This is a genomic window from Agrobacterium genomosp. 2 str. CFBP 5494, assembly GCF_900013495.1.
GTDB classification, from domain to species: domain Bacteria; phylum Pseudomonadota; class Alphaproteobacteria; order Rhizobiales; family Rhizobiaceae; genus Agrobacterium; species Agrobacterium pusense.
In genome coordinates this window covers 108233-165903 of record NZ_LT009719.1, presented here as the reverse complement: position 1 = coordinate 165903, position 57671 = coordinate 108233, and the positions used below count along the sequence as shown (strand labels likewise).

The window sequence follows — 57671 nt, the reverse complement described above, 5'->3', positions numbered from 1 at the left end:
ATTTGCCGCGTCTGGAATCCTCGCCCAATATCACGGTCAAGAAGCGCACCGAGCTTCGCACGCTTTTCATTGGCTTCAACCGCCGCGAAAAACTGGAAAACGGCCAGCCGAACCCCTTTAATGATCTGCGCGTTCGTCAGGCCTTCGAAGCCTCCATCGATCGTGACCTGATCAACAAAAAAGTCATGCGTGGTCTTGCAAGACCATCCGGCTCGCTGATCGCACCTGAGATCGCTGGTTATGCCAAATCGCTCGACACGTTCGAGCCGGCCGATCCGGCCAAGGCGCAGAAGCTGCTCGCCGATGCGGGCATGAAGAACCTTGCCTTCACCTATACCTGCATGAATGACGAGAGCGTCAACGAAGAGGATATCTGCTCGGGCGTTGCCAACATGTTGAAGCGCGGCGGTTTCCAGCCTACCATCGATATTGCGCCACGTTCCGTGCAATCGCCCAAGCGCAATGGCGGCAAGGCTGACGTCTTCAACCTCAGCTGGGCAAACGAGCCGACTCTTGACGCCTTCTCGATGCTGTCGCAGATCCTCTCGACCCGCAAGGGCGCGATGGGCGTCTCCAACTATGGCGGCTGGTCCAATCCCGAGATCGACAAGCTCGTTGCGCAGGCGGCGCAGGAGCAGGACAATACGAAACGCCTGGCGCTCGAAGAAGCTGCGCTGAAAATCGCCAAGGACGAGACCATGCTCGTTCCGCTGCATCAGCAGCCGATTGCGTGGGCTATGCTGGCCAAGGTCAAAAGCGTCGACTTCCGCGCCGACAACAAGCCACGCCATTGGCTGACCCAGCTCGACAAATAAGACGGACAGCAAGCGAGGCGCCGGTCACTGGACCGAGCGCCTCACCTGTTTCAGCGGACATTCGAGCACGCACCAGTTCATTTGACTGGATGTGAAGCCGACGAAACCGTGTCAAAAATTGTCGACAAAGTTGCACTGTGTTCGTGGTTCCTACACGCCGCGTAACCTTTGCCCATCTCTGGAAGAGAATGATCGAACCTGAAAGCCTGCGCGGCTCAGGCTCGCGTCCGAGAGGTAACAATGCTGGTATTCATCATCAAGCGTTTGGGAAATGCCGTGCTGGTCATGCTTTCCGTTGCGCTTATCGCCTTTCTCATCTTTCGGCTGGCGGGTGATCCCGTCGAGCTGATGGTCGGCGAACAGACCTCGCAGGAGGATCGTGCAGCCCTGCGTGAGAGGCTCGGCCTCAATGACAGCCTGCCGACCCAATATCTGCGGTTCGTCAAAGACGCGGCGGAGGGCAATTTCGGCGTTTCCTACCGCAACGGCCAGCAGGTGCTGCCGCTGATCGCGGAAAGGTTCCCCGCGACCCTTGAGCTGGTGCTGGTTGCCACCGTGATCTCTCTGGTCGTCGGCCTGCCTCTGGGTGTTCTGACGGCGATCCGGCGCGGGAAGTGGTACACGGAAGGTCTGCAGTTCCTGTCGATCGTCGGGGTGTCCCTGCCAAGCTTCGTTGTCGGCATTCTTCTCATTCTTGTCTTTTCCGTTTCCCTCGGCTGGGCACCGGCATTTGGCCGTGGCGATGTCGTTCAGCTCGGCTGGTGGTCAACCGGGCTTTTGACCTCGTCCGGGCGTGCTGCGCTCATTCTTCCGGCTATCGCGCTTTCGCTTTATCAGATCACCCTCGTCATGCGTCTGGTGCGGGCTGAAATGCTTGAAGTTCTGCGGTCCGATTTCGTGAAGTTCGCACGGGCCCGCGGCATTCCGCGCTGGCGGATCTACTTCCGTCATGCGCTGCGCAACTGTCTGATGCCGGTGGTGACACTGACGACGATGAATGTGGGTTCGCTCATCGCCTTCGCGCTCATCACGGAAACGGTGTTTCAGTGGCCGGGCATGGGCATGCTGTTCATTCAGGCGGTTACCTTCCTCGATATCCCCGTCATGGCGGCCTATCTCTGCATCATCTCCTTCATCTTCGTTGTCCTCAACACGTTCGTCGATATCGCCTATGCCGTCATCGATCCGCGTCTGCGCACCGCGCGCTGACCGAAGGGAGCCAGTTTCATGACAGACCTTTCGCAAACGGAAAAAACCGCCCGTCGGTCACTTTTCAGCCGCATGCGCGATAGCGACCTCTACTGGTCGTTCAGCCGCAGTAAATCGGCCAAGATCAGCGCGCTCATTCTCGCAATCCTGATCCTCGCAGCTGTCTTCGCGCCGTGGATTGCGCCCCAGAATCCCTATGACGGTGCATCGCTGGACATGTGGAAGGCCGAGCTGCCGCCGATCTGGCAGGAGGGCGGCGAATGGCCGTTTCTGCTTGGAACGGATACGCAGGGACGCGACATGCTCTCGGCCATTCTCTACGGCACACGCATCTCTATCGTCATCGGTGTCGCCTCCGTGCTGCTTTCGCTCGTCATCGGCATGACGGCAGGTCTGGTGGCGGGGTACTTCGGCGGTTTTGCCGATGGCCTCCTGATGCGCATCGGTGACATCACGCTCTCGATCCCGACCATTCTGGTTGCCATCCTCGTGTCGACAGTTGTGCGGCAAATGCTGCCCGACAATCTGCGTGAGGTCGGTGCATCCGCCGTGCTCATTCTCGCCATCGCGCTTTCCGCCTGGGTGCAATATGCGCGAACGGTCCGTGCACAGGCGATTGTAGAAACCGGCAAGGACTATGTTCAGGCCGCTAAGCTGATCGGCGTGCCCGCCCGCCGCATCATGGCGGCGCATATCCTGCCCAATACGTTAACGCCGATCATGGTTGCCGCCACGCTGAATTTCGGCATGGCGATCCTGACGGAAGCGACGCTGTCCTTCCTTGGCATTGGCATGCCACCAAGCCAGCCGTCGCTCGGCACGCTGATCCGTATCGGCAACCAGTTCCTGTTTTCCGGCTCCTGGTGGATCGTGCTGTTCCCTGTCTTCCAACTCTGCCTGCTCGTCGTCACCGTCAACCTTCTGGGTGACTGGCTGCGCGATGCGCTCAATCCGAAACTGAGGTGAGCTCCATGCACGATCTTCTTCTGCGCAACGTACGGCCCATGGCGGGCGAAGCCTGCGATATTTTGATCAGGAACGGCAAGATTTCAGGTTTCGGAACATTTGACGCCGAACCCGGCATGCCGGTTGAGGACGGCAAGGGAGCAATTGCCGTTCCCGGTCTTATCGATGCCCATACGCATCTGGACAAGACGACGTGGGGCATGCCCTGGCACGTCAACAATCGTGCTGCTATCCTGCGCGAGCGGATCGATTTCGAGCGGGAAAACCGCGTTCAGATCGGCATCGATCCGCATCGCCAGTCCATGCGCCATGCGATCGGCCTTGCGGCCAATGGCGGCACCCATATTCGCAGCCATGTCGATATCGACCCCACCCATGGCCTGAAACTGGTAGAGGGCATATGGGAAACCCGTGAGAAGCTTAATGGCATCATCGACATCGAGGTCGTCGCCTTCCCGCAATCCGGCGTCATGGTCATGCCCGGCACGGTGGAGCTTCTCGATGAGGCGTTGAAGCAGGGCTGCGAGGTGCTTGGCGGCATCGATCCCTGCGGGATTGACCGCGATCCGAAGGGCCAGCTGGACATTCTTTTTCAACTGGCGACAAAACATGGCGTGCCGATCGATATTCATCTGCACGAAGCCGCCGACCTCGGCGCCTTCACGATGGAGCTCATCTTCGAGCGCATCCGGGCAAACGGCATGCAGGGCAACGTCGCCATCAGCCACGCCTTTGCCCTTGGCATGAACGACTATCTGCGCGTCGGCAGGCTGATCGACGAGATTGCGCGGCTTGATGTCGCCATCCTGACAACCGGTGCGCCATCGGCAAGCGTGCCGTCGATCATGCGCCTCAAGGAGGCGGGTGTGCGCGTTGGCGGCGGCTGTGATGGCATCCGCGACACATGGGGTCCGTGGGGACAGCCGGACATGCTGGATCGCGCCAAGATCATCGGCATGAAAAACGGTCTGCGCTCGGATATCGAACTTGCGCATGTGCTCCATGTCGTTTCCAAGGGTGGCGCCGATGTCATGGGTCTTGAGGATTACGGCATGGAGATCGGCTGTGCCGCCGACTTCACGCTCCTGACCGGTGAAACGCTGGCGCAAGCCGTTGTCGATATCGCGCCTCGGCCGCTGGTGGTCAAAGGCGGCCGGGTTACCGCGAGAAACGGCAAAGCCATCGTGGAGGCGCCGTAATGAGCGATGTTCTCAATGCGTTGCAATTGGGCGAAAGGCCGCAAGGGCGAACGTTGCTGACAGCCAGCTGGGTTGTCGGGCACAAGGATGGATCGCACCGCCTTCTGAAAAACGGCGAGGTTGTCTTCGAAAACGGCGAAATCGTCTTTGTCGGGCATGAATTTCCCGGAGAGGTCGCCCGGCGTATCGATTTTGGTAATGCGCTCGTCAGCCCCGGCCTGATCGATCTCGATGCGCTTTCCGATCTCGATACGACGATCCTCGGCATTGATCATCATCCGGGCTGGGCGAAGGGTCGTGTCTGGCCGCGCTCCTATGTCGAGGCTGGTCCCTACGAAATGTATTCCCCGGAAGAGCTTGCCTTCCAGAAGCGTTTCGCCTTCGGGCAGTTGCTCCTCAATGGCATCACCACGGCAGCCCCCATCGCATCGCTGTTTTATCGCGAATGGGGGGAGAGCGTGGCGGAATTCGAGGCGGCCGCCGATGCCGCCGGGGAACTTGGTTTGCGCGTTTATCTCAGCCCCGCCTTCCGTTCAGGCGGCATGGTGCTGGAAGAACCGGGCCGCATGGTGCCTGTTTTTGATGAGGAGCGCGGTTTTCAGGGCCTCGCCGACGCAATCGCCTTCATCGAAAAGCAGAGTGGAAGGCACGGCGATCTGGTGCGCGGCATGCTGGCGCCGGACCGCGTGGAAACCTCCACCCTGGCGCTCATTGAGCGCACCGACGCAGCGGCCCGCGAACTCGGCTGCAAGTTCCGTCTCCATATGGCGCAGGGCGTCATGGAGGTCGATACGGTTCGCAAGCTCCACGGTTCGACCGCGCCAGTCTGGCTCGCCAAGGCCGGGCTGCTCAGCGAAAGGCTGATCGCCCCGCACGCCACCAATGCGACGGAAGAAGATCTGGTGCTCTATGCGGAAAACGGCGTCTCCATCGTCCACTGTCCGCTGGTTTCGAGCCGTGGTGGCAGCACGCTCTCATCCTTCTCCTCCTGCCGCAAACGCGGCATCAATATTGCGATGGGAACGGATACGGCCCCGGCGGACATGCTGATGAATTTGCTCGTAGGGCTGATCACCTGCCGCATCAATGACGGTGCTCCGGACCAGATCCGCTGTGCCGATCTCTTCGATGCGGCCACACTTGGCGGCGCGCGGGCTCTTGGACGATCCGACCTTGGCCATCTTTCCCCGGGCGCAAGGGCAGACATTGCTGTCTTCGATCTCGACGATACCGTCATGGCGCCGAGCATCGATCCGATCACCACGCTGGTGACCGGTGGTTCGGGCAAGGTCACGCGGGCCGTTTTTGTCGACGGCCGTCTTTCCATGCGTGAAAGGCAGGTTGCCCGTATCGACATGCGGCGTGCCCGTGAACAGGCGCAGGCGCAGTTCGATCGCCTGATTGCAAAATATCCCGAACGGAGCTGGGCAAATCCGCCCGTCTCCGAAATCTTCCCTCCGAGCTATCCGGTGGAGGTCGCCCAGCATGGTTGACATGAACCAATCGGTTATCGATGTCCGCAATCTCAAGGTCGAGTTTCCCGGCCGTCGAGGCACCGTTACTGCGCTTTCCGATATCAGCCTTTCGATCCGGCCCGGTGAAATCCTGGGTGTTGTCGGTGAATCCGGTGCCGGCAAATCCATGACGGGCCTTGCCATACAGGGCCTGCTCGAGAAACCCGGCCACATTGCCGATGGTGAAATATGGCTAGGGTCGCGCCGTATCGATCAACTGGATGACCGGGCGATGGAAAGCATTCGCGGTCGTGAGATCGGCGCGATCTTTCAGGACCCGCTAACCTCGCTCAATCCACTCTTTACGGTCGGTGCGCAGCTTGTCGAGACGATCCGCCAGCACCTGCCGCTGTCGAAAGCGGATGCACGCGCACGGGCCGTTCAACTGTTGAAGGATGTCGGTATTCCATCACCTGCGGATCGTGTCGATCATTATCCGCACCAGTTTTCTGGCGGCATGCGCCAGCGTGTCGTCATTGCGCTGGCGCTCGCCGCCTCTCCGAAACTCATCATTGCCGATGAGCCGACGACGGCGCTCGATGTCTCGATCCAGGCGCAGATCATTTCCCTGCTGCGGCGGCTGTGCAAGGAAAAGCAGACGGCGGTCATGCTCGTCACCCACGATATGGGCGTCATTGCCGAGGCTGCCGACCGTGTGGCGGTGCTTTATGCCGGCCGGCTGATCGAGGTGGGCCCGGTCGAGCAGGTGCTGCACGAACCGCGCCACCCCTATACGCAGGGCCTGATGGCCTCCATCCCGTCACTTGGCGCACGGGTGGAGCGGCTGAACCAGATCGACGGCGCAATGCCGCGTCTCGACGCGATCCCGCCCGGATGCGCGTTTAATCCACGCTGTGGATTTGCCGGGCCGCGCTGTCGGCGGGAACGGCCTGAACTTGAAACCGTCGGCAACGGCGCCAGTGCGTGCTGGCTGAATGCAGGAGGCACAGCATGACACAATCCGCATCTCAAAAGGCAGCATTGAGCAAGCCGGCCTTGACGGTGAAGGGCCTGACGAAAACCTTCGACGTTTCGGCCCCGCTGCTCAATCGCATCATCGAGCGCAAACCACGGCAGTTCGTGCAGGCCGTCAACGATATCGATTTTTCCGTTCCGGCCGGCGGCTGTCTCAGTATCGTCGGTGAAAGCGGTTGTGGCAAATCGACTGTTGCCCGCCTGGTAACGGGACTTTTTCGGCCAAGTGCCGGCGAGTTTCGTTTCGCGGCAGGCGGCAAGGGTAAACCGCTGTCGGCACAGATGATCTTTCAGGATCCCTATGCCTCGCTCAATCCGCGCTGGCGGGTGAAGAACATCATCGCCGAACCGATCCGCGAATTGAAGCTGCGCGCGACCAAGGCTGAGACGATGGATAGGGTGGAGGAGCTTCTGAAGACTGTGGGGCTGTCGGCCTCTGACGGCGAAAAGTTTCCGCATGAATTTTCCGGCGGCCAACGCCAGCGCATCTCCATTGCCCGTGCATTGGCGAGTGAACCGGAATTCCTCGTCTGCGATGAGCCGACATCGGCGCTCGACGTTTCGGTGCAGGCGCAGGTGCTGAATCTCATGCGCCGCCTGCAGGATGAACTCGGCCTCACCTATCTCTTCATCAGCCACGACATGAGCGTTGTTCGTCACATGTCGGACCGCATTGCGGTGATGTATCTCGGCCGGATTGTGGAGGAGGGGGATACGGAAGAGCTTTTCGCCAATCCGCGCCATCCCTATACACGGCTGCTTCTCCAGACGATCCCTAATATCAAGGCGCCGCAGCGGGACCGGGAGATTGTTGCCGGTGAAGTGCCAAGCCCTCTGAAGCCGCCTTCGGGTTGCGCATTTCACCCGCGTTGTCCGCTCGCAACGGCGCAATGTTCGGCAGAAGTGCCTAAGGTGAAGAGCCTTGCCAACGGCACGCGGGTCGCCTGTCATCTGGTCGAAGATGACAGGCAATGGGCGGGCGAACGACATCGCGCCTGAGCGGAAAAATCAGCCGAGCGCGGCGCGCAGGTCGTGGGAAAGGTCGCGGATTTCGCTGAGATCGAGCTCCGCTTCCACATGCTCGAGGTGGTGGGTCATCAGGTGGATGGCCCGCGACGGATCATTGTTGGCGATCGCATCAACGATTTCTGCATGTTCGTCCGGGCCGCAGTTGAAGCGATCCGTGTTACGGTAAACGGCTGTTATCAGCGACGAGCGGGAAATGAGGTCGCGCATGGTGGTAAAGAGGAAATCAGAACCGAGCGTTTCCGCAAGCAGAAGGTGGAACCCGCCGGAAAGCTTGATGATGTCGGTCGTGACGTTTTTGGCATTGGCCACGCGCTCTTTGGCCACGTGGTCGCGTAGCTTTTTGAGATCGGTCTTGGTGGCGGATTTGCAAAGTCTTTCGACAACGCATTGCTCGACGGTACGGCGCACGAAGAAGACGTCGCGGGCTTCCTCGACCGACGGTTTGGAGACGAAAGCACCGCGATTGGGAACGATGGTCACCAGTCCGTCACGTTCGAGAACGGACAAGGCCTGGCGGATTCTGGCACGGCTGACGCCAAAGATTGTCGCCAGTTGCTCTTCTTTCAGCTGCACCCCCGGACGCAGCCGGCGTTCGGCGATCGAAAGCCATACTTTCTCGACAATCTGCTGCGTGGACGGGCCGGCCTGCTCGCTCATTCGACATACTCCCCAATCGTCCTAGAGAAGCGTGATGTGAATGAAAAAGTCAACCGTATCAACGGGATTTTGGTTGCAACATTGTCAACAATATGAGAGATAATTGTAGACTAAATTAGGATGTCGATCATGGAATTCGATTTCAGCGCGCTTGAGCCCCAGAGCCGCTACCGCCTTCTGACGAATTTTATCGGTCCGCGGCCGATCGCACTCGTGACGACCCGCTCGGAAGCTGGCCATAACAATGCAGCGCCGATGAGCTTCTTCAACGTCTTTTCGCATGATCCGCCCATCGTGGTCCTCGGCATTCAGCCGAAGGTGAGCGGCGAGGAAAAGGATACGATGGTGAATATCCGCCGCACTGGCGAGTTCGTCGTCAATATGGTCGATATGTCGCTTTCGGAGCAGATGCTGATCTGCGGTCTCGGCTTCGACAATGAAGTTGACGAGATGTCGATGGCCAAGCTTACTGCCATGCCCTGTAGCAAGATCGATGCGAGTTATGCCGCGCAATCGCCCTGCGCCTTCGAGTGCCGGGTGGAGCGACTGATCGATTACCCCCGCCGCACGCTGGTGCTGGGCGAAGTGGTTCATATGCATGTTCATAACGAATGCCTCGATGAAGAGGGACGTTATGTCGATGCCGATCGCTACCAGCCGATCGCCCGGCTTCACGCCGACAACTACATTACCTCGGACCGCCAGTTTGTTTTGAAGGCGCCACCAATCACCGATTTCACCGCGCCTGACGGCAAGTGACAGCTCATCAGGATGCGTGCGATGCATATTCGTTTGATCAATCCCAATTCCACCGCCTCCATGACCGCGCAGGCTCTCGATAGCGCGTTAAGGGTCAAGCAGAAGGAGACCCACGTCTCCGCGGCAAATCCTGACGATACCCCCGTCAGCATCGAAGGGCAGGCGGATGAGGCCATGGCCGTTCCCGGGCTGCTCGCGGAAATCCGCAAGGGCGAGGCGCTGGGCGTGGATGCCTATGTGATCGCCTGTTTCGACGATCCCGGACTTCACGCCGCACGCGAAGTGGCGCGTGGACCCGTCATCGGCATCTGCCAGGCCGCCGTGCAGGTGGCGATGACGATCAGCCGCCGCTTCTCGATCATCACGACGCTGCCGCGTTCCATCGCGATCATCGAAGATCTGGTGGAGGATTACGGCGCGCAACGGCATTGCCGGAAGGTCCGGGCAATCAACCTGCCGGTTCTTGGTCTTGAGGAGGATCCAGAGGTTGCGGAAGCGCTGCTTCGGCGCGAAATCGAGGCCGCCAAGCGGGAGGATGCGGCAGAAGCGATCATTCTCGGCTGCGCGGGCATGTCCTCGCTCTGCGACCGGCTGCGCGACGCCACGGGTGTTCCGGTCATCGATGGCGTGACGGCGGCGATCAAGCTTGCCGAAGCTCTTGTTGGCGCCGGTTACAATACCTCGAAGGTCAATGCTTACGACTATCCGCGGGTGAAGGGGCCGGCCCTCGTCGCCTGCGCCTAGTTTGCAGGAAAATGCCCGCGGCCATTTGCGGGCGCTTGCGCCACGTTCTAGTGTTCTCCCGCGCACACCGGCCAAGCGGGCGCGCCGCGGGGGAGAGCGTATGATCGACAAGCTGGAATTTTTCATTGCATTGGCGCGGGCTGAACATTTCGGCCGGGCGGCGGAGGAATGTGGTGTCTCCCAGCCCAGCCTGTCGGCGGCAATCCGGCAGCTGGAGGATCAGTTGGGCGTCGTTCTCGTGGTGCGTTCAGCGCGGTATCAGGGGCTGACGCCGGAAGGCCAGCGTGTGCTTGAATGGGCGCGTCGTATCGTTGGCGATACACGCACCATGCGTGAGGAAATGCGCGCCGCCCGTAGGGGCCTTGCCGGACATATACGTCTGGCCGTCATTCCGACCGCGCTTGCCATGGTGCCGCGATTGACCGAATCCTTCCAGGCGCGCCATCCCGATGTGACTTTTTCCGTCACGTCCCGCACCTCGCTGCAGGTTTTGAGCCAGATTGAAAACCTCGAGATCGACGCGGGAATCAGTTACCTCGACAATGAGCCGCTCGGACGCGTGACCACCGTACCGCTTTATTCCGAGCGTTATCACCTGATCGCAGCTGCCGGAACGCCGCTCGCTGATCAGGAAAGCGTTACCTGGCAACAGGTTTCCAGTCTTAGGCTTTGTCTATTAACTCCGGACATGCAGAACAGGCGCATCATCAACCGGCACATGGCCGAAGCTGGCGTGGAGGCCAAGCCGACGCTCGAATCCAACTCGATGATCGTGCTTTTTTCTCATATCCGCACCGGACAATGGGCTTCAATAATGCCGCGCAACCTCGCGGAATCGTTCGGTTTTCCTAAGCAGATCAGGATAATCCCGATTACCGATCCGGACCCCGAACACCTCGTGGGCCTGATTGCCACCCACCGGGAACCACACACTCCGCTTGTCTCCGCGCTGCTTCACGAGGCTCGCCAAAGGGCCGCCGAAAAGGCATTTGATAGAAATTTCCTATCAAATGACGGAAACTGATTATTGACCTGATCCCGCCGATCTCGACATTCTTTCAAGCACTGCAGGGCTGCGAAAGGATTTGACTATATCCCGCTCGTTATCCCTGCCCCTGTCGGTTTGGGAGGACTGGCTTATGAATATTCGAGCGGTTGCCGTAGATGAGGCGGCGCGTGTTTCCGCCATCATTGATGAATTTCTCCATCTGGAGGGGCCTTTGCTGCCCATCCTGCACGCAATGCAGGAAGAATTCGGCTATATCCCGGAAAGCGCCAAGCAGATCATCGCATCCGCGCTGAACATATCGCGCGCCGAGGTTCATGGCGTCGTCACCTTCTACCCCGATTTCCGGGATCATCCGCATGGTCGCCATGTCTTAAAGCTTTGTCGCGCCGAGGCTTGCCAGTCGATGGGTGGCGAGCCTCTTGCGCAAACCATCAAGAGCCGCCTCGGCCTCGACTGGCACGAAACCGCGCCCGACGGTTCCGTCACGCTTGAGCCGGTCTTCTGTCTCGGGCTCTGCGCTCAGGCACCGGCCCTGATGCTGGATGGCGAAGTCCATGCCCGTCTTGATGAGGACTGTCTTGGCGACATTCTGACGGAGGCGCGCCGATGAGTGTCACCGTTTTTGTTCCCGGCGATTCCGCCGCTCTTGCCGTTGGCGCAAACCGCGTTGCCGATGCCATCGCCCGTGAGGCCGCTGGCCGAAACCTTGAGGTCGAGATTGTGCGCAACGGCTCGCGCGGCATGCTCTGGCTTGAAGTGCTGGTTGAAGTGCGCACCGAGCATGGCCGTATCGCCTATGGCCCCGTCAAGGCAAGCGACGTCGCCTCACTTTTTGACGCAGATTTTCTGACCGGTGGGGCCCATCGCCTCTGTCTCGGGCTGACAAAGGACATTCCGTTCCTGAAAAGCCAGACGCGTCTGACATTTGCTCGATGTGGCGTCACCGATCCATTGTCGCTGGAGGATTACCGCACCTATCAGGGCATGAAGGGTCTTGAAAAAGCTGTTGCGATGGCCCCGTTGGATATCGTCGCGGAGGTGACCCAGAGCGGCCTGCGCGGACGCGGCGGCGCTGGTTTCCCCACCGGCATCAAATGGAAGACCGTTGCCGATGCGGTGGCGGACCAGAAATACATCGTCTGCAATGCGGATGAGGGCGACAGCGGCACTTTCGCCGACCGGATGATCATGGAAGGCGACCCCTTCGTGCTGATCGAAGGCATGGCGATTGCCGGCCTCGCCGTCGGCGCGACCAAGGGCTTCATCTATACCCGCTCGGAATATCCCTACGCCATCAGGGTCATGGAAAAGGCGATCGAAATCGCAAGGCGTGCGGGTATTCTTGGGTCCTCCGTCCTCGGGTCAGGCCGCGCGTTCGACATGGAAGTGCGCATGGGCGGCGGCGCCTATGTCTGTGGCGAGGAGACCTCGCTTCTCAATAGCCTCGAAGGCAAACGCGGAACGGTGCGCGCCAAGCCGCCGTTACCAGCCCTGCAGGGCCTGTTCGGCAAGCCGACCGTCGTGAACAACGTGATTTCGCTCGCTTCCATTCCGGTCATCATGGATCGTGGCGCAGCGTTTTATCGCGATTTCGGTGTCGGCCGTTCGCACGGCACCATCCCGATCCAGCTTGCTGGCAACCTCAAGAATGGTGGGCTTTACGAAACCGCCTTCGGTCTGACGCTCGGGCAGCTTGTGAACGATATCGGCGGCGGCACGATCAGCGGCCGGCCTGTCAAGGCGGTGCAGGTGGGTGGACCACTCGGCGCTTATTTCCCGGTGTCGCTGTTCGACACGGTCTTTGACTACGAAGCGTTCACGGCGGCTGGTGGCCTGATAGGCCATGCGGGCATCGTGGTGTTCGATGATACGGCAGACATGCTGCATCAGGCCCGGTTTGCGCTGGAGTTCTGCGCCGTCGAAAGTTGCGGCAAGTGCACACCCTGTCGCATCGGCTCGACACGCGGTGTCGAGACGGTGGACAAGATCGCGCTCGGAATCGAGCGGGAGAAAAACACGGCGTTGCTGGAAGACCTCTGCGAAACCATGAAATTCGGTTCGCTCTGTGCGCTCGGCGGTTTCACGCCCTATCCCGTCATGAGCGCGCTCCGGCATTTCCCTGCTGATTTTGCCCCCATCCCACGTGTTGAAGCGGCGGAGTAAGACCATGGCCCTTGTAACTGAATTCGACTACGGCACCCCCAAGTCCAACGCTACGGACATGGTAACGCTCACAATCGACGGTCGCCAGGTGACTGTTCCCGCTGGAACCTCGATCATGCGCGCCTCGCGTGAAGCGGGCATCGATGTGCCGAAACTCTGTGCCACCGACATGGTGGATGCCTTTGGCTCCTGTCGGCTCTGTCTGATTGAGGTGGAGGGCCGCAATGGCACTCCTGCCTCCTGCACCACGCCTGTTGCCGCCGGTCTCGTCGTGCATACGCAGACGGAGCGGCTGAAGCAGATCCGCAAGGGCGTGATGGAGCTTTACATCTCCGATCACCCGCTCGACTGCCTGACCTGCGCCGCCAATGGCGATTGCGAGTTGCAGGATATGGCGGGCGCGGTGGGCCTTCGCGATGTGCGATATGGTTACGAGGGCGACAATCACGTCAAGGCCCGCACCGGGGAGGGCGATCTTAATGCCCGCTTTATGCCGAAGGACGAAAGCAATCCCTATTTCACCTATGATCCTTCCAAATGCATCGTCTGTTCCCGTTGCGTGCGCGCCTGCGAGGAAGTGCAGGGCACCTTCGCGCTCACGATCGAAGGCCGCGGTTTTGAAAGCAGGGTATCGCCCGGCGCGCACGAGGCATTCCTCGATTCCGACTGCGTGTCCTGCGGTGCCTGCGTGCAGGCCTGTCCGACCGCGACGCTGACCGAAAAATCGGTGATCGAGATTGGCCAGCCGGAACATTCGATGGTCACCACCTGCGCCTATTGCGGCGTCGGTTGCTCCTTCAAGGCGGAAATGCGTGGTGAAGAGCTGGTGCGCATGGTGCCGTGGAAGGATGGACAGGCAAACCGTGGCCATTCCTGCGTCAAGGGCCGCTTCGCTTACGGATATGCGACCCACAGAGATCGTATCCTCAACCCGATGATTCGCGAAAAGATCAGCGATCCGTGGCGGGAAGTCACCTGGGAGGAAGCCTTCTCCCACGTTGCGTCGGAGTTCCGGCGTATCCAGGGCACCTATGGGAAAGAGTCCATTGGCGGCATCACCTCGTCCCGCTGCACGAATGAGGAAACATTCCTCGTCCAGAAACTCATTCGCGCCGGTTTCGGCAACAATAACGTTGATACCTGCGCCCGCGTCTGCCATTCGCCCACGGGTTATGGTCTTGGCCAGGCCTTCGGCACATCTGCCGGCACGCAGAATTTCGACAGCGTGGAGCATTCCGATGTCGTGCTTGTCATCGGCGCCAATCCGACCGACGGCCATCCCGTTTTCGGTTCGCGGCTGAAGAAGCGGCTACGTCAGGGCGCAAAGCTGATCGTCATCGATCCGCGCCGTATCGATCTTGTGCGCACGCCGCACGTGGAGGCCGCTTTCCACCTGCCGCTGCTGCCGGGCACCAACGTTGCGGTGCTCACGGCACTGGCGCATGTGATCGTCACCGAAGGGCTGTTCAACGAGGCATTCATTCGCGAGCGCTGCGACTGGTCGGAATTCGAGGACTGGGCTGCTTTCGTAGCCGAGCCGCAGCACAGCCCGGAAGAGACGGAACGTTTCACCGGTGTTCCCGCGGAAGATCTGCGCGGCGCGGCCCGGCTTTATGCCAAGGGCGGCAATGGCGCGATCTATTATGGTCTGGGTGTCACAGAACACAGCCAGGGTTCAACGACCGTCATGGCGATTGCCAATCTTGCCATGGCGACCGGCAACATCGGCCGTCCCGGTGTAGGCGTCAATCCGCTGCGCGGTCAGAACAATGTGCAGGGATCCTGCGATATGGGGTCTTTCCCGCACGAACTGCCTGGCTATCGCCATATCTCCGATGATGCGACACGGGATGTGTTCGAGAAACTCTGGGGCGTGAAGCTTAACAACGAACCGGGGCTTCGCATTCCCAACATGCTCGACGCTGCCGTTGATGGCAGTTTCAAGGGCATCTATATTCAGGGCGAGGACATTCTCCAGTCGGACCCCGATACCAAGCACGTTTCCGCCGGCCTTGCCGCCATGGAATGTGTCGTGGTGCACGATCTCTTCCTGAACGAGACGGCAAATTACGCGCATGTGTTCCTGCCGGGTTCCACCTTCCTCGAAAAGGACGGCACCTTTACCAATGCCGAGCGCCGCATTAACCGCGTGCGCAAGGTCATGTCGCCGAAGAACGGTTATGCCGACTGGGAGGTAACCCAGAAGCTGGCGCAGGCCATGGGTCTTTCGTGGAACTACACCCATCCCTCCGAGATCATGGACGAAATAGCGGCAACGACGCCAAGTTTTGCCAGCGTTTCCTATGCTTACCTCGAAGAGAAGGGCTCGGTGCAGTGGCCCTGCAACGAAAAATTCCCAGAGGGTTCGCCGATCATGCATGTGGACGGCTTCGTGCGCGGCAAGGGCAAGTTCATCCGCACGGAATATGTGGCGACGGATGAGCGCACCGGTCCGCGTTTCCCGCTGCTGCTCACCACCGGCCGCATCCTGTCGCAATACAATGTCGGCGCACAGACACGGCGCACGGAAAACGTCGTCTGGCACGAGGAGGATCGTCTGGAAATCCATCCCCATGACGCCGAACAGCGCGGCGTAAAGGACGGCGACTGGATCAAGCTTGCGAGCCGCTCGGGCGATACGACGCTGCGAGCGCTGATTACGGATCGTGTGGCGCCGGGCGTGGTCTATACGACCTTCCACCATCCCGGCACGCAGGCGAACGTCATCACGACCGATTTCTCCGACTGGGCGACCAACTGCCCGGAATACAAGGTAACGGCGGTTCAGGTCTCTCCCTCCAACGGGCCGACGGAATGGCAGGAAGAATATGATGCGCTTTCGCGTCAGTCCCGCCGCATCGCGGGCAAGCTGGAAGCTGCGGAATAATCGGGGGCCGGGCTTGTCCCGGCCTTCTCATCATGTGGCGTCGGGGCGTGAACTGGCGCGGGGAGTAGATCATGTTACTCAATCACACGGACGAAAAGCTGGTGAGGATGGCGAACCAGATTGCGACGTTTTTTCTGTCACAGCCGGAAGATATCCGTATCGATGGTGTTGCCACCCATATCAACAAGTTCTGGGAACCGCGCATGCGGCGGCGCTTCTTTGAGATGGTGGACGCCGGTGCCGGTGATTTTCTACCGCTCGTGATTGCCGCATCCAGAGAGATCAGGCGGCCAGACGCGCCAGCGGCCGATGCCGTAGGGCTCGGCGAAGACGCGAAGGGCGCACCGGGCGGCAAGGGGCCGATTGCGGGAGAATCCCTTTCGGAGCCGAGCGTGCCCGAAACAACGCGCGTCTGACCCGTGCGGAAATGAATGAAGCTTGCCGCCGCATGGGAGGACGTTCGGCGGCATCGCTATTCGCCTGGCGGGGCGAATGAAAAATGTCCAGACATTCACGAGGGAGGTAGTGTCAATGGCAGTAGCAGGCGCAACGGCGGGAGAGGCGGCGCAAGCCGGGTTTTTGGACCGCGAACGAATAATCGCAAGACCAGGTTTCAATCGCTGGCTGGTGCCGCCGGCAGCGCTTGCCATTCATTTGTGCATAGGCATGGCCTATGGCTTTAGCGTATTTTGGCTGCCGCTGTCGAAAGCGTTGCCTGCGACCGATCCGAGCTGCTCCAGCCTCACGCTGGTCGGCGCACTGTTTACCACCGAATGCAATTGGCGTGTGGCTGATCTTGGATGGATCTATACGCTTTTCTTCGTGCTTCTCGGCTGCTCGGCGGCTATCTGGGGCGGCTGGCTGGAACGGGTGGGACCCCGCAAGGCGGGCTTCGTTTCGGCCTGCTGCTGGTGCGGCGGCATTCTGGTGGCAGCCGTTGGCGTCATGACCCACCAATTGTGGCTGATGTGGCTAGGTGCCGGCGTCATTGGCGGCGTTGGCCTTGGCCTCGGTTATATTTCGCCGGTCTCGACTCTGATCAAATGGTTCCCGGATCGTCGCGGCATGGCCACGGGCATGGCCATCATGGGGTTTGGCGGCGGTGCCATGATTGGCGCGCCACTTGCCAACCTGCTGATGAATACCTTCAAGACTGAAACCTTTGTCGGCGTCTGGCAGACCTTCGTCGTCATGGCGTTGATATACTTCGTCTTCATGATGGCGGGCGCCTTCGGATATCGCATTCCGCCTGCGGGCTGGCGTCCGGAAGGATGGACGGCACCTGCGGCCAAAAGCGCGATGATCACCACGCGACACGTCCATCTGCGCGACGCGCATAAGACGAAACAGTTCTGGCTGATCTGGGCGGTGCTCTGCCTGAATGTTTCGGCCGGCATCGGTGTCATCGGCATGGCCTCTCCAATGCTGCAGGAAATTTTTGCGGGTTCTCTGATCGGCCTTCCGGGTGTCGGTTTTGCTGATCTCGATGCCGGCCAGAAGGCGCAGATTGCGGCGATTGCTGCTGGCTTCACCGGCCTTCTTTCGCTCTTTAACATTGGCGGCCGTTTCTTCTGGGCCTCCATGTCAGACAAGATCGGCCGCAAGAACACTTATTTCTGCTTCTTCATTCTCGGCATCATTCTTTACGCGCTGGCGCCGACGCTCGCGATGATGGGCAACAAGGCGCTTTTCGTTCTCGCCTTCGGTATCATCCTGTCCATGTATGGCGGCGGTTTCGCCACCATCCCTGCCTATCTTGCGGACATCTTTGGCACGCAGTTCGTCGGCGCAATCCACGGCCGTCTCCTAACGGCATGGGCGACTGCCGGCATCGCCGGTCCCGTCGTCGTCAATTACATCCGCGAGGCGCAGATCGCGGCGGGCGTGGCACCCGGACCCGCACTGTACACAAGCACCATGTATATTCTGGCAGGCATGCTGGCGATCGGCCTCGTGGCCAACGCCTTCGTGCGGCCGCTCTCGGACAAATGGTTCATGTCGGATTCGGAGGTGGCGGCGCTTCAGGCGAAGAGCGCGGCCGCGAATGCCGGGCCGACAGGCTCCTTCGGGATCGGTCGCGGTGGACTGGACGCCAAGGCCGCTCTTGCCTGGGCTGCGGTTGGTATTCCGCTTCTCTGGGGCGTGTGGGTCACGGTAAAAAGCAGTCTGGCGCTATTCGGCTAGGCGCTCCGCCAAAAACTCATGTGCCGGCTCTTGGCCGGCACATGATCGATCAAGGCAAGGCGGCGCGGTTCGGATCACGTCAGATGAACCGCGCCCCGTTACTTGCGTAATTTGCAGCTGGACGGTGCGGCGCCATCAAGACCAGCTGGCAAGCAGTCCCTCAAGGGTCGCACGGTCCTCTTTATCCAGACGCGCCAATCCCGGTGCGCGCACCGGGCCAACTTTGAACCCGAGTATGTCCATGGCTTCCTTCACAACGGTCACATTGGCGCCGTTGCGATATCGTGTGCGCAGCCGCTCGAACAATTCGATCTTTTGAACAATCTTCCGTGCAGCCGTAAAATCGCCTGACATCAGTGCCTCATGAACCTGCAGCGAAAATTGCGGCGCCACGTTAACGAGGCCGGAGGTGAAGCCGCGCGCACCAACCGCCGCGAAGGCAGCCGCCCAGCTTTCAGCCAGTCCGCAGACATATAGAGCGCCGTCCGGATCGGAAGCGGCAATCGCGCGGGACAGAAGCATGATGTCGGTCGTCGCGAACTTGATGCCGGCGACATTCGGGTGGCTCGCAAGCCGTACCATGTCATCGACCGAAAAGCCGTCCGCCCGGACATAAGCGACCAGCGGCAGTTCGCTGCCTTCAGCGAGGCCGGTAAAGTAGTCGATTTGCGATTGCGGGGCCGCGAAAGGATCGACTGGCTGATGCGACATGACGGCGGATGCGCCCATTTCTTTTGCCTGACGCGCCAAGGAGAGCGCTTCGCGCTGAGAGCGTCCAATAGCCGCCGTGACCGGGGCTTTCCCGCCGACACCTTCTATCGCGGCCTCATAGACCTTCAGAATTTCTGCAGGCGTCAAGGCGTAGAATTCGCCGGTATTGCCTGCCGCGACGATATTATGGATTCCAGCCTTTGCAACGCGTGCGTAAACCTCGGCGGTAACACCGGTCTCCACTTCGCCGCTTGCATCGTAAGCCGTTACCGGAACGCCGGAGATGCCCTTCAGGGCCTGGCGAAAATCGAATGTCGTCATCAACTGTGTTCCTTAAGATCAAAAGTCATCTTCAGATGGAGAATTTGTGAACGGGCGTGCCGGCGACCGGGGCATCGAATGCAACAACCGTACCTGCTGTGGTTATTCCGTCCGTCTCGGTGACGAGACTTGTAAGGTAGATCGTCTTGAGGTCGGGACCGCCGAAACAGGGCATGGTCGGCCCCTTGAACGGCAGCCTGTAGACCTCGAACAATTCGCCGTCCGGTGAAAAGCGGTTGAGACGTCCCGCCTGAACGCCGGCGCTCCAGTAACAGCCTTCGCAATCGGTCGCCGCACCGTCCGGCCTGCCTTCATCCGGCGCGAAATCGTGCAGACGTTCGGCCGGGCCGATCCTGCCGGTCGCAGCGTCGAAATCGAACGCCTGAAGCATGAGGCCGCTGCTGTCGGAATGGTACATGCGTCTGCCGTCCGGGCTCCAGGCAAGTCCGTTCGAAGTGAACATGTCGCCATCGATGATGCGTTCGATGCCGCCATCCGGGGCAACGCGATAGAGGCGTGCATTGCCCGTCTGTATCGCGGCCTCATCGCGGGTCCCCACCCAGAAATGGCCATCCGGGCCGACTTTTCCGTCGTTGAGGCGGCTGTCGGGCCGCCCGCCGTCCGGATCGCAGAGAAGATCGAGCTTGCCGCTCGCGGGATTAAGAAGATGCACGCCGGTCCTGAGGCCCGCCACGATCAAGCCATTGTCGCAAAGGCCGAGACAGCCGACCTGGGCGGGCATGTCGTATCTGTCGAGTTTTCCGCCGGGATGCAGGCGGAAAATGGCGGGCGCGAGAATATCGACGAACCACAGATCGCCGGTTCGCTCGTCCCAGGCAGGCGATTCGCCGACCTTCAACGGGGTATCGATCAAGGAACGGAGCTTCGGTTCTATGATATGCGGCTGGCTCACTGGTTCCTCTCCCTCATCCGCCCTTTATGATTCTATTTTCGACAGTGCAGGATGCGGCCTAACTGCCAACGCCCTGAAACATGCGGGCGCGCGCCTTCAATATGTGGTCTTTCATCGCGTCATGCGCAGCCTGCTCCCGTCGCGCAAAAATCGCTTCCACGATTGCCGTGTGCTCGTTCTGGACTTCGCGCACATGCTGCGGCGTCCGCTTGAGGCTGAGGCTGCGTGTCACCGACTGGCCGATTGCGAAATGCGGCTTGAACCAGATCCGCACCGTGATGTGGAACTGGTTGTGGCTCGCCTTCGCGATGGCTTCGTGCAGGGCGAAATCTTCCTCAGCACCGAGATCGTTGCGCTCGAGACATTGTTCCAGCGCGGCAATCGCCTGCTCGATCCGCACCCTGTCAGCGGCCTGCCAGTTGCGCGCCGCAAGCTCAGCCGCGGAAGCCTCCAATCCGGCCCTGAACTCAAAAAAACGCTGCACGTCGGCCAGCGAGCCGACCGGCACCTGTTGCAACACGGAAGAATCCGGCTGCTGACGTACATAGGAGCCGGATCCCTTTTGCGAAACGATAAGCTCGTCGTTCCGAAGCCGCTCCAGCGCTTCCCGCACAACCGGTCGCGATGCACCGAACAGCGACGCCAGATTCTGTTCCGATGGCAGCCGCTCGTTCACAGGAAACCGCCCGTCCGAAATCATGCCGACGATTTTTTCGTAGATGATGTCGCTCAGCCGAGTTTCGCCTCGAGCGGCGGCAGATGCAGTGTGATTGTCCATCAGCAGCCCTTTCGTTGCAAATCGCTGAAGTTAATGGGTTTCCTGCATTTCAATCGCAACAGAAATACCGGAGTTTTTGTGCGCGAGGGGGCTGTCCTACCGATTTTTTTCTTCAAGCTTGATCCTGAAAGCCGGCCTACAGATAAAAAAGATGTAAAAATCTGTCAATACTTGTAATCATCTGAAAACGCCCATATGGTCTGCCCCTGCCGATGGAGGATCGGCTTGCTGGCTGGCCGGGAGGGCCGTCGCGGTTCGGTGAAAGCCGTCTCGCTGCCGGTGATTTTTTGGGAGGATTGTCGATGCGCGATGGCGAAGCATTTTCACTGGGCGTAACGCGCCGAACCTTTATGGCGGGTGTTGGCGGCGTGGCCGCACTTTCCGTCATGGGAGCCTCGGCGCGGGCTGCTGCCGGCAAGCAGGCGCCGGAACTGGAGGCGCTGGTAAAGGACGGCAAATTGCCGCCCTTGGCCGAACGCCTGCCGAAAAATCCGATGGTGGTGACGCCGCACGAGAAAATCGGCACCTATGGCGGCACATTGCGCCGTGGCCTGCGCGGTTCGTCGGACCATAACGGCATCCTGCGCATGGTCGGCAATCAGGGCCTTGTTCGCTGGAACATGGATTTCACCGAGGTTCTTCCGAACCTTGCGGTGAAATGGGAGGTCAACGACGATGCCTCGCAATTCACCTTCCATTTGCTGGAGGGCGCAAAATGGTCGGACGGCCACCCCTTCACCGCAGATGACGTGGTGTTCGCCATCGAGGACTGCATCAAGAACAAGGAGCTTTACAGCGCCACGCCGGCGCAACTCTCCGTGGCCGGCAAGGCGGTCGATGTCGAAAAAGTCGACGATTTCACGGTAAAGTTCAAATTCGCCGCGCCGAATGCGCTTTATCTCGAAAACCTCGCCACGCCGCTCGGCCAGCATCCGACGCTGTTTCCCAAACACTATTGCAGCAAGTTCCTGCCGAAATACAACACGGCGCTCGATGCCGATGTGAAGGCGGCGGGCGTCTCCAGCTGGACCGAACTGTTCCGCGCCAAATGCGGGGATATCGAAATTCCCTCCCGCTGGTCGAATGTCGACAAGCCGACGCTTGATCCATGGGTGGTGAAGGAGCCTTACTCCGGCGGTGCGACACGGGTGGTCATGACCCGCAACCCATACTTCTGGCAGGTGGATACCGAAGGTAACCAGTTACCCTATATCGACGAAATCAATTTCGGCATTTCGCAGGATGTCGAATCGCTGATGCTGAACGTCATTTCCGGCAAGATCGACATTCAGGAGCGCCATATCAGCGTTCTCGCTAACAAGCCGACCCTGTCGCAGAACATGAAAAAGGGTGACTACCGCCTGCTGACTTTGGTGCCGTCTGCCGCGCAGCAGTGCCAGATTTACCTGAACATCACCCACAAAGACCCGGCAATGCGCAAGATGTTTGCAGACAAGTCTTTCCGTCAGGCATTGTCCATTGCGCTCAACCGGCAGGAAATCATCGACATCGTTTATTTCGGCCAAAGCGAAGGGTATCAGGCCGGGCCACGCCCGACACATCCCTGGTACAATGAAAAGCTCGCGCGGCAATTCACCGAATATGACGCCGACAAGGCGAACGAGCTTCTCGACAAGGCCGGTTACGACAAGAAGAACGGCAACGGCATGCGGCTTCGTCCCGACGGCCAGCCGATCTTCTTCTCCATCGATGTTATCCCGACGCTCTATCCCGATCTGGTCGATGCGCTGGAGCTGGTGAAGGCGCAATGGGCGCAGATCGGCGTCGACATCAAGGTCAATACCATCGAACGCGCGCTCTATTATACACGCGGCGATGACAACGCCCATGATGCGGCCGTCTGGCCCGGTCCCGGCGGTCTCGATCCGATGCTCGACCCGCGCGATTTCTTCGCCTTCCATCCGCAGGGGTCGCGTTACGCCATTCCGTGGGCGCTGTGGTATACATCCAACGGCCAGAAGGGCGAGGAGCCGCCGGAAAGCCAGAAGAAGCGCTTCAAGCTTTTCGATGAGGCGCGCTCCACGGCCGACCTTGCCAAGCGCGGCGAGAAGATGAAGCAGATCTTCGACATTGCGGCGGAAGAGTTCGAAACGATCGGCCTCTGCCTTGCGGTGGGCGGTTTCGGCATCATCCGCAACAATCTGCGCAACGTGCCGGAAACGGAACCCGACAGCTGGACCTGGCCCAATCCTGGCCCGGCGCTGCCGCAACAGTTCACCTTCACAAGCTGATAACGCCACATGGGCGTCGCTGCCGCAACGCGGCGACGCCTCTCAGGTTGTTTCGACCACCCACAGCCCGTCTCCTGAGTGGAAGGCGGCGCGTGCGGCACAATGTGATTGCGAGAACGACATGCTGCTTTTCATCGTAAAACGCCTGCTGTGGATGATACCGTCCCTGTTTGCCGTCAGTTTCCTTGCCTTTGTCCTGATCCAGCTGCCGCCCGGCGACTATGTGACGACCTATATCGCCACACTGGCCGCCTCCAACGAGGTCATCGACCACAATACGGCGGCGCAGCTGCGCGAACGTTTCGGCCTCGATGACCCGATGATCGTCCAATATCTGAAATGGATATGGGGCATCGTCAGTCGCGGCGATTTCGGCATTTCGTTCGAGTGGCAGCAGCCGGTTTCAGGCCTCATCTGGGAGCGCATGGCGCTGACGCTGGTTCTGGCCATCGCAAGCCTTCTTGCAACCTGGGCCATCGCGCTTCCCATCGGCGTCTTCTCCGCCGTGCGCAAATATTCGATAGGAGACTATCTCTTCACTGCCTTTTCTTTTTTCGGCCTTTCCATACCCTCGTTCCTGCTGGCGCTGGTGCTGATGTATGTCGCGGCGGTAGAGTTCGGGGCCGATGTCGGCGGGCTGTTTTCCGCGGAATATGAGACCGCCTCGTGGAGCATCGCCAAGATGATGGACCTGATGGCCCATATCTGGCTGCCGGTCGCCATCCTTGCCGTGTCTTCCACCGCAAGCCTCATCCGCGTCATGCGCGCCAATATGCTGGATGAATTGCCCAAGCCCTATGTGACCACCGCGCGGGCGAAGGGATTGTCCGAGTTCAAGCTGCTGACGAAATATCCGCTCAGAATTGCGCTCAATCCCTTCATCTCTACCATCGCATGGCTGCTGCCCAATCTCATTTCGGGCTCCGTGGTTGTCGCCATCGTGCTCAATCTGCCGACGGCCGCGCCGCTGCTTTTGCAGTCGCTGATGGCGCAGGACATGTATCTCGCCGGCGCTTTCGTGCTGTTGATCTGCGCGCTGACGCTGATCGGTTCGCTTATCAGCGACATCCTGCTTGCGCTGGTCGATCCGCGCATCCGGCTCGAATAGGAGGGCGCCATGAGCGATATCACCATGACCACCAATGCCCGGCAGGACCGCGCCGCCGTCGCTTCGCAGTGGCAGCTCATCTGGTGGGCGTTCAAACGCCACAAGCTGGCCATGGCCGCCCTGTTCATCACCATCGCCATGTATATCGTCGCGCTGGTGCCGGGCTTCTTCGCCATTAACGATCCGGTGCTTCAGAATGCCCGCGCCACCTTCCATCCGCCGCAGCGCGTCCACTTCATCGATACGACCGAGGGTTTCTCGCTCGGGCTGCACTATTATCCGCTGAAGCTGACCCGCAATCCGGAGACGCTTGCGGCGGTCTTCGTCGAGGATACGGCGAAGAAAATTCCGGTTCAGCTTTTCGGTCGCGGTTACGAATATTCCGTGTTCGGCCTGTTCACCACGGACCTCCATCTGCTGGCATCCACCGACAAAACGCGGCCGTTGTTCCTCTTCGGCGCGGATCGTCTCGGCCGCGATGTCTTCAGTCGCGTTGTGCAGGGCGCGCAGATCTCCCTGTCGATCGGTCTTGTCGGCGTGTTCTTCTCGCTGCTGCTCGGCGTCGTTCTCGGTGGCATATCCGGTTATTACGGCGGCCGCATCGATTTCGTCATGCAGCGCGTGATCGACTTCGTGCTGTCGCTCCCCACCATTCCCATCTGGCTGGCGCTGGCCGCCGCCCTGCCGCAGGGCTGGCCTGCCACGCTGCAATATATGATGATCACCATTATCCTGTCCCTGACCGGTTGGGCGCAGCTCGCCCGTGTCGTGCGCGGCCGGTTCCTGTCGCTCAGGACCGAAGAGTTCGTGGCCGCGGCCCGGCTGGATGGCGTGCCGGAAGGGCGCATCATCTTCCGCCATATGCTGCCGAGCTTTTCGAGCCATATCATCGCTTCGGTCACGCTTGCGGTTCCGGCAATGATCCTTGCGGAAACATCGCTGTCCTTCCTCGGTCTCGGTCTGCAGCCGCCGACGATTTCCTGGGGCGTTTTGCTTCGCGAGGCGCAGAATATCCGCTCGATTGCAACCGCACCCTGGCTGTTCCTGCCCGGTGTGGCTGTCGTTATTGCCGTCATGGCTCTCAATCTGCTCGGCGACGGCCTGCGCGACGCAGCCGACCCCTATAACAAGTGAGGCCCCGGATGAGCGACATTCTTTCCATGAAGCCAGCCAAACCGCTGCTTGAAGTCCGCAATCTGGTCACTGAATTTCCGGTCAGAAACGGCGTTTTCCGGGCCGTCAACGATCTGTCTTTCTCAATCGATCCCGGCAAGACCCTCTGCGTCGTTGGCGAAAGCGGATCCGGCAAATCCGTCACCGCCCGCTCCATCGTGCAGATCATCGACAGTCCCGGTCGCATTGCGTCCGGGTCGATCATCCTCAACCGCGCCGACGGCACCTCTCTGGATCTGGCAAAGCTCGATCCGCGCAGCCGTGCCATCCGCTCGGTGCGCGGCGCTGATATCGCGATGATCTTTCAGGAGCCGATGTCGTCGCTTTCACCCGTGCATACCGTTGGTGACCAGATCACCGAGGTCCTGCGGCTGCACCTCAAGATGAGCAAGGCCGAGGCGCGCGCCGAGGCCATCGAACTGTTGCGGCAGGTGGAAATCCCCAACCCCGAAAAGGCGCTGGATCGCTACGCCTTCCAATATTCGGGCGGCATGCGCCAGCGTGCGATGATCGCCATGGCGCTGGCCTGCAAACCGCAGCTTCTGATCGCCGACGAACCGACGACGGCGCTCGATGTGACGACACAGGCCGAAATCCTCGACCTGATATCGCGGCTGCAAAAGGCGCATGGCATGGCGGTGCTGTTCATCACCCACGATATGGGTGTGGTGGCGCAGATTGCCGACGACGTGCTGGTCATGCACCGTGGGGTCGCCAAGGAATATGGAACCGTGGATGAGATATTCCACAGCCCGCAAGACCCCTATACCCGCATGTTGATCGGCTCCGTGCTGAAGCTGGAGCAGAAGGCTGAAATCCGGCTTGCGCGACCTCCGCTCGATCTCACGGCCGCGCCGGTGCTCGAAGTGAATGACCTTTCCATGCATTTCGGCGAGATGAAGGCGCTGGATGGCGTGTCGATCAAGCTATTGCCGGGAGAGACGCTCGGCATCGTCGGCGAAAGCGGTTCCGGCAAGACCACGATGGGCCGCTCCATCATGCGCCTTTACGATCCGACCGGCGGCGCGATGCTCTATCGCCGGGCAGATGGCAGCGTGGTCGATCTGGCCAGGATAGAAGGTCCCGAGCTGAAAGCCGCACGGCGTGAGCTGCGCATGGTTTTCCAGGATCCGTTCGGCTCGCTCAATCCGCGCATGACCGTGGCACAGGTCATCGGCGAGCCGTTGCTGGTCAACGGCATTGCCAGGGGCAGGGAGTTGGATGAGCGTGTCTGCGCGCTGATGGAGCAGGTGGGTCTCGATCCGGCCGGACGTGAGCGTTACCCGCACGCTTTTTCCGGTGGCCAGCGCCAGCGCATCGGCATCGCCCGCGCCATAACCCTGAAGCCGCGTATCATTGTGGCGGATGAGGCGACCTCCGCGCTCGATGTTTCGGTGCGGTTCCAGGTGCTGGATCTTTTGATGCGGCTGCAGGACGAGCTGGGGCTCGCCTATATCTTCATCAGTCATGATATCGGCGTCATCCGCTATATGTGCGACCGCGTAGGCGTGATGTATCGCGGCAAGCTGGTGGAAGTGGGAGACGCCGAAAAGGTCTGCAACGCACCGGATCATCCCTATACGCAGGCGCTTCTTTCCGCCATTCCGCGCCCGGACCCACGCGACCGGGACCGTACCCGCAGATTCCGCTACGTCGAACCATCCGAAGTCAAGAACGGGGCCGTCGCGCGATGATGCCGGGCCTCGCACGCTGCAATTCATGAGGAAAAACTGAAGCATGAAAATCGATCGCATGCGGGTATTCGTCACCCGCGACAAGGACCGCCCCCGTGTCATCGTCGCTCTCGATACCGATGACGGTTTGACCGGCTGGGGTGAATGTTACAATCACGGCCCGGATCTCGCCCTGCCGCCGGTGCTGGATTACCTCTACGGATTCCTCGCCGGTCAGGATCCGACACGGGTGGAGTATCTCTATAATCTCCTGCTCCAGCAGAACCGCTTTCCGCCTGGAGCGCTCGGTCTGTCGGCGATCTCGGCGCTCGATCATTGCCTCTGGGACCTCGCGGCCAAGGCGGCGGGCGTGCCGGTCTACAAGCTGCTGGGCGGCGAAGTGCGCGACCGTATCAAGGTCTATGCCGGTGTCTACACCGCTCCGGATGCGCCGGCGGCAAAGGAGGAATTCGACCGTCTCAACGAGGATTGGGGCTTCACGGCCTTCAAGCTCAGCCCGTGGCGCCTCGATATCCACGCCCATCGCTGGGGCGAGGTGGTGCGCAGTTCCGCCGAGTATTTCCGTTCGCTTCGCGAAACGGTGCGGCCGGACTACGACATCGCCTTTGACGCCCATGCCAAGATTTTCGAGCCAGCGGCCGCCCGCCAGCTTGGCAATGCGCTTGCCCCTTACGATCCGCTTTTCTTCGAAGAGCCTTTGCGCCCGGAAAACATCGAGATGTGGGGAGACCTGAAACAGGGGCTGAGCTGCACGCTGGCAACCGGTGAAAGCCTTTATAATCGCAATGAGTTCCTGCGTCTTCTTCAGGTAAAGGGTGCGGATATCATCCAGCCCGATATCTGCGTCGTCGGCGGCATTTCGGAGATGCGCCGCATCGCCACGCTCGCGGAAGCCCACTTCGTCAGCATCGCGCCGCATAACCCGATGGGACCGCTCGCCACCGCCGTCAACGTGCATTTTTCCGCTGCCCAGCAGAATTTCCGGATTCTCGAATACCGGCTGCCGAAAGGGCAATGCTACGTCTATGGCGGCACCGATCTCGAAAAACGCGAGGACGAAACCCGCTATGTCGTCGACCCCTATCTGCCGAAGGACGGATATCTGGAGCTGAGGCCCGACCGCCCGGGCTGGGGTGTCGAGATGGATGAAAAAGCCATGCAGGAAGATGGCTATGTTCATTGGCAAAGACGGGTGCCGAAACGGCCTGACGGCTCCTATGCCTTCGCCTGAAATGGTTACGGTTGCCTGCGGGCGGCTCTATGCCCGCCTGCGCCCTGCTTGGGGTGGTAGGATGACCCATCTGTGGCACGCGGACTACGGTGATATTCTGGTGCCGACAACGGAGCAGGATTTCGAGCCGTTCAACTGGCCGAGGGCCGGCGCATACCCGCTGTTTCCCTATCACAACCGGCTCTATCGCGGGTCCTTCGTCCATACGGGTATCCGCCATGATCTGCTGCCGCATCCGGCGCTTGCGCCTGACGCCATGCATGGCCCGGCTCACCGCCGGCCGTGGGAGATTTCGGACCTTTCTTCGGATCGGGTCGTATTGGCACTGGACTACGAGGCTGACGGAGAGTGGCCGTTTTCCTTCTGCGCCGAGCAGTCTTTCCTGCTGCAAGACGACAGCATCACCGTGGAATTGTCGATAACAAATCGCGCTAATGTGCCTGCGCCGGTGTCGCTGGGCTGGCATCCCTATCTGGCGGCCGGGCTCGGTTGCGATGCGCGGACGGACGCCAAACTGCAATATCCGCTGGACGCGCAGAACGTGCCAACCGGCCAGCCGGCGGCACCTCGCCCGAAACCCGCCATTCCCGCTGCAGCGGGATACACATTGCATTTCACCGATTGGTCGAGCGCGCAGGTCGACTTCGACAGGTTTTCACTACGGCTCGAAGCCGATGCGGTTTTCGGCCATCTCGCCGTACACCGCATGGAACGTTATCTCTGTCTTGAGCCCGTTTCCATGGCCGCCGGCGCGCTTGGCCTGCCTCAGGCGCAGCGAGAAGGGCAGGGTCTGATGACCGTTGGCCCCGGCGAGCGCCTGTCGGGGCGCATCAGGCTCTCCATCGATCTTCAGGAGGGGCGGGTGCGTCTATAGCGCCCAATCGCCCAGCGCCCGCCGTTCACCCTCAAAAACGCCAAATGCCCATATTTTGAGCGTCAGTTATTGCCGCTTAAAAATAAGCTTGACGACGGCAATAATTTCTCGCCAAATGAACCAATGTAAGATTGGTTCGGTAAATGGTGCGGCGTGACGGTGAACCCCAACGACAACTCCAACTACGCGCTTGCGAAGTTGCGGGAGTACGTTCAGACGCAGGATCTTGCGAAAGACCGTCGCCTGCCCACGGAGCGGGCCTTCGCGGAAACCTTCAATGTCGGTCGTCGTGCGGTTCGTCGCGCCCTTGAGGTTCTGGAAGCCGAAGGCCTCATATGGCGGCGGCAGGGGGCCGGAACCTTTGTGGGTGAAAAACCGGATGATTGGTCCGCCCAGGTCACGGAACTGGTCGCCGGGACGGATTTCATGGAAATCATGGAAGTGCGCCTGCGCATCGAGCCGCAGCTGGCGCAGCTCGCGGCCATGCGCGCCAAGCCGGACGAGGTGGAGCGTATGCGCGCCCTTGTCGAAAAGACCGGTCAGAGCACGGATGCCGACGCCAAGGAATTATGGGATGGCTCGCTCCATCGCCAGATTGCCCAGAGCGCTGGCAACAAACTTTTCCTGTCCATCTTCGATGTCATCAACCGCGTGCGTCAGGATGATGCCTGGCAGTCGATACGGGAGCTTGCCCGGCGCAGCGGCGCAAACGGCAGGGCGTCTTTCGAACAGCATATGGCCATTGTCGACGCCATCGCCGACCGTGATCCCGCCAGAGCCGGTGAAGCCATGCGTCAGCATCTTCTCATGCATCAGGAAAGGCTGATCCGCGCCACGTCTCTCGGCTTTCTGGAGGAAGGCGTCGGGAAGGGCGATGCGGCCGAAGCTGTTAGTTCTATGACTGAGGCCTCTTGAGGCCACGGATGAAAACTGCCGCCCCTCACGGGGCGGCCAATGACAAAAAGTCAAAATAACCTGACCAGAGGAACGAACATGAAGAAAATCCAGACATTGACTGTGGCGCTGTTGGCAAGCGTATTTCTGGCCTCGCCGGCGCTCTCGTCCGAATTGCGCATCGGCCTCAATGACGATGCCGATGTGCTCGACCCCGCGCAATCGCGCACCTTTGTCGGCCGCATTGTTTACACCGCCATGTGCGACAAGCTGGTGGATATCTCGCAGGACATGAAGATCGTGCCGCAGCTTGCCACCGAATGGGCCTGGTCCGAAGGCGGTAAGGTTCTGACCATGAAAATCCGCGATGGCGTCAAGTTCCACGATGGCGAAACGCTTGATGCGGCGGCCGTCGTCGCCACCATCGAGCGCAACATGACGCTGCCGGAATCCCGCCGCAAGAGCGAGCTGTCCTCCGTCGAGAAGGTCGAGGCGACGGCACCGCTGGAAGTCAAATTCACCGTGAAGACACCTGACGTTACCCTGCTGGCACAGCTTTCCGACCGCGCCGGCATGATTGTCGCACCGAAAGCGGCGAAGGAACTGGGCGCAAATTTCGGTTCCAAGCCAGTCTGCGCAGGACCGTTCAAATTTGTCGAACGCATCCAGCAGGATCGCATCGTACTCGAAAAATTTGCTGACTATTGGGACAAGGACAAAATCCTCGTCGACAAGGTTGTCTATCTGCCGATCCCCGATACGACCGTGAAGCTTGCGAACCTTCGTGCCGGCGATCTCGATATCGCCGAGCGCATTTCGGCTTCCGATGCGGAATCCGTCAAGAATGATCCTAAATTGAACTATGCCGATGTCATCGGACCGGGCTACATGGCCATGTATGTCAACATCGACAATGGGGCACGCGCTGACAATCCGCTCGGCAAGGACAAGCGTCTGCGTCAGGCCTTTTCCTACGCGATCGATCGCGAAGCGATCGGCCAGATTGTTTTTGAAGGCACCTCCAAGGCCGGCAATCAGGCATATCCGCCCACAAGCCCCTGGTTCAACCAGAACCTGCCGGTTCCGCCGCGTGATATCGACAAGGCCAAGCAGTTGATGAAGGAGGCGGGTTACGAGACGCTGGATGTTGAGCTTCAGCATGCCAACAACACCACGCAGACGCAGATGATGCAGGTCATCCAGTCCATGGTGGCGGAGGCCGGCTTCAACGTCACCCTGAAGGCCACGGAATTTGCCACGCTTCTTTCCGAACAGACTGCCGGCAATTATCAGCTCAGCCGCTCCGACTGGTCGGGACGTATCGATCCCGATGGCAACCTGCACCAGTTCGTCACCTGCAAGGGCGGCATCAACGATGTGAAATATTGCAATCCTGAAGTGGACAAGCTGCTGAACGAGGCCCGCGCTTCGACCGACGACGCAGTCCGCAAGGAAAAATACGACGCCGCAAGCGTCATCCTCAACGATGACATGCCGATCATCTATCTCGGCCACCAGCCTTATGCCTATGCCATCTCCAAAAAGGTCAAGGGCTGGGCGCCTTCGCCTGACGGCATGATCCGCCTTCTCGGCGTTTCCAAGGACTGATCCCTTCGCATAGGCCGCACGGGTTGCCGTGCGGCCGCCAAGACCGGACCAAAACGGGGGCAATGCCATGCCTGTTTATATCGGCAAGCGACTGCTGGTCGCGATCCCGACGCTTCTGATCATTTCCATTTCGTTTTTCCCTGCAGAAACTCCTGCCGGGCGATCCCATCCTCGCGATGGCTGGCGAAGAGCGCGACCCCGCCACGATCGAATTCCTGCGGGAAAAATATCGCCTCAACGACCCCGTGCCGATGCAATATCTCAACTGGCTCGGCGGCGTGGTGACGGGTGATTTCGGCATTTCGTTGCGCACGAACCAGCCGGTTCTGGAACTGATTGCCCAGAAGCTGCCGGTAACCATTCAGCTGGCTGTCATGGCGATGTTTTTTGCCATGATCATCGGCATTCCCATCGGCATTCTGGCCGCCGTCAAGAAGAATACGTGGATTGACTACACGGCCAATATCGTTGCGCTTTCCGGCCTGTCCATCCCGAATTTCTGGCTCGGCATCATGCTCATTCTGCTGGTATCGGTGAAACTCGGCTGGCTGCCGGCATCGGGTTATGAATCGATCTTCGTAGACCCTGTCCGCTCCATCGAAACCATGATCATGCCCGCCTTCGTGCTGGGCAATGCACTGGCGGCGACGCTGATGCGCCATACACGTTCGGCGATGGTGGCGGTGCTCAGCTCCGATTACATCCGCACCGCCCGCGCCAAGGGGCTTTCCCCGCGCGAAATCATCCTGTCTCACAGTTTCCGCAACGCGCTTCTGCCCGTTATCACGCTCTTGGCGCTGCTCTTCGGCGAACTGCTGGCCGGTGCGGTTCTGACGGAGCAGATTTTCACCATTCCCGGTTTCGGCAAGATGACCGTGGATGCGGTCTTCACCCGTGATTATGCCGTCGTGCAGGGCATCGTGCTCTGCACCGCCGTCGGCTTCATCCTCATGAACCTGCTGGCCGACATTGCCTATGTCCTGCTCAACCCCCGCCTCAGGGCGACAATCTAAGGCCCTGATATCATGACCGTTCTGGATCAAAGCCTTTCGATACCGGCGACACGGCAGGAAAGCCGCGCCTGGAAAAAGATGAAGCGCAACAAGTCGGCGCTCGCCGGCTTGATCATCGTCGTGTTTTTCGCCGTGCTGGCGATTGCCGCGCCGATATTGCCGATTGCCGACCCCGTCGCGACCAGCTGGTCGGCCATCCGCAAGGCGCCGTCGGCTGCCCACTGGCTCGGCACGGATGATCTCGGCCGCGATATTCTCTCGCGCATGATTTATGGCGCTCGCGCTTCGCTGATGGCCGGCGTCGTCTCCGTCATGATCGCCGTGGTAATCGGCGTCCCCTTCGGGTTGATCTCCGGCTATTTCGGTGGCTGGGTGGATATGGTGATCTCCCGGATTACCGAAGCGCTGCTTGCCATGCCGTTCCTGATCATGGCAATCGCGCTTGCCGCGTTCCTTGGCCCCAGCCTCACCAATGCGATGATCGCGATCGGCCTCTCCGCCATGCCCATCTTCGTGCGGCTGACGCGCGGGCAGGTGCTGGCCGTCAAGATGGAGGACTATGTCGAGGGTGCAAGGTCTATCGGCCTCAACCACATCGACATCATGACCCGCTACATCCTGCCGAATGTCTTTGCCCCGATCATCGTGCAGGCGACGCTGACGGTGGCGACCGCGATCATCGCGGAGGCGAGCCTTTCCTTCCTCGGGCTTGGACAGCAGGCGCCCGCGCCCTCCTGGGGTTCGATGCTGAACACCGCCAAGAACTTCTTGAGCCAGGCGCCATGGATGACGATGTGGCCCGGCATCGCCATCTTCCTCGTCGTCATCGGTTTCAATCTTCTGGGCGATGGTCTGCGCGATGCGCTCGATCCGCGCGAAGCATGATTTTTTACAAGGAATATCGGAATGACTAATTTCACCACACGCCCTGAAATCCTTGGCACCTTCGGCGTCGTCACCTCAACTCACTGGATCGCCTCGGCGGTCGGCATGGCAATCCTAGAGAAGGGCGGCAATGCCTTCGACGCCGCCGTCGCCACCGGCTTCGTGCTGCAGATCGTCGAGCCGCATCTGTGCGGTCCGGGCGGTGATATGCCCGCCGTGTTTTATTCGAAGCAGAAGGACAAGGTGGAGGTCATCTGCGCCCAGGGCCCGGCTCCGAGCGGTGCGACGATTGAACATTATACTTCGGAAGGTCTGAAACTCATCCCGGGCGATGGGCTGCTCGCCACCGTCATCCCCGGCGCCTTCGATGGCTGGATGCTGATGTTGCGCGACTATGGCACAATGAGCGTGCGCGACGTGCTGGAACCGGCCATCTATTATGCCGAACATGGGCATCCAACGCTGCCGCGTGTCTCTGCCACCATCAAGGGGCTGGCCGATTTCTTCGAGAAGGAATGGCCGACATCCCACGAGACGTGGCTGCCGGGTGGCGCGGCACCCGAGCCGCACGCCAATTTCCGCAATCCGGTTCTGGCCGAAACCTATCAACGGATCGTCACCGAAGCCGAAGTGCGTTCTGGCCGCGAAAACCAGATAGAGGCGGCGCGCGATGCCTTCTACCGGGGTTTCGTTGCGGAAGCCATCGACAGTTACGTCAGCACCGCAGAGGTAATGGATGCCAGCGGCACAAGGCACAAGGGTGTGCTGACGGCGCAGGATATGGCCGGGTGGAGCGCCGCCGTGGAAGCGCCGCAGACGCTCGATTACCACGACTGGACGATTGCCAAGACGCCCGCTTGGGGGCAGGGTCCGGTTCTGCTGCAATCGCTTGCACTTCTAAAGGGCTTCGACATTGCGGCCATGGACCCGTCCGGTCCCGATTTCATCCACACCATCGTCGAAGCCATGAAGCTCGCCTTTGCTGACCGCGAAGTCTATTACGGCGATCCGGAATTCGGGCAGATTCCGACGCAATATCTCCTGTCGGAAGGCTATAATGCCGGACGTCGCGCGCTGATTGGCAGCGAGGCCTCGCTGGAGCTGCGCCCAGGCATCGTGCCGGGTTACGAAAAGCAGGTGGACGCGACAATGGCGATGCTGGCGGAAATGAGCGGCAAGGGCACCGTCTACGAGCCGACCATGTCGCATCTGACCGAAAAGCGCGGTGACACCGTGCATATCGATGTCATCGACCGCTGGGGCAACATGGTTTCCACCACGCCATCGGGCGGCTGGCTGCAGTCATCCCCCATAGTGCCCGGCCTCGGTTTCGCGCTCAATTCCCGCGCCCAGATGTTCTGGCTGAAGGAAGGCCTGCCGACCTCGCTTGCGCCGGGTAAACGCCCGCGCACCACATTGACGCCCTCGCTTGCGCTGCATCAGGGCCGGCCTTCCATGGTCTTCGGTACGCCGGGTGGCGACCAGCAGGACCAGTGGCAGCTGCCCTTCTTCCTGCGTTATGCCCACCACGGCAAGAACCTGCAGGCATCGATCGACATGCCTTTGTTCCATACCTCGCATTTTCCGGGTTCGTTTTATCCGCGCACCAGTTCACCGGGTGAAATCATGGTGGAGGGCACGGTGGGTGAGGCGACGCTTGCCGAGCTTCGCCGTCGTGGCCACCGGGTTACCGTTGCCGATGCCTGGTCGGTCGGGCGGCTCACCGCGGCGCGCCGCGATGCGGACGGCCTGCTGCGCGCCGCCGCAACACCGCGGTTGATGCAGGCCTATGCGGTAGGACGGTGATACCATGGAGACAAAACCAGTCCTCTCCGTCCGCAACCTCACCACCTCCTTCCTTGTCGATGGCGCATGGAAGAGTGTCGTGCGTGATGTCTCCTTTGATGTCGCGCCCGGCGAAACCGTCGCCATTGTCGGGGAATCCGGTTCCGGCAAATCGGTGACGTCGCTGTCGCTGATGCGCCTGCTTGCCCCGGCCTCCAGCCGGATAGAAGGCGAGGTGCTGCTTAACGGCCGCGATCTGCTTTCGCTTTCCGAAAAGGAAATGCGCGGCGTACGCGGCAACGATATCTCGATGATCTTCCAGGAGCCGATGACGTCGCTCAACCCGATCTTCACCATCGGCCGCCAGATTTCGGAAGTCCTCATTCGCCACAAGGGGCTTTCGAAACGTGAGGCGCGGTCCGAGACGGTGCGGCTTCTGGAAAAGGTCCGAATTCCCAACGCGGCGGGCCGTTTCGACGAGTATCCGCACCAGTTTTCCGGCGGCATGCGCCAGCGCGTGATGATCGCCATGGCGCTCGCCTCACGACCGAAACTGCTGATCGCCGACGAGCCGACGACGGCGCTCGACGTGACCATTCAGGGCCAGATCCTCGACCTGATAAAACTGCTGCAGGAAGAGGCGGGCATGTCTGTACTCTTCATCACGCATGACATGGGCGTCGTGGCCGAAATCGCCGATCGGACGATCGTGATGTATCGCGGCGACGAGGTCGAGACCGGGCCGACCGAGGAGATATTCAAACGCGGTAAGCATCCCTATACACGGGCGCTGCTTTCGGCGGTGCCGAAGCTCGGCTCGATGCGTGACCGGCAATGGCCGACGCGTTTCCCCGTGCTCGACATGAAGACCGGTCTTTCGACTGAGCCGGAGGAGGTGGCCGAGACCGTTGCGAGCGGTCAGACGCCGGTCCTGTCGGTGAAGAACCTCGTGACGCGTTTTCCCATCCGGTCCGGCCTGCTGGCGCGCCAGACGGGTGCGGTTCACGCCGTTGAAAACGTCTCTTTTGATCTCTTTCAGGGTGAAACGCTGTCGCTTGTGGGCGAATCCGGCTGTGGCAAATCCACTACCGGCCGCTCGATCATGCGGCTTGTGGAGCCATCGTCCGGCGATGTCTCGCTCGATGGTTACGACGTGATGCGTCTCGATACGGTCGGGCTCCGCAACATGCGCAAATCCGTGCAGATGATCTTTCAGGATCCGTTCTCCTCGCTCAATCCCCGCATGACGGTGGGTACGGCAATTTCCGAACCCTTCATCAAGCATAAATTGGGCACCACGAAACAGGCGAAGGAAAAGACCGCCGATCTTCTCGAAAAGGTCGGGCTTTCAGCCGACATGGCCAATCGCTACCCCCATGAATTTTCGGGCGGCCAGCGCCAGCGTATCGCCATTGCCCGTGCGCTCGCCCTCGATCCGAAGATTATCGTCGCCGATGAGAGTGTGTCGGCGCTCGATGTCTCGATCAAGGCGCAGGTGTGCAATCTGCTGCTCGACCTGCAACAGAGCCTCAACCTCGCCTTTCTGTTCATCTCGCATGACATGGCAGTGGTGGAGCGTGTCAGCCATCGTGTCGCGGTGATGTATCTGGGGGAGATTGTCGAGATAGGCCCGCGCGCGGCCGTCTTCGACTATCCGCAGCATCCCTACACAAAAAAGCTGATGGCGGCTGTGCCAGTGCCCGATCCGGCAAGACGGGGAATAAGGCGCGGCATATCCAATGATGAGCTGAAGAGCCCGATACGGGCAATGGGATATGAAACACCCGCGCGAAACTACAGGACGGTATCGCCCGGCCATCTGGTGCAGTCGGCCTGAGGCGGTTGCTGCGGTATCAGTGCTTCGAAGAAGAAGCCTTTATGCCGGGTTCTTGAACGGGACGCCTCGCAGGTGCTCCATCAGGTAAGCATGGGTCGCGGGATTGGCGACGATCAGCGTGCCCGTCTTTTCGTAGAATTCCGGACCGCGACCCCACCAGTCGGTCACGATTCCGCCCGCCTCCTGCACCAGCAGGATGCCGGCTGCGGTGTCGACGAAACCGGTTTCCTCATAATAACCGGTCAGCCGGCCGCAGGCCACGTAAGCGCATGAATTGGCGGCGCTACCGACCACACGGACCGCGCCGATGGGCGCGCGGATTGCGTCGAGGCGCTGATAGGCGCCTGGATAAAGCTGGAGATTGGGCGTCGGCAGGCCGGTGCCGACGCACATCAAGGCAACATCGGTGCTGGCATTGACCTGCAGGCGCTCGCCGTTGAGATAGGCGCCTTCCCCCTTGATCGTCGTAAACATCTCGCCGGAGACGGGATTGTAGACCAGTCCGCATATGGTCTCGTTGCCGCGCCTAAGCGCGATGGTGATCGTGTAATGTTGGCCGAAGAGGAAATTGGTGGTGCCGTCGATTGGATCGACCAGCCAGCGATGATCCTGATCGGCTCCTTCCACAGGCGCAAATTCCTCGCCGGTCAGTCCCCAGGGATATTGGCCGAGCAGACGCTTTCGGATCAGCGTCTCGGAATCCCTATCGGCGTCGGAAACGAAGTCTCCCGGACCCTTGACGCCGATCTCGATGTCGCGAAAGCGCCGGAAATGGTCGAGCGTCAATGCGCCGGCTTCGCGGGCGGTGGCGACCATGTGCTCGAGGATGGCGCTGTAATTGACTGTCATTTGCTGAAAACCTCTGCGAGCCCTTCCGGGTCATCGGTGGTGATCTGGTCCACCTTTAGCCTCAAGAGCCGCTCGACTGCATCAGTGGATTGCGGCGTGACGCTGTTGATCGTCCAGGCATCCACACGGCGGCCCGCGGCATGAATCGGGGCGATGATATCGACACCAGCATCCGCAGCTGCAAGCACGATCTCGTACGCGAGGTAGATCATGTCCGCATCGGGTGCTGTGGCGAGGGCGTCTTCGATGAAGTCCAGATAGTTTCCGCTTGCCTGCAACTCTGCAAGGGTGCCGCGATGGCAGGGGTCATAGCCAGTGCGAAGGCCGGGGGCCGAGCCAGCCAGCGCGGTAATAGCGTCGAAATCGCCGCCTGACAGGATCACCGACTTTGCGATGGGTGAAACGCTTATCCCGAAGCCGGCGACCACCTGTGGGGCAAGCGCCTGCCGGTTTTCCTTGAAATCGAGCTGTAGCAGGGCGTCGGGATGAACGGTGTCGTCCGCAAGCAGGGCGCAAAGGTCTTCGAGCAACATCACTTTCGAAGCGATTGGCTGGCCGTCATTATCGCGCAGGTGAAGCTGTCGCAGGGTTGCGGCGGATGTATCGCGTACCCGGCCGGTGCCAGTGGTTTCCCGCTCCAGCGTCCGGTCATGCAAAACGGCGCAACCGTGATCGGCATGAATGACGAGATCGACTTCGATGCTTGCACCGAGCCGCATCGCTTCGATGATGCGCTCCCCCGTAAAGACCGGATCGGAAGCACGGCGGCGGCCGCGGTGCCATTTGAGCCAGGTTTTGTGGCCGTTGCGGTCGATGAGTATCGGATGGGTCATGTCAGCTCCGGTAGATCGGGCGGTTGTCGCGATAGGCCGTGATGGAACGGGGCGAAATCCGTACCCCCTGTCCCGCCCGGAACATATCCGGATGGGAGACCATGGATTTGATCCTGGTACCATCGGTCAGATCAAGGTCGACAAGGCCATGGGTGCCATAATCCGTCACCCGGTGCACACTCCCCTCCGGTGTTTCGGAGGTCGCCAGATCGATGGCTTCCGGGCGAACGGCGAGAATAGTCGGGCCATCAGAAACGGGAAGCGGAAAGGTGAAGCCAGCGCGCATGAAGTTCCCACCTGAAACCATGCCCTCAATCAGGTTCATGGTGCCGATGAAGCCGGCGACGAACGGGGTCTTCGGCTCCCGGTAGATCACATTCGGCCGGTCGATCTGTTCGGTCTTGCCATTCGCCATCACGACGATGCGGTCTGCCATGGAAAGCGCTTCGTCCTGACCGTGAGTGACGAACAGCGTGGTGATGCCGAGACGCTGCTGGATATCCCGAACCTCTTCCCGCAGCCTTTCGCGCAGATGCTGGTCGAGACTGGCGAAGGGCTCGTCGAGAAGCAGGATTTTCGGCTCCAGAACCAGCGAGCGGGCAAGCGCCACACGCTGCTGCTGGCCGCCCGAAAGCTGGCTCGTGGCTCGCTCGCCATAACCGGAGAGACCGACGAGTTCGAGCACGGCCTCCACTTTCTCCCTGATCACGGCAGCCGGCATGCGGCGCAGTTTGAGGCCGAAAGCAAGGTTTTTGAACACATTCATGTGGCTCCAGAGCGCGTGGCTCTGGAATACCATGCCGGTCGGCCGCCGCTCCGGAGGCAGGCGGGTGACGTCTTCGCCATCTATGGTGATTTGCCCGCCTGTCGGTTGCTCGAACCCGCCAACCATGCGCAGCAGCGTCGATTTTCCCGAACCGGAGGGGCCGAGAAGGCAGACGAGTTCGCCATCAGCGACATCGAGCGAGAAACTGTCGACTGCCTTGGTACCACCGGAAAAGCTTTTCGTGACCTGGCGAATGTGGAGTACGGACATGTAGATTTCCTAACCGCCGAAACCGCGGGCAAATGCGCCGCCTCCGATGACGCGGCGGGCGAACATGAGGGCAATGAAGGACGGCACCCAGAGCAGGACGGACAGAACTGCACCATACTGGATGACCATCTGGTTGTTGATGTAGCTGATCATCAAAACCGGCATCGTACGAATGCCGGGCGCCCCGATCAGCCATGCACCTTCGGTCTCATAAAAAGTACCAACGAAGCTCAGCATAACGGCGGCGGCAATAGTCGGTCCCGCCTGTGGCAGGGTAATTGACCAGAAGACCCTGAGCGGGCTGGCGCCGACATCCCGGGCGGCTTCTTCCATGCGCCGATCGACGGCCTGGAAGGCCGCCACGGGAATCCAGATCATGAACATCAGCGTGCCGACCAGCTGGATGAGAACGACGCCCCAGAAGGTACCGATGAGGTTGAGCTGCAGGAAAATGGCGGCAATTGCCACCAGAAGCCCGAATTTCGGGAAGGCGTGGCCGGCGAGGAAGGAGAAGAACAGGAGGTTGCGGCCGGGAAAGCTCATACGCGCGAAGGCGTATGCGGCAGGAAGGCAGATCACCGCCGAAAGCAGCGTCACAACCGTCGTCAGCCGCAGGCTCAGCATCAAAGCGTTCCACACGTCAGCGCGGCCAAGTGTCTGGCCCCAGAACCGGAAACCGAACTGTTGTGGGATGACATTGGGGAAACGCCAGACCTCGGTGAATGCCCATGTGCCCACAACAAGCAGCGGCCCGACGATGGCGATGGTGAGAAGCGTAGCAAAAAAAATGCCGGGCCAGTCCATGCGGGCCCGAGCCCGCGTCATCGTCGTCATGTCATTTCCCCTGGTTGCGCGCGACCGAACGCACATAAAACAGGCCGAAAGCAATGCAGAAACCGAAAGCGATGACGGCCTGTGTCATGGCGCCGATGGGATCCTGCACTTCGCGCAGCGTGCGCTGCATGAAAGGTCCAAGCATTTCGGGAGATGCCGGTCCGAGAAGATATGGAAGGGTGAAGGAGGAAAAAATGCCGAGCACCGAAAAGGAAAGCGCCACGAGAATGGAATTGGTAATGCGTGGCAGGATGATGTGACAGAAGACCTGCAGCACGTTTGCGCCGACATCCCGCGCCGCCTCTACCGACTGGTTGGCAACGCTTCCAAGCCCCGCGAGCAGGATAAGCACGGTCAGCGGAATATTGTCCCAGACAAGACCGATGACGGGTCCCCAGGGCGTGAGATAGGGCGTGCGGATTTTCGGCAGGTCGACGGCGTTGAGCAATATGTCAACCATGCCGTTCGGACCGAGAACGCGGATGAAGGCGAAGGCGAGGATGATGGAGGGCACGAACATCGGGAATATGGCCAGCGCCTGCACGTAGGCCGAGAGGCGGCCCCGCGAAAAGCGCAGGTAAAGCGCGATCGGCAGGCAGATGACCAGCAGGAGGATCGCGCAGACCATCGTCGTCCACAATGTCACGGCAAGATTGTCCAGACTGTAGTGGTCCGAGAAGAAAAAGGCGTAGCTGGAAAGGTCGAAACGCGTTTCACCATTGGCGTCGATGCGCCAGACAGTGCGGCCGATGGCGTTGATCGCTGGCCATATGACGAGCCAGATCATCAGGAATACGGGTATGGCAACGAGCAGGAGGCCGCTTAGCCTCCTGCCTGAAATATTGTCCATGAGCGGGCGAGCCGCTCCTTTTGCGACTTCGGTCACGACTTGCGGTCAACGTTGGGAGCGACGTTGCGATACCAGCCATCATTGATGGCGGTTTCCCATTTACCGGCTGGGAAGGTTGGAATAGTCTGGGGGATGATGTCGGCGAAGCGCTTGCGCAGTTCTGCCGGCACAAAGTCCCAGGAAACGCCGGGGAAGCCGCCAAGTTCGGTGAGGATTGCCCCCTGGATTTCTTCCGACAGCACGAAATTCGCGAGCTTCAGGGCCGCATCGCGATTGGCGCCGTTCGCCAGTACGACGGCACGCGAAAAATTGCCGCACAGCGCGAGATCCTGAAGCTGCACCAGACCGGTTTCCTTCGGCAGAACGCCCTGGTCGATGGCCTGAAGCACCTGGTCGGACCAGACCGGGGTCATGGTGACGACGCCCTGGGAAAGAAGCTGCAACGACTGGGTGTTGCCGGACGAGTAGGCGCCCTTGTCGTAAAGCGACGGTGCGATGTCCTTGAGCAGTTCCCATGCCTTGCCGAGGGCCTTGTCGCCTGCTTCCTCCGTGTAATTGTCGACAGTGAAGGCCTTGGGATCAAGGCCGTTCGCCTGATGGATGGCGCGACGAACGAAATTGCCGCCCGAACCGCCTTTGTCGGGGCGGTTGTAAACGAATTGACCCGGATTGGCCTTGATCCAGCTGACGAGCTGATCCCATGTCTTCGGCGCATCCGCCGGCTTCAGCTTGCTCGTATCATAGGCGAGCAGGACCTGGCTGCCACGATAGGGCAGGCTGTACTCGCTCTGGATAGCGAGCGGGTTGACACGCGAATAGTTGGAAAGGCCGGCCTTCGCCATGTTCACATAGATACCGGCTTCGATGGCGCCGGCAGGCAACAGGGGATCGGCCGTTTCGAAATAATCGGCCTGCGGATCGGTCCCGGTCTGCTTCGCGGCAACGGCGCGCTCGCCGATGGCGATAATGCCGGCGCCGTCGCCAGCGTCGACCAGATTGAGCTTCAGGCCAGGATTGGCGGCTTCAAAGGCGGGCTTGATCGTGTTGGACCAGAAATCGAGGATGTTTGTATCCGAACTGGTGTACCAGTCGATCGTGCCCGCAGCGGCGAAGCTCATGCGCGGTGCAAGGGCGAGACCGGCGGCGGCGCCTGCGGCGGACATCATAAAGGTTCGGCGTTTCATCTATGTCTCCGATATTGTCGGCGCGAGTGGAACTGTCGAGCGCTGCCCGAGGGGCTGGTAGGCGCAGGCCGGTCGTTGCACAGCCGTGCATTTTTGGACCAGCCGGCGGCGGTTCTAATGTCTTTCCATAACGCTTTCGTGACAGTCCGACCGCGCCGCCTCGGAGCCGCGCGCTCATATCGCGCCTATTCGCGACGGAGCATAAAGAAAAACCCCGCCGAAGCGGGGTTTCCGTTACCAGGTCTGGCGACCATACCAGTCGTCAATGTCTTTTCGGGTGCGGTCCTTCTCGTAACCGTAGCGCTCCTGGATCTTGCCTTCCAGCTGTTCGCGCTTGCCGTTGATGACGTCAAGGTCGTCGTCAGTGAGTTTGCCCCACTGCTCCTTGACCTTGCCCTTCATCTGCTTCCAGTTGCCTTCAACACGATTCCAATCCATTGGATCCTCCCACTGTTTTTGGTCTGCACCTGTAAATGTGCGAAGGCAGATCGGGTTCCGGCAAAACGTGAACATCGCACCCGGGCTTGAAACATTGGGCGAAGATAAAGCGCGGCACGGAATTCCTTTCCGTGTGCGTTTCTGCATGACGGAACAATCGCTGCCCTCGATTGTTAGCTTCACTGGAAAGCCACGGTCCTTAGCGGGCTTTGCTTTCGTGTAGAGCCGCAGGGTTCAGCGTGTCATGAACAAGTTCTTCACTCGCTTTGCGAGCCGTATCGCATCTTTCTCAGGTTCGCCCAGCGCCTTTGTCGTGGCGCTCGCCACCGTCCTCATCTGGGGCATCAGCGGACCCCTGTTTGATTTTTCGGAGGTCTGGCAACTCGTCATCAACACCGGCACAACGATCGTCACCTTCCTGATGATTTTTCTCGTACAGAATTCCCAGAACAGGGATTCCGCCGCGATGGAGGCGAAACTGGACGAGTTGCTGCGGGCCGTAGAGCAGGCGCGCGCCGACTTCATCGGCATCGAGCATCTGACGGAGGACGAGATCGAGGAGATCCGGACCCGTCTCGAAAAAGAAAACGGGCGGGAAAGCAACAAGCCGCCGCCCCATCACGCCATGGATCGTCTGCTTTCCCGGCGTTAGTCACCGGCCTCCTGACCGATGGCCGATCATTGTTCACAACACTTTCCAAACCCTGGAAAGACCGTATGGCAGAAGGAGTTACCATGTCACTCACCGTTCTTGCTCTGAACGCGACGCTCAAACCGTCGGCCACGTCTGAACCATCCTCCACCGAGAAGCTGCTGGACCTCATATTAAGGGAATTCGCCAGCCAGGATATCAAGGCCGAGACGATCAGGCTCGCCGATCACGATATCAAGCCGGGCGTCAGTTCAGACGAGGGCGAAGGCGATGCCTGGCCGGCCATTCGGGAAAAGATACTGAAGGCCGATATCCTGCTCATGGGAACACCGATCTGGCTTGGCCAACCTTCGAGCGTTTGCAAGAGAGCGCTGGAGCGCATGGATGCATTCCTGGAGGAAACCGATGATGAGGGTCGGATGGTTTCTTATGGCCGGGTTGCGGCTGTCGCGGTTGTCGGAAATGAAGACGGCGCCCATCATGTCTCGGCGGAGCTCTTTCAGGCGCTGAATGACGTCGGCTTCACCATCCCTGCCAATGCTGTTGCCTATTGGGTCGGGGAAGCGATGGGGTCGACGAATTTCGTCGATCTGGACAAGACGCCCGATGCCGTCAAAACCATGGTCAGCATGCTGGTGCGCAATACCGCGCACCTGGCGGCTCTTCTCAGGAATTCCCCGTATCCCGGCAGCGATCAGTAGCCCGGATTTTGTTCCGGCTGGTGAACAGGCACCGCCTCGGTCGCCGCGCGGAGGCGACGGTTCAAGCGGCACCCCCTTATTATTTTTTGGAACTCTCCGCCTCCCGCTTTGTTCGGAAGGTGCCTTTCCCGGGCCGGAAAGGCACCGCCTCCGACGGGAAGTATGGCCGATGGTGAAAAGGGAGGAAGACCCAAATGAAGAAGACTTTTTTCATGGCGTTTTTTGTTGGAGCAGGGGCTGTTTCGGCCTTTGCCCAGCAGGCTCCGACAGCCAATCCCGGTGGTGATACGCCGGCGGTTGTGACGCCGGACACGAAAAGCCCGACGGCTCCGGTGGAAGGCGCCAACAGCTTTACGGAGGTGCAGGCGAAGAAGCGGATGGAGGAGTCCGGTTACACCGGGATCACAGGCCTCACCAAGAATGACAAGGGCGTGTGGATGGCATCGGGAATGAAAGACGGAAAAACCGTGGCCATAGCACTCGATTACCAGGGCAACGTCGTCGCCAGGTGAGGGCAGGACTTAAGCGCACGGACTTTTGGGAGAAACATGATGAGAACCGTAACTGCACTTTTTGATGATTATGATGATGCAAGTAACGCCGTCAGCGAACTCGAGCGCGCGGGCATCCCCTCAAGCGACATCAGCATTGTGGCCAGTAACGCCGACAGACGCCACGGCGAGGACAGCAAAGCCGCTGAAGGTGCCGGCACCGGTGCCGGCATCGGGGCCATTGTCGGCGGCGCCGGCGGCCTGCTGACGGGCCTCGGCATGATGGCTATACCGGGTGTCGGACCCGTCGTCGCCGCTGGCTGGCTGGCCGCCACCGCCGTCGGTGCGGCAGGCGGTGCTGTTGCCGGAGGAGCCACTGGCGGATTGATCGGAGCCATGACCCGCTCAGGCGTTTCGGAAGAGGACGCCAATGTCTATGCGGAGGGCGTGCGCAGAGGCGGAACTCTCGTCACTGCGCGGGTTGAAGACGATTTTGTGCCTGAGGCGGAGGCTATCCTCCGACGCTCGAACTGGGTCGATCCCTTCGAACGGCGTTCGGCCTATGGTCAGGAGGGCTGGACGCGTTTTGACGAAACGTCGAGGCCCTACGCCGCTGAAGATGTTGAGCAGGAGCGGAACCGATATCGCCGCTCGGCGCTTTGACAGGAGCATTCCTCACCGCCCACCGGGCGTGGCGTCCTGCCACGCCCTTGCGAAAAGCTTTCAGGAGTTACCATGGCCAAAAAACCGGACACCACCGCATCGGCGGGAAAAAGCGACGTTGTTACGATCCACGACCAGAAACTTTCCCGCGGCGAGGGCGGCGAGTTGCACCAGACCGCCGAAGGCGACGCACCCGTCTTGACGACAGCGCAGGGCGGGCCAGTCGCCGACGACCAGAATACGCTTCGCGTCGGTCCTCGTGGCCCGCTTGTCATGGACGATTTCCATTTCAGGGAAAAGCTCTTTCATTTCGATCATGAGCGAATTCCAGAACGTGTCGTTCATGCCCGCGGTTATGGGGCCCATGGCTATTTCGAGACCTACGATTCCCTAGCCGCCTACACGAAAGCGGATCTCTTCCAGCGTGCGGGCGAAAAAACCCCGGCTTTCGTGCGTTTTTCGACCGTGGCCGGCAATAAGGGCTCTTTCGATCTTGCGCGCGACGTGCGCGGCTTCGCCGTCAAGCTTTATACGCAGGAAGGCAACTGGGATCTCGTCGGCAACAATATCCCGGTATTCTTCATCCAGGACGCCATCAAATTTCCCGACCTCATCCATGCCGCAAAACAGGAGCCAGACCGCGACTTTCCGCAAGCGCAAACGGCTCATGATACGTTCTGGGATTTCATCAGCCTCACGCCCGAAAGCATGAACATGGTCATGTGGATCATGTCCGACCGCACCATTCCGCGGTCGTTCCGGTTCATGGAAGGGTTCGGCGTGCACACCTTCCGTTTCATCAACGCGAAAAACCAGTCGACTTTCGTGAAGTTTCACTGGAAGCCGAAGCTGGGTCTCCAATCCGTGGCGTGGAACGAGGCGGTGAAGATCAATGGTGCCGATCCCGATTTCCACCGTCGCGATCTCTGGGCGGCCATCCAGTCCGGCAATTTTCCGGAATGGGAGTTGCAGGTCCAGCTTTTCGACCAGGATTTCGCCGACAGCTTCGATTTCGATGTCCTCGATCCCACCAAAATCATTCCCGAGGAGATATTGCCGCCGCAGCCGGTCGGCAGGCTGGTTCTCGACCGCATGCCGGACAACTTCTTTGCCGAAACCGAACAGGTGGCGTTCATGACGCAGAACGTGCCGCCGGGGATCGATTTCAGTAACGACCCGCTGCTGCAGGGAAGAAATTTCTCCTATCTCGATACACAATTGAAGCGTCTCGGCGGGCCGAACTTCACGCACCTGCCCATCAATGCGCCCAAATGTCCCTTCGCGCATTTCCAGCAGGACGGCCACATGGCGATGCGCAATCCAACGGGGCGCGCCAATTATCAGCCCAACTCCTTTGGCGAAGGCCCGCGAGAATCGCCAGCGCGCGGCTTTACACATTTTGCAGGCGAAGAGCAGGGCGCCAAGGCGAGATTGCGGCCGGAGAGCTTCGCAGATCACTATAGTCAGGCGAGGCAATTCTATCTCAGCCAGACTCCTCCCGAACAGCGCCATATCGCCTCCGCCCTCACTTTCGAGCTGAGCAGGGTGGAGACGGTCGCCATACGTGAACGGATGGTGTCACACCTCCTCAACATCGATGAAACGCTTGCGTCGACAGTTGCCCAGAAGCTTGGTTTCCAGTCGATGCCTAAACCGGCAGAGGCGGCAGTGCCGACCCGACAGGACCTGGAGCCTTCACCCGCCCTCAGCATCGTCAATCGAGGGCCGCAACGTTTCGAAGGGCGCAAGCTCGGCATTCTCATTACGGATGGCGTCGACGCAAAATTGCTGCAGGGGCTGACCGAGGCTGTTACCGCCGAGAAGGCCGTCTTCGAGTTGATCGCGCCTAAAGTCGGGGGCGCCGTGGCTTCGGACGGCACTCTCATTAAAGCGCATTACATGATCGATGGCGGTCCTTCGGTTCTCTTTGATGCAGTGGCCTTGTTGACATCGGCAGAGGCCATCGACGATCTCGTCAAGGAAGCAACGGCCCGGGATTTTGTCGCGGATGCGTTCCAGCACTGCAAGTTTATCGGTTATGACCAGTCGGCCCTGCCATTGCTGGAAAAGGCCGGAATTGCCGATGCCATGGATGAAGGCGTCTTGCCTCTGCCGGGAGAAGACGGGTTGGCAGCCTTTGTTTCCGAACTCGGCAAGTTGCGCGTTTGGGCGCGCGAACCGTCGGTCAAGCTTGGGAAGGCATCAGTCCCTGTCGCTAACGGATAACGCAACCGGCGGCGTGCCCTCATCGTTTGAGGGAGCGCCGCGCCCGCGGCCAGTGCGCCGCAGCACCGGCAGACGAAAGTGCCGCCATATTTGGCGGCACTTCTCACCCGGAGGTCTTGTCCAGAGCGAGGTCTGATTATGAAGCTTGTCCGCGACAACGGATTGACCATCGTCCTTGTCCTTGCATCACTGCTGACGATCGGCGGCATGTTCGCCACAGGCTGGGTCGTTCACAATGATGAACTCGTGCAACATCATGATAAACCGCTCACGCTTTTGTCCTACGCCACGAGCGGGCATTTCCTTTCGGCGCTGTTCGAAAACTGGGAAAGCGAATTTTTGCAGATGTCGGCCTATGTGGTGTTGACGGCATTCCTGTTCCAGCGCGGGTCCGCAGAATCCAAGGATCCCGATGAGCCGACAGCGCAAGACGAGGACCCTTCACGCAAGAAAAACGACCCTGAAGCACCATGGGCGGTCAGGGCCGGCGGCATCATTCGCGTCGTCTATTCCTATTCGCTCGGAGTGGCGCTGTTTGTTCTTTTTGTAGCGAGCTTCCTGCTGCATCTGAGATACAGCGCCGATGCCGCGGCAGTGGAGGCACGCCTGCACGGCGAACCGGCGACGACATTGATGGCGCATCTGGGAAGCGTTGAGTTCTGGTTCGAGTCCTTCCAGAACTGGCAGTCGGAGTTCCTCTCCACCGCAGTCCTGATCGTCCTGTCCATCTTCCTGCGGTTCAGGCGGTCGCCCGAATCCAAACCTGTGGCAGCACCCCATAGCGAGACCGGCGGGTGAAAGGCAGAGGGGGTGGATCCCAAAATTCTGACCGCACCCGTCAGCGTTTATCCCAGGGACGCCTGTTGGCGGCGTGGTCCTGTTCCTGATCGGTCTTGATGGCAGCACCGTCCTGGCCCCGCTCTTTCGAATGCTGCTTCTTGTCGCGGTTGGAAAGGATCCGGTTTTCCTCAATGCTTCCCTTGTCCAGCTCGGTCATTGCGCCTGCGCCGGTATCCCCTGCGTGCCTTTTCCGAAGTGTTTCCTGTCTGCATGTGCCATTATCGCCTCCTCTTGGCGTTGGACGGGCTGCTGCGGCAGTCGAGGCCGCCACCCGTCGCTCCCGAACTTCCCCCATGCCTTTTCGTTCCGGAACTTCTGTCGCCCTCCGTGGTTCGTGATCGCACGGGAAGGGGGCTTTGTCTTGAACGACGGTGCGTACGCACGAACAGATAACAGGAGGCGCAACGATGGCCGGTCCAAAAACGCATGAACAACAGCTCCGCATCATCGAAAAACGCGAGAACACCGCTAATGCCGATGATGGTTTTAACGTCGAGGCGGAGCTGAAGCGGTCGAAGGAAGAACGGGATGCCCGCCGAGGGGCGGAGAAACTTCTCGGTGGCAATGCGGAATTAACGGATAAGGATGATCGCCAGATGCTGCGCGGTGAAAATCAGGAAAGCCCGCACCACAAGCGCGGCGCGGATGATTGAGGTGAAGTCCGGTCGGGCCGGATGTGGCTTCGTGGCGCCGGAAGTGCTGCGAGGCTATTTCCCATCCGGCTCTGCCATCTTGCGGTGTTGTCTGGCGAGCGTTTCCGCCGGCGTTACATTGGCCATCGCCGACATCAGCTTGTTTTTCCAGCCGGACACGACATCGCCCTCACCATTCATCATCGCCTCATAGCCGGTCTTGGCCACGAAACCGGGATCGTCCTTCTTCTGTTTGCCAACGGGGGTGTCGAGCATGTCCGCACGCTCGAAGAACTCCGTGTCCGTCGCGCCCGGCATCAGGCAGGTTACCGTGACACCCGTGCCATCAAGCTCTTCGCGCAGCGCGAAGGAAAAGGAATTGATGAACGCTTTGGTGGCGTTATAGACCGCCTGAAACGTGCCCGGCATGAAACCGGCGATGGAACCCGTAAACAGGATACGTCCATTGCCACGCTGGCGCATTCCGCCTGCAAGGGCATGAACCAGCGCAATCGTGCCGCTGATATTGGTGGCGATGACCCGCTGGATGTCCTCCATTCTCTGATCGAGAAAGCCATCGCCCAGGCCCTGTCCTGCGTTGGCGAACAGAAGATCGACTGGCCGCGACGAGGCGGTGATGCGCGTGAGAAGCTCCTCCACGCCCGCCTGTGTCGAAAGATCGGCCCGCACCGCCTCTACCTGCGTGCCGGCCGCGCGCAGCCGGGTGGCCGCGGCATCGATGTCATTTTCATCGGCCACGATGATGAGGTCGTAACCATCCTGCGCGGCGCACCGGGCGAGCTCATAACCGATGCCGGACGAAGCGCCGGTGACGACTGCAAGGCCCTTGGTGGATTCTTCCCTGCTCATGATCACCTCCTACGGCTTCAGGACGACTTTGATGCAGCCATCGTCGCGGTGGCTGAAGGTGTTGTAGAGGTCGGGTCCTTCATCGAGGGTGGCGCGATGGGTAATGACGAAGGACGGGTCGATTTCGCCTCTTTCGATGCGGCCCATGAGGTTGGGTAGGTAGGCCTGAACGGGCGTCTGCGCCATCTTGAACGTCAGGCCGCGATTGATGGCGGAACCCATGGGAATTTTGTCAAGAAGACCGCCATAGACGCCGACCAGCGAGACCGTACCGAAATTGCGGCAGCAATAGATTGCCTGACGAAGTACATGCGGCCGGTCGGTCCCCATGAAGGTTGCGACCTTGATGCGGTCGATCCTCGAATCCCATCCTGCCGCGGGATCGGGCTCCGTTCCTACCGCATCGATACAGGCATCCGCGCCGCGACCATGGGTCAGTTCCATGATGCGGTCGTAAATGTCCTCGTCGAGGTAATTGAGCGTCATCGCGCCGGCTTTCGCAGCGAGATCGAGCCTCTCCTGCACGGCGTCGATGGCGATGACCTGTTCCGCACCGAGGAGAAAGGCGGAACGGATCGCCATCTGACCCACCGGACCGCAGCCCCAGATGGCAATCGTATCGCCCGGCTGGATGTTGCAGAAGTCCGCGGCCATATAGCCGGTCGGAAAGATATCGGACAGGAAGAGGACCTGTTCGTCGGTCAGACCGTCCGGAACCTTTATCGGCCCGACATCCGCGTAAGGCACCCGCATATATTCCGCCTGGCCGCCGCTGAAGCCACCGAGAAGATGGGTGTAACCGAACAGGCCGGCAGGCGAATTGCCCCACATCTTCCGCACCTTGCGCGGATCGGGATTGCTGCGTTCGCAGCCGGAATAATAGCCACGCTTGCAGAAGAAGCACTCGCCGCAGGCGATGGTGAAGGGGACGACCACGCGGTCTCCGACCTTGAGCGCGGTATTGTCCTTACCGACCTCAACCACCTCGCCCATGGTTTCGTGGCCCATGATGTCGCCGCTGTGCATGTCCGGCATGATGCCATTATAGAGGTGGAGGTCTGAGCCGCAGATCGCGCAGGCCGTGACCCTGATGATCGCATCGCGGCCATGCTCGATTTTCGGATCGGGAACGCTTTCGCAGCGAATGTCGTGTTTGCCGTGCCAGGTCAGTGCCTTCATGTCGCTCACCTTCATTGTCTGCTGGGTTGTCAGAAGCGCCCTTTGTCGAGCGGGTGCCTAACCGGGCGTCCGCGCGAAAGTTCCCCGCGGCACCGGGACCTTCTCGCTCCCGGCGGCAAGGCAGGGCGGAATTTTTTTTAGAGAATGGAAACCCGCCGCGCTTTCAGAGGTTCGGTTACTCAGCAATTCGGGAGTTCATCGATCATGACATCACGACGCAAGGCAGCTCCCGATATCGGGTTTAAGCCCGGTCCGGCCGGCGGCTGGGGATCGGCCAAGTCGGTGGGAGAGGTGCTGTTGAGGGAACATGTTCCCCTGTCCGGTCCGACATTGCTGAAACACCAGAACAAGCCGCAGGGATACATGTGCGTCAGCTGCGCCTGGGCGAAACCGGCCAAGACCCATCCCCTGGAATTTTGCGAAAATGGCGCGAAAGCCACCGCGTGGGAAATAACGAACCGACGCGCCGACAGTGCGTTTTTCGCCAGACACAACCTTGCCGAACTGGAGGGCTGGCGCGACTACGATCTGGAAGAGCAGGGCAGGCTGACGCAGCCGATGCGTTGGGACGCGGCCACGGACAGATATCTGCCGGTCAGCTGGCAGGCCGCATTCGAGGAGATCGGCCGGGAGCTGCGCGCTATCGCGCCGCAGCAGGCGGAGTTTTACACCTCAGGCCGCGCCTCGCTGGAAGCATCTTACATGTACCAGCTCTTTGCCCGCATCTATGGCAGTAACAATCTGCCGGACTCATCCAACATGTGCCATGAAAGCTCGTCCGTCGGCCTGCCCGAAAGCATCGGCGCTTCCGTGGGAACGGCGATCCTTTCGGATTTCCAGAATTGCGACTGCATTTTCTATATGGCGCAGAATGTCGGAACATCCTCGCCGCGACTGCTGCACGATCTGCAGGATGCGGTCGACCGCGGCGTGAAGATACTGACATTCAACATGCTGCGGGAGGCGGGGCTGGAGCGCTTCGTCAACCCGCAGTCGCCCGGCCAGATGCTGGCGACCCCCGCGACGCCGATCTCGACGAAGTATTACCAGGTGAAGAATGGCGGCGATATCGCTGCCCTTTTCGGTATCTGCAAGGCGCTTGTCGAGGCAGACGACGTGCTGCATGCGAGTGCCGCAAGCAAGGTTTCCGGCTCGGATGGGCAGCCGCGCGATCCGGCCAATGCGGCGGCGGTCGCATTTGCCGCTGCCATTGCCGCGGCTGACAAGAAGCATGTGCTCGATCATGATTTTCTTGCCGAGCACACGGCGGGTTTTGACGATTTCGCCGCTGCAGCCCGCCGCCATGAATGGGAGGAGCTGGAGCGCGTTTCAGGCCTGACCCGCGAGGAGATGATGGAAGCCGCCGCCATATATGCGGATTCCGACGCGGTGATGATGGTCTATGGCATGGGCCTCACCCAGCATGTGATGGGCGTGGAGAACGTTCACATGGTTGCCAACCTCGCGCTGCTGCGCGGCAATATCGGCAAGCCGGGTGCAAATATCTGTGCCGTCAGGGGCCATTCGAATGTGCAGGGCCAGCGTACAGTCGGCATTACGGAAAAACCCGGCCTCGTGCCGCTGGACAAGCTCGCCGACCTATACCAGTTCCAGCCGCCCGCGTGGGAAGGCCACTCGACGGTCGACAGCTGCAAATCCATTCTCGCCGGGGAAACAAAGGCTTTCATCAGCCTCGGCGGCAATTTTTTGCGGGCAGCGCCGGAAACCGAGGCGATGGAAGCCGCGTGGCGCAAGCTGCGGCTGACGGTCCAGATCGCAACGAAACTCAATCGCAGCCACGTCATCCACGGCGAGATCGCCTTTCTGCTTCCCTGTCTCGGACGCATCGAAATCGATGAACAGGCGACAGAGCCCCAGGCCGTCTCCATGGAAAGTTCCGTTGCGCATTTCCATGGTTCGCGTGGCAGGGCAAAGCCGGCCAGCCGGGAGTTGCTCTCGGAACCGGCGATCATTGCGGGCATGGCCGTGGCGACGTTGACGCGCGGCAACGTTCCTTGGCAGCAATGGGTTCACGATTATTCGCGCATTCGCGACGCCATAGAGCAAACCTATCCGGAAACCTTCAGGAACTTCAACGAACGGCTTTTCAAACCCGGGGGCATCCCGCGCCCATTGCCCGCAAGGGAGCGAAAATGGGTAACCTCAAGCGGCAAGGCGAATTTCCTGACCCCCGGCCGCCTGTTCCCCGAATTCCCGCCTGAGGCGTCGGGTCCGGACGTCCTGCACCTGTCGACGTTGGGATCCAACGACCAGTTCAACACGACCGTCTACGGCTATAGTGACCGTTTTCGCGGCGTGGAAGGAACGCGGCAGGTTCTGTTCATGAATGTCGATGACATCGCCCTGCTTGGGTTTGCCGACGGCGATATCGTCGATATCGTTACGGCAATCGAGCCGCAGACGCCAAGGGCGGTCCGCGGGTTCAGGATCGTTGCCTATGATATTCCCCATGGCTGTTGTGCTGGCTATTTTCCGGAAACCAACCCGTTGTTTCCGCTGAGCCATCATAGTCCGAAAGCGAAGACGCCATCATACAAGCTGCTGCCCGTCCGATTGACGCCGTCAACCACGGTTCCTTCCAACTGAGGATGCTCGAGGTGCGGGATGCGGAGGAGGGAAAAGGCCAATCGTTCAGCGACACTTCTATGGTCCGCTCTATGCGGTTCTTTAATCGGGGCAGCGGCGATCATGGGTTACTGGCGTAAACCGCGAACATTCCGCAGCGACCCTCCCGTAACGGCAGCGCCTGAGCGATTGCGCTTCATGCCCGTTCCTGTGGCCGGCGCGCCGCCGGAAGTTTATTTTGCTCTCGGCAGGCCGTTCGAAAACGGTGCTTATGATCTTTCCCAGGGAAAACGCCTCTATTCATGGTTCGGATGCCCGGCTTGCCACGGTGAAGGCGAAGGCGGCAAAGGTCCATCGTTTCTCGACGGTCAATGGATTTATGGACCATCCATGGTCTCTGTCGCGGCGTCGATCAGGGATGGCCGGCCGCACGGCATGCCGCCTTTCCGCGCCAGGATGACGACTGAAGAGATCTGGCAGCTTGCGGGATATGTGAGAACCATCGGGGCCTATTCGCCATCGGTGGCGGCCCCGGCCCGTAATGACGACCGTCAGACCCGTCCGGCTGAGAACCGGGCGCCTGCTGCCATCCTCTTCAACGAAGGGTCAGCGTGGAAAAGACCGGAGGAGCCGGTGCCTTGAAGATCGTCGCCGCTCTCCTTGCTGTCCTTACTTTCCTTTCGGGGTGCGGCGACGTTCAGTCGGTGCTGAACGCTGCAGGGCCGTCAGCGTCGATGTTGAAGAATCTGATCCTCTTCATCGTGGCGGTGAGCCTCGTCGTGTGGCTGGCAGTGATCGCGATCCTGATCCTGTCTCTCGTCAGAAGCCGGCGGGTGGCGCAGGACGAGACGGCAAGCGGCAAGCGATTACAGCTTTTCGTCACGGGCGCGGTGATGATGACGGTTTTCATTGTCGCCGGCCTGACGCTTGCGAGCTTTCTTGCAACGCGGGCCATAAACTTCACCGGCGAGGCAGACTTGACGATGCGTGTTCGCGCCCAGCAATGGTGGTGGCAGTTCATATACGAAGATGCGACACCGGATGGCGGTTTTCAGACCGCCAACGAAATGCACATCCTGGTCGGGCGGAATGTCCGGGTATTGCTCGAAAGCCCGGATGTGATTCATTCCTTCTGGGTGCCCAGCCTTGCCGGCAAGATGGACCTCGTTCCGGGACGAGAGAATACGCTTGTGTTTCGCGCTGACAGGCCGGGTGTTTACCGGGGCCAATGCGCGGAGTTCTGCGGCCTTCAACACAGCCACATGGCTTTCATGGTCATGGCCGATGACGAGGCGTCCTATCGCCGGTGGGCCAATAAGCAGAAGGCGGTGGCCGCCATGCCGCAAGACGCAGATGCTCTGGCCGGGAAGGCCGTGTTCCTGCGCAAGCAATGCGCCGCCTGCCACACCGTCAGGGGAACGCCGGCCGCCGGCACCACGGGGCCTGATCTTACCCATGTCGGCAGCCGCCGCACGATCGGCGGAGGCCTGCTGGAGACCACACGCGGCTCGCTTGCGGCATGGATCGCCGATCCACAGACGTTGAAACCGGGCAACAACATGCCGCTGGTGCCGCTCACCGGGGAAGAGTTGCGGCAGGTTTCCGCCTATATGGAGGGGCTCGACTGATGGCGGGAAAACAGGCCTCCATCCTCATGGATACCGATCTGCCGGTTCCCGGCATGGAGAGCGCGCTCGAAACAACATGGGGGTCGAGCCGCGGTTTCTGGGGCGCGATTGGTACTGTCGACCACAAGGTTGTAGCCCGGCGATATATTGTCACGGCCTTCGTGTTCCTGATACTCGGCGGCCTGCTTGCTCTCGTCATGCGCCTGCAGCTGGCAACGCCCGAAGCGCGTTTTATCGACCCGGACCGGTACAATCAGATATTCACCGTGCATGGCGCGAACATGATGTTCCTCTTCGCCGTGCCGGTCATGGAGGCGATGGCAGTTTATTTCGTGCCATTGATGGTCGGGACGCGCAACATCGCCTTTCCCCGGCTGAACGCCTATTCCTACTGGGTATTCCTTGTGGGCGGGCTGCTTCTCTGGGTCTCGTTCGTGCTGGACAGCGCGCCTGATGTCGGCTGGTTCGCCTATGTGCCGCTCGCGGGCCCGGAATATGGCGCCGGCAAACGCGCCGACATATGGGCTCAGATGATAACCTTTACGGAGCCTTCCGCACTCTCCATTGCGGTGGAAATCGTGGTGACGGTTTTCAAGCAGCGCGCCCCCGGCATGTCGCTTGATCGGATTCCGCTTCTCGTCTGGGCAATGGTGGTCATGGCCTTTCTCGTCATCATTGCCATGCCCGCGATCATGTTCGCCAGTTCCACGATGATCATGGATCGTCTCGTCGGCACCCATTTCTACAATCCGGCCGAAGGAGGGGACGTGCTCCTGTGGCAGCATGTCTTCTGGTTTTTCGGACATCCGGAGGTCTACATCATCTTCCTGCCGGCTGTGGGCATGGTCTCCACCATCCTGCCCGCCTTTGTCGGCCGGCCGATATTCGGTTACATGCCCATGGTCATGGCGCTTGTCGCAACCGGTGTCCTGTCTTTCGGTCTCTGGGTGCATCACATGTTTGTGGCTGGCCTGCCGAAACTCGGAGAAAGTTTCTTCACTGCCTCCAGCATGGCGATTTCCGTGCCGGCCGGCGTGCAGATATTCTGCTGGCTGGCAACATTGTGGGCCGGGCGGCCGGTTTTCAAGACCCCGCTTCTTTTCATCATCGGCTTCATCGTCACCTTTGTCATCGGCGGTCTGACGGGCGTCATGGTGGCGTCCGTGCCCTTCGACACACAGGTTCACGACACCTATTTCGTGGTTGCGCATTTTCACTACGTCCTGATCGGGGGCGCCGTTTTTCCGCTGATCGGAGCCGTCTATTACTGGTTTCCCAAAATGACAGGGCGGATGATGAGCGAAACGCTCGGCCGCATCAGCTTCTGGCTGATCTTCGTCGGCTTCCACCTGACATTTTTTCCAATGCATATTCTCGGTCTGCAGGGAATGCCGCGACGCATCTATACCTACCAGCCGGAGATGCCATGGGCGGGCCTCAACCTCTTCGTGAGCCTCAGCGCCGTCGTGCTCGCGACAGGTTTTCTCGTCTTTTTCATCGATATCGTCCGAAGCTTTGCCAAAGGCCGTCCCGCCGGGGACAATCCCTGGGGCGCCGCCACGCTGGAATGGGCAACCGCCTCTCCGCCGCCGCCCTTCAATTTCCGCTCCATACCCGTGGTGGGAAGCCGCGATCCACTGTGGGAGAACACCGGAGAACTGCCTGTTGTCGCGGGGATGCGGGTGGATCGCCGTGAAATTCTGGTCACCAGCGTCGTCGAGGCGCTGCCCGAAGCCCGCGAGGCTTCCCCGACCGACTCCGTGTGGCCGTTCTGGGCGGCCATCGCAACGTCCATCATGCTCATCTGGTCCATGTTCTCCCCCTGGGCAGTCGTCTGGGGATCGATCCCGATTGCTGTAGCGCTGATCGGCTGGTTCTGGCCGAAAGGAATGGCGGAGGAGGAAGCATGAAAGAACGTGTCGCGCTCGATGTCTCCAAGCTGCCGATGTCCGGCAACGGCACCGCCAGCCCCACATGGTGGGGAACCTGCGC

At 60.2% G+C, this 57671-nt stretch carries 52 protein-coding genes and 1 pseudogene (2 of these 53 running past the window's edge); 39 read left to right on the top strand and 14 right to left on the bottom strand.

The genetic code is table 11. The annotated features are described in order from the left end of the window. The 7 genes from AGR2A_RS15690 to AGR2A_RS15660 all read left to right on the top strand — a co-directional run. Positions 1-815, top strand: the 3' portion of a protein-coding gene (locus tag AGR2A_RS15690; protein ID WP_080823117.1) for an ABC transporter substrate-binding protein. The gene continues 751 nt to the left of window position 1, outside the view; only the last 815 of its 1566 coding nucleotides appear in the window; the start codon falls outside the window, past its left edge; the stop codon is at positions 813-815. Between the two features lie 240 nt (positions 816-1055). Then, positions 1056-2024: an ABC transporter permease gene (locus tag AGR2A_RS15685; RefSeq protein WP_004444583.1), complete on the top strand. Its 969-nt coding sequence runs from the start codon at positions 1056-1058 to the stop codon at positions 2022-2024. A gap of 18 nt (positions 2025-2042) precedes the next feature. Continuing rightward, complete coding sequence (locus AGR2A_RS15680; RefSeq protein ID WP_004444582.1) at positions 2043-2990, top strand: ABC transporter permease; 948 nt, start codon at positions 2043-2045, stop codon at positions 2988-2990. A 5-nt stretch (positions 2991-2995) separates the two neighbouring features. After that, complete coding sequence (locus AGR2A_RS15675) at positions 2996-4189, top strand: amidohydrolase family protein (RefSeq protein WP_037092945.1); 1194 nt, start codon at positions 2996-2998, stop codon at positions 4187-4189. Next, complete coding sequence (locus AGR2A_RS15670) at positions 4189-5682, top strand: amidohydrolase family protein (protein ID WP_080823116.1); 1494 nt, start codon at positions 4189-4191, stop codon at positions 5680-5682. Before AGR2A_RS15675 ends, AGR2A_RS15670 begins: the two co-directional genes overlap by 1 nt. Beyond that, positions 5675-6658 (top strand): ABC transporter ATP-binding protein, encoded by a 984-nt coding sequence (locus AGR2A_RS15665; protein ID WP_004444579.1) that lies wholly within the window; start codon positions 5675-5677, stop codon positions 6656-6658. The genes AGR2A_RS15670 and AGR2A_RS15665 overlap by 8 nt, the downstream gene beginning before the upstream one ends. Continuing rightward, on the top strand, positions 6655-7677 hold the full coding sequence (locus tag AGR2A_RS15660) for an ABC transporter ATP-binding protein (protein WP_080823115.1): 1023 nt from the start codon (positions 6655-6657) through the stop codon (positions 7675-7677). The genes AGR2A_RS15665 and AGR2A_RS15660 overlap by 4 nt, the downstream gene beginning before the upstream one ends. A gap of 9 nt (positions 7678-7686) precedes the next feature. On the opposite strand, the gene AGR2A_RS15655 is transcribed toward AGR2A_RS15660, so the two are convergent. After that, positions 7687-8364 carry a GntR family transcriptional regulator gene (locus AGR2A_RS15655; RefSeq protein ID WP_006700316.1) on the bottom strand — a complete coding sequence of 226 codons (678 nt, stop codon included), beginning with the start codon at positions 8362-8364 and terminating at the stop codon, positions 7687-7689. A 129-nt stretch (positions 8365-8493) separates the two neighbouring features. On the opposite strand from AGR2A_RS15655, the gene AGR2A_RS15650 reads away from it, so the two are divergent. The 8 genes from AGR2A_RS15650 to AGR2A_RS15615 all read left to right on the top strand — a co-directional run bounded on the left by AGR2A_RS15650 (position 8494) and on the right by AGR2A_RS15615 (position 18110). Then, entirely contained in the window at positions 8494-9123 is a 630-nt protein-coding gene (locus AGR2A_RS15650; protein WP_022563864.1) for a flavin reductase family protein, read from the top strand. Between the two features lie 21 nt (positions 9124-9144). Then, complete coding sequence (locus tag AGR2A_RS15645) at positions 9145-9867, top strand: aspartate/glutamate racemase family protein (protein WP_072493768.1); 723 nt, start codon at positions 9145-9147, stop codon at positions 9865-9867. A gap of 100 nt (positions 9868-9967) precedes the next feature. Next, positions 9968-10891: a LysR family transcriptional regulator gene (locus tag AGR2A_RS15640; protein ID WP_006700319.1), complete on the top strand. Its 924-nt coding sequence runs from the start codon at positions 9968-9970 to the stop codon at positions 10889-10891. Between the two features lie 115 nt (positions 10892-11006). Continuing rightward, complete coding sequence (locus tag AGR2A_RS15635) at positions 11007-11486, top strand: formate dehydrogenase subunit gamma (RefSeq protein WP_006700320.1); 480 nt, start codon at positions 11007-11009, stop codon at positions 11484-11486. Further along, positions 11483-13039, top strand: a complete 1557-nt coding sequence (locus tag AGR2A_RS15630) for a formate dehydrogenase beta subunit (RefSeq protein ID WP_072493749.1) — start codon at positions 11483-11485, stop codon at positions 13037-13039. The genes AGR2A_RS15635 and AGR2A_RS15630 overlap by 4 nt, the downstream gene beginning before the upstream one ends. Positions 13040-13043: 4 nt before the next feature. Continuing rightward, positions 13044-15926, top strand: coding sequence for a formate dehydrogenase subunit alpha (gene fdhF, locus AGR2A_RS15625; protein ID WP_072493748.1), 2883 nt, complete (start codon positions 13044-13046; stop codon positions 15924-15926). A gap of 71 nt (positions 15927-15997) precedes the next feature. Continuing rightward, positions 15998-16342 (top strand): formate dehydrogenase subunit delta, encoded by a 345-nt coding sequence (locus AGR2A_RS15620; protein WP_004444566.1) that lies wholly within the window; start codon positions 15998-16000, stop codon positions 16340-16342. Positions 16343-16457: 115 nt separating this feature from the next. Then, positions 16458-18110 (top strand): OFA family MFS transporter, encoded by a 1653-nt coding sequence (locus AGR2A_RS15615; protein WP_072493747.1) that lies wholly within the window; start codon positions 16458-16460, stop codon positions 18108-18110. A 135-nt stretch (positions 18111-18245) separates the two neighbouring features. On the opposite strand, the gene AGR2A_RS15610 is transcribed toward AGR2A_RS15615, so the two are convergent. From AGR2A_RS15610 to AGR2A_RS15600, 3 genes are read right to left on the bottom strand one after another with little or no spacing between them, the layout of a single operon-like run. Beyond that, on the bottom strand, positions 18246-19142 hold the full coding sequence (locus AGR2A_RS15610; protein WP_072493746.1) for a dihydrodipicolinate synthase family protein: 897 nt from the start codon (positions 19140-19142) through the stop codon (positions 18246-18248). Positions 19143-19173: 31 nt separating this feature from the next. Next, positions 19174-20055 (bottom strand): SMP-30/gluconolactonase/LRE family protein, encoded by an 882-nt coding sequence (locus AGR2A_RS15605; protein ID WP_072493745.1) that lies wholly within the window; start codon positions 20053-20055, stop codon positions 19174-19176. Positions 20056-20113: 58 nt separating this feature from the next. Further along, the gene (locus tag AGR2A_RS15600) at positions 20114-20833 is read right to left on the bottom strand and encodes a FadR/GntR family transcriptional regulator (RefSeq protein ID WP_003521683.1); all 720 of its coding nucleotides are present in this window, start codon (positions 20831-20833) and stop codon (positions 20114-20116) included. Positions 20834-21135: 302 nt separating this feature from the next. On the opposite strand from AGR2A_RS15600, the gene AGR2A_RS15595 reads away from it, so the two are divergent. From AGR2A_RS15595 to AGR2A_RS15540, 12 genes and pseudogenes are all read left to right on the top strand, one after another. Next, complete coding sequence (locus AGR2A_RS15595; protein ID WP_080823406.1) at positions 21136-23085, top strand: ABC transporter substrate-binding protein; 1950 nt, start codon at positions 21136-21138, stop codon at positions 23083-23085. Between the two features lie 121 nt (positions 23086-23206). After that, the gene (locus AGR2A_RS15590) at positions 23207-24193 is read left to right on the top strand and encodes an ABC transporter permease (protein WP_003521681.1); all 987 of its coding nucleotides are present in this window, start codon (positions 23207-23209) and stop codon (positions 24191-24193) included. A gap of 9 nt (positions 24194-24202) precedes the next feature. Beyond that, on the top strand, positions 24203-25327 hold the full coding sequence (locus AGR2A_RS15585; protein WP_072493744.1) for an ABC transporter permease: 1125 nt from the start codon (positions 24203-24205) through the stop codon (positions 25325-25327). A gap of 8 nt (positions 25328-25335) precedes the next feature. Beyond that, entirely contained in the window at positions 25336-27060 is a 1725-nt protein-coding gene (locus AGR2A_RS15580; protein WP_072493743.1) for an ABC transporter ATP-binding protein, read from the top strand. Between the two features lie 43 nt (positions 27061-27103). Continuing rightward, positions 27104-28291: a galactarate dehydratase gene (locus AGR2A_RS15575; RefSeq protein ID WP_072493742.1), complete on the top strand. Its 1188-nt coding sequence runs from the start codon at positions 27104-27106 to the stop codon at positions 28289-28291. Then, positions 28278-29165 carry an aldose 1-epimerase gene (locus AGR2A_RS15570; protein WP_072493741.1) on the top strand — a complete coding sequence of 296 codons (888 nt, stop codon included), beginning with the start codon at positions 28278-28280 and terminating at the stop codon, positions 29163-29165. Before AGR2A_RS15575 ends, AGR2A_RS15570 begins: the two co-directional genes overlap by 14 nt. 153 nt (positions 29166-29318) lie before the next feature. After that, positions 29319-30080 carry a FadR/GntR family transcriptional regulator gene (locus AGR2A_RS15565; protein ID WP_072493740.1) on the top strand — a complete coding sequence of 254 codons (762 nt, stop codon included), beginning with the start codon at positions 29319-29321 and terminating at the stop codon, positions 30078-30080. A gap of 78 nt (positions 30081-30158) precedes the next feature. Continuing rightward, positions 30159-31667: an ABC transporter substrate-binding protein gene (locus AGR2A_RS15560; RefSeq protein ID WP_072493739.1), complete on the top strand. Its 1509-nt coding sequence runs from the start codon at positions 30159-30161 to the stop codon at positions 31665-31667. 67 nt (positions 31668-31734) lie between these two features. Next, positions 31735-32680, top strand: a pseudogene (locus AGR2A_RS15555) (ABC transporter permease). Positions 32681-32692: 12 nt separating this feature from the next. After that, positions 32693-33565 carry an ABC transporter permease gene (locus AGR2A_RS15550; RefSeq protein WP_064264206.1) on the top strand — a complete coding sequence of 291 codons (873 nt, stop codon included), beginning with the start codon at positions 32693-32695 and terminating at the stop codon, positions 33563-33565. A 21-nt stretch (positions 33566-33586) separates the two neighbouring features. Then, complete coding sequence (locus AGR2A_RS15545; protein ID WP_072493738.1) at positions 33587-35371, top strand: gamma-glutamyltransferase family protein; 1785 nt, start codon at positions 33587-33589, stop codon at positions 35369-35371. Positions 35372-35375: 4 nt separating this feature from the next. Next, on the top strand, positions 35376-37187 hold the full coding sequence (locus tag AGR2A_RS15540; RefSeq protein ID WP_072493737.1) for an ABC transporter ATP-binding protein: 1812 nt from the start codon (positions 35376-35378) through the stop codon (positions 37185-37187). A 39-nt stretch (positions 37188-37226) separates the two neighbouring features. On the opposite strand, the gene AGR2A_RS15535 is transcribed toward AGR2A_RS15540, so the two are convergent. From AGR2A_RS15535 to AGR2A_RS15505, 7 genes are all read right to left on the bottom strand, one after another. Then, positions 37227-38036 carry an inositol monophosphatase family protein gene (locus tag AGR2A_RS15535; RefSeq protein ID WP_072493736.1) on the bottom strand — a complete coding sequence of 270 codons (810 nt, stop codon included), beginning with the start codon at positions 38034-38036 and terminating at the stop codon, positions 37227-37229. After that, positions 38033-38869, bottom strand: a complete 837-nt coding sequence (locus AGR2A_RS15530; RefSeq protein WP_044458890.1) for a glycerophosphodiester phosphodiesterase — start codon at positions 38867-38869, stop codon at positions 38033-38035. Before AGR2A_RS15530 ends, AGR2A_RS15535 begins: the two co-directional genes overlap by 4 nt. Position 38870: 1 nt before the next feature. Next, positions 38871-39905, bottom strand: a complete 1035-nt coding sequence (locus tag AGR2A_RS15525; protein WP_034497853.1) for an ABC transporter ATP-binding protein — start codon at positions 39903-39905, stop codon at positions 38871-38873. A 9-nt stretch (positions 39906-39914) separates the two neighbouring features. Beyond that, the gene (locus AGR2A_RS15520; protein WP_004444541.1) at positions 39915-40739 is read right to left on the bottom strand and encodes an ABC transporter permease; all 825 of its coding nucleotides are present in this window, start codon (positions 40737-40739) and stop codon (positions 39915-39917) included. A 1-nt stretch (position 40740) separates the two neighbouring features. Beyond that, the gene (locus tag AGR2A_RS15515; RefSeq protein WP_234797370.1) at positions 40741-41589 is read right to left on the bottom strand and encodes an ABC transporter permease; all 849 of its coding nucleotides are present in this window, start codon (positions 41587-41589) and stop codon (positions 40741-40743) included. Positions 41590-41621: 32 nt separating this feature from the next. Then, positions 41622-42773, bottom strand: a complete 1152-nt coding sequence (locus tag AGR2A_RS15510; protein WP_072493733.1) for an extracellular solute-binding protein — start codon at positions 42771-42773, stop codon at positions 41622-41624. A gap of 234 nt (positions 42774-43007) precedes the next feature. Continuing rightward, on the bottom strand, positions 43008-43211 hold the full coding sequence (locus AGR2A_RS15505; protein WP_004444538.1) for a CsbD family protein: 204 nt from the start codon (positions 43209-43211) through the stop codon (positions 43008-43010). Between the two features lie 244 nt (positions 43212-43455). Between AGR2A_RS15505 and AGR2A_RS15500 the strand changes: the two genes are divergently transcribed. The 6 genes from AGR2A_RS15500 to AGR2A_RS15475 all read left to right on the top strand — a co-directional run bounded on the left by AGR2A_RS15500 (position 43456) and on the right by AGR2A_RS15475 (position 48742). After that, positions 43456-43863, top strand: a complete 408-nt coding sequence (locus AGR2A_RS15500; protein WP_034497847.1) for a low affinity iron permease family protein — start codon at positions 43456-43458, stop codon at positions 43861-43863. Between the two features lie 83 nt (positions 43864-43946). Beyond that, complete coding sequence (locus tag AGR2A_RS15495) at positions 43947-44564, top strand: flavodoxin family protein (RefSeq protein ID WP_072493765.1); 618 nt, start codon at positions 43947-43949, stop codon at positions 44562-44564. 194 nt (positions 44565-44758) lie between these two features. Next, positions 44759-45076, top strand: a complete 318-nt coding sequence (locus tag AGR2A_RS15490; RefSeq protein ID WP_072493732.1) for a hypothetical protein — start codon at positions 44759-44761, stop codon at positions 45074-45076. A 39-nt stretch (positions 45077-45115) separates the two neighbouring features. Next, positions 45116-45718 (top strand): general stress protein, encoded by a 603-nt coding sequence (locus AGR2A_RS15485; protein ID WP_006700454.1) that lies wholly within the window; start codon positions 45116-45118, stop codon positions 45716-45718. A 72-nt stretch (positions 45719-45790) separates the two neighbouring features. Beyond that, positions 45791-47944: a catalase C gene (gene catE, locus AGR2A_RS15480; protein ID WP_072493731.1), complete on the top strand. Its 2154-nt coding sequence runs from the start codon at positions 45791-45793 to the stop codon at positions 47942-47944. A gap of 138 nt (positions 47945-48082) precedes the next feature. Beyond that, positions 48083-48742 carry a DUF6766 family protein gene (locus AGR2A_RS15475; RefSeq protein ID WP_072493730.1) on the top strand — a complete coding sequence of 220 codons (660 nt, stop codon included), beginning with the start codon at positions 48083-48085 and terminating at the stop codon, positions 48740-48742. Between the two features lie 40 nt (positions 48743-48782). Here AGR2A_RS15475 and AGR2A_RS15470 read toward each other — a convergent pair whose 3' ends face one another. After that, complete coding sequence (locus AGR2A_RS15470) at positions 48783-48941, bottom strand: hypothetical protein (RefSeq protein ID WP_435653674.1); 159 nt, start codon at positions 48939-48941, stop codon at positions 48783-48785. Positions 48942-49191: 250 nt separating this feature from the next. Between AGR2A_RS15470 and AGR2A_RS15465 the strand changes: the two genes are divergently transcribed. Further along, positions 49192-49437 carry a hypothetical protein gene (locus AGR2A_RS15465; RefSeq protein ID WP_072493728.1) on the top strand — a complete coding sequence of 82 codons (246 nt, stop codon included), beginning with the start codon at positions 49192-49194 and terminating at the stop codon, positions 49435-49437. Positions 49438-49491: 54 nt separating this feature from the next. Here the strand turns inward: AGR2A_RS15465 and AGR2A_RS15460 are convergent, their stop codons facing one another. Then, positions 49492-50286: an SDR family NAD(P)-dependent oxidoreductase gene (locus AGR2A_RS15460; protein WP_034497836.1), complete on the bottom strand. Its 795-nt coding sequence runs from the start codon at positions 50284-50286 to the stop codon at positions 49492-49494. Between the two features lie 9 nt (positions 50287-50295). Then, a complete protein-coding gene (locus AGR2A_RS15455) occupies positions 50296-51465 on the bottom strand; it encodes a zinc-dependent alcohol dehydrogenase (protein ID WP_072493764.1) in 1170 nt (389 codons plus the stop codon). A 204-nt stretch (positions 51466-51669) separates the two neighbouring features. Here AGR2A_RS15455 and AGR2A_RS15450 point away from each other — a divergent pair, with 204 nt between their 5' ends. The 5 genes in view from AGR2A_RS15450 to AGR2A_RS15430 are tightly spaced (at most 18 nt apart) and all read left to right on the top strand, a layout consistent with a single transcriptional unit that may run on beyond the window. Then, the gene (locus AGR2A_RS15450) at positions 51670-54072 is read left to right on the top strand and encodes an FdhF/YdeP family oxidoreductase (RefSeq protein WP_072493727.1); all 2403 of its coding nucleotides are present in this window, start codon (positions 51670-51672) and stop codon (positions 54070-54072) included. Positions 54073-54090: 18 nt separating this feature from the next. After that, entirely contained in the window at positions 54091-54693 is a 603-nt protein-coding gene (locus AGR2A_RS15445; RefSeq protein ID WP_072493726.1) for a c-type cytochrome, read from the top strand. Next, on the top strand, positions 54690-55679 hold the full coding sequence (gene coxB / locus AGR2A_RS15440; protein WP_072493725.1) for a cytochrome c oxidase subunit II: 990 nt from the start codon (positions 54690-54692) through the stop codon (positions 55677-55679). The genes AGR2A_RS15445 and coxB overlap by 4 nt, the downstream gene beginning before the upstream one ends. After that, positions 55679-57589 (top strand): cytochrome c oxidase subunit I, encoded by a 1911-nt coding sequence (ctaD, locus tag AGR2A_RS15435; RefSeq protein WP_072493724.1) that lies wholly within the window; start codon positions 55679-55681, stop codon positions 57587-57589. The genes coxB and ctaD overlap by 1 nt, the downstream gene beginning before the upstream one ends. Beyond that, positions 57586-57671: the 5' portion of a cytochrome c oxidase subunit 3 gene (locus tag AGR2A_RS15430; RefSeq protein WP_072493723.1), read on the top strand. Its footprint extends 532 nt past the window's final position; 86 of the gene's 618 nt are visible here — the first part of the coding sequence; it begins with the start codon at positions 57586-57588; its stop codon lies off the right edge, out of view. Before ctaD ends, AGR2A_RS15430 begins: the two co-directional genes overlap by 4 nt.

Coding starts and splice junctions, on each gene's coding strand:
- AGR2A_RS15685 (WP_004444583.1), top strand. CDS start 1,056: ATGCTGGTATTCATCATCAAGCGTTTGGGAAATGCCGTGCTGGTCATG.
- AGR2A_RS15680 (WP_004444582.1), top strand. CDS start 2,043: ATGACAGACCTTTCGCAAACGGAAAAAACCGCCCGTCGGTCACTTTTC.
- AGR2A_RS15675 (WP_037092945.1), top strand. CDS start 2,996: ATGCACGATCTTCTTCTGCGCAACGTACGGCCCATGGCGGGCGAAGCC.
- AGR2A_RS15670 (WP_080823116.1), top strand. CDS start 4,189: ATGAGCGATGTTCTCAATGCGTTGCAATTGGGCGAAAGGCCGCAAGGG.
- AGR2A_RS15665 (WP_004444579.1), top strand. CDS start 5,675: ATGGTTGACATGAACCAATCGGTTATCGATGTCCGCAATCTCAAGGTC.
- AGR2A_RS15660 (WP_080823115.1), top strand. CDS start 6,655: ATGACACAATCCGCATCTCAAAAGGCAGCATTGAGCAAGCCGGCCTTG.
- AGR2A_RS15655 (WP_006700316.1), bottom strand. CDS start 8,364: ATGAGCGAGCAGGCCGGCCCGTCCACGCAGCAGATTGTCGAGAAAGTA.
- AGR2A_RS15650 (WP_022563864.1), top strand. CDS start 8,494: ATGGAATTCGATTTCAGCGCGCTTGAGCCCCAGAGCCGCTACCGCCTT.
- AGR2A_RS15645 (WP_072493768.1), top strand. CDS start 9,145: ATGCATATTCGTTTGATCAATCCCAATTCCACCGCCTCCATGACCGCG.
- AGR2A_RS15640 (WP_006700319.1), top strand. CDS start 9,968: ATGATCGACAAGCTGGAATTTTTCATTGCATTGGCGCGGGCTGAACAT.
- AGR2A_RS15635 (WP_006700320.1), top strand. CDS start 11,007: ATGAATATTCGAGCGGTTGCCGTAGATGAGGCGGCGCGTGTTTCCGCC.
- AGR2A_RS15630 (WP_072493749.1), top strand. CDS start 11,483: ATGAGTGTCACCGTTTTTGTTCCCGGCGATTCCGCCGCTCTTGCCGTT.
- fdhF (WP_072493748.1), top strand. CDS start 13,044: ATGGCCCTTGTAACTGAATTCGACTACGGCACCCCCAAGTCCAACGCT.
- AGR2A_RS15620 (WP_004444566.1), top strand. CDS start 15,998: ATGTTACTCAATCACACGGACGAAAAGCTGGTGAGGATGGCGAACCAG.
- AGR2A_RS15615 (WP_072493747.1), top strand. CDS start 16,458: ATGGCAGTAGCAGGCGCAACGGCGGGAGAGGCGGCGCAAGCCGGGTTT.
- AGR2A_RS15610 (WP_072493746.1), bottom strand. CDS start 19,142: ATGACGACATTCGATTTTCGCCAGGCCCTGAAGGGCATCTCCGGCGTT.
- AGR2A_RS15600 (WP_003521683.1), bottom strand. CDS start 20,833: ATGGACAATCACACTGCATCTGCCGCCGCTCGAGGCGAAACTCGGCTG.
- AGR2A_RS15595 (WP_080823406.1), top strand. CDS start 21,136: ATGCGCGATGGCGAAGCATTTTCACTGGGCGTAACGCGCCGAACCTTT.
- AGR2A_RS15590 (WP_003521681.1), top strand. CDS start 23,207: ATGCTGCTTTTCATCGTAAAACGCCTGCTGTGGATGATACCGTCCCTG.
- AGR2A_RS15585 (WP_072493744.1), top strand. CDS start 24,203: ATGAGCGATATCACCATGACCACCAATGCCCGGCAGGACCGCGCCGCC.
- AGR2A_RS15580 (WP_072493743.1), top strand. CDS start 25,336: ATGAGCGACATTCTTTCCATGAAGCCAGCCAAACCGCTGCTTGAAGTC.
- AGR2A_RS15575 (WP_072493742.1), top strand. CDS start 27,104: ATGAAAATCGATCGCATGCGGGTATTCGTCACCCGCGACAAGGACCGC.
- AGR2A_RS15570 (WP_072493741.1), top strand. CDS start 28,278: ATGCCTTCGCCTGAAATGGTTACGGTTGCCTGCGGGCGGCTCTATGCC.
- AGR2A_RS15560 (WP_072493739.1), top strand. CDS start 30,159: ATGAAGAAAATCCAGACATTGACTGTGGCGCTGTTGGCAAGCGTATTT.
- AGR2A_RS15550 (WP_064264206.1), top strand. CDS start 32,693: ATGACCGTTCTGGATCAAAGCCTTTCGATACCGGCGACACGGCAGGAA.
- AGR2A_RS15545 (WP_072493738.1), top strand. CDS start 33,587: ATGACTAATTTCACCACACGCCCTGAAATCCTTGGCACCTTCGGCGTC.
- AGR2A_RS15540 (WP_072493737.1), top strand. CDS start 35,376: ATGGAGACAAAACCAGTCCTCTCCGTCCGCAACCTCACCACCTCCTTC.
- AGR2A_RS15535 (WP_072493736.1), bottom strand. CDS start 38,036: ATGACAGTCAATTACAGCGCCATCCTCGAGCACATGGTCGCCACCGCC.
- AGR2A_RS15530 (WP_044458890.1), bottom strand. CDS start 38,869: ATGACCCATCCGATACTCATCGACCGCAACGGCCACAAAACCTGGCTC.
- AGR2A_RS15525 (WP_034497853.1), bottom strand. CDS start 39,905: ATGTCCGTACTCCACATTCGCCAGGTCACGAAAAGCTTTTCCGGTGGT.
- AGR2A_RS15520 (WP_004444541.1), bottom strand. CDS start 40,739: ATGACGACGATGACGCGGGCTCGGGCCCGCATGGACTGGCCCGGCATT.
- AGR2A_RS15515 (WP_234797370.1), bottom strand. CDS start 41,589: ATGGACAATATTTCAGGCAGGAGGCTAAGCGGCCTCCTGCTCGTTGCC.
- AGR2A_RS15510 (WP_072493733.1), bottom strand. CDS start 42,773: ATGAAACGCCGAACCTTTATGATGTCCGCCGCAGGCGCCGCCGCCGGT.
- AGR2A_RS15505 (WP_004444538.1), bottom strand. CDS start 43,211: ATGGATTGGAATCGTGTTGAAGGCAACTGGAAGCAGATGAAGGGCAAG.
- AGR2A_RS15500 (WP_034497847.1), top strand. CDS start 43,456: ATGAACAAGTTCTTCACTCGCTTTGCGAGCCGTATCGCATCTTTCTCA.
- AGR2A_RS15495 (WP_072493765.1), top strand. CDS start 43,947: ATGTCACTCACCGTTCTTGCTCTGAACGCGACGCTCAAACCGTCGGCC.
- AGR2A_RS15490 (WP_072493732.1), top strand. CDS start 44,759: ATGAAGAAGACTTTTTTCATGGCGTTTTTTGTTGGAGCAGGGGCTGTT.
- AGR2A_RS15485 (WP_006700454.1), top strand. CDS start 45,116: ATGAGAACCGTAACTGCACTTTTTGATGATTATGATGATGCAAGTAAC.
- catE (WP_072493731.1), top strand. CDS start 45,791: ATGGCCAAAAAACCGGACACCACCGCATCGGCGGGAAAAAGCGACGTT.
- AGR2A_RS15475 (WP_072493730.1), top strand. CDS start 48,083: ATGAAGCTTGTCCGCGACAACGGATTGACCATCGTCCTTGTCCTTGCA.
- AGR2A_RS15470 (WP_435653674.1), bottom strand. CDS start 48,941: ATGACCGAGCTGGACAAGGGAAGCATTGAGGAAAACCGGATCCTTTCC.
- AGR2A_RS15465 (WP_072493728.1), top strand. CDS start 49,192: ATGGCCGGTCCAAAAACGCATGAACAACAGCTCCGCATCATCGAAAAA.
- AGR2A_RS15460 (WP_034497836.1), bottom strand. CDS start 50,286: ATGAGCAGGGAAGAATCCACCAAGGGCCTTGCAGTCGTCACCGGCGCT.
- AGR2A_RS15455 (WP_072493764.1), bottom strand. CDS start 51,465: ATGAAGGCACTGACCTGGCACGGCAAACACGACATTCGCTGCGAAAGC.
- AGR2A_RS15450 (WP_072493727.1), top strand. CDS start 51,670: ATGACATCACGACGCAAGGCAGCTCCCGATATCGGGTTTAAGCCCGGT.
- AGR2A_RS15445 (WP_072493726.1), top strand. CDS start 54,091: ATGCGGAGGAGGGAAAAGGCCAATCGTTCAGCGACACTTCTATGGTCC.
- ctaD (WP_072493724.1), top strand. CDS start 55,679: ATGGCGGGAAAACAGGCCTCCATCCTCATGGATACCGATCTGCCGGTT.